The following is a 57,671-nucleotide window of genomic DNA, read 5'->3' on the forward strand; positions in this document are numbered from 1 at the left end:
GCCTTCTGCACGCAGAACATCGTGCCGGGCGTGGACTTCACCAACGACCCGCTGCTTCAGGGCCGCAATTTCTCCTATCTCGATACGCAATTGAAGCGGCTCGGCTCGCCGAACTTCACGTTCCTGCCGATCAATGCGCCGAAATGCCCGTTTGCGACACTCCAGCAGGACGGCCACATGACGATGCGCAATCCGAAGGGCCGCGTGAATTACGAGCCGAACTCCTGGGGCGGCGAGCAGGGCGGCCCACGCGAATCGCCGGAAAAAGGCTTCAAGAGCTTTCCCGAAGAGGTGGCCGGGCAGAAGCGCCGACTCCGCGCGGAGTCGTTCGCCGATCACTACAGTCAGGCGCGGCAGTTCTACATCAGCCAGACCGAGATCGAGAAACAGCACATCGCCGACGCGATCACGTTCGAACTGTCGAAGGTTGAGACGCCCGCAATCCGCAGCCGCGTCGTCTCGCACCTTCTCAACATCGACGGCGAGCTTGCGAAAAAGGTGGCGACCGCGATCCGCCTGAAGGACTTGCCGAAGGCAGCCGACGCTGCCCGTCCCACGCGCACCGACCTGAAGGAGAGCCTCGCCCTGAGCATCGTGAAGAACGGCCCGAAGCGCTTCGAGGGGCGCAAGCTCGGCATCCTCGTCACCGATGGCGTGGACGCGAATGCGCTCGCCGATCTGAAGAAGAGCTTCGCGGCAGAAAAGGCGCTCGTCGAGATAATCGCCCCGGAGGTGGGCGGAGTGAGCGCCGGCGACGGCACTTGGATCGAGGCGAAGCAGCGGCTCGACGGCGCGCCATCGGTGCTTTACGACGCGGTCGCGATCCTCGCCTCGGCGGAGGGCGGCACGCAACTTGCGCATCACCCATCGGCGCGCGACTTCGTGGCCGACGCCTTCGCGCATCAGAAGTTCATCGGCTGGCACGGCAATGTCGCCCCCCTCTTCGCCAAGGCGGGCATCGCCGACGAACTTGACGGCGGCGTGGTGCAACTCAAGGGGCCGGACGATGCACGCGTGTTCGCCGAGCGCTGCGCGGGCTTGCGCTTCTGGCCGCGCGCCGAGAAGTTCAAGGCCGGTTCGAGCAAGCCCGCTGCCACGGCCACCGCGCCGAAGAAAAACGGCAACGGCGGGAAGAAGAACGGGAATGGCGGAGGCAAGCCGCAATAACGACAAAGCACGTGGCGGTGCCGCGCGGTGCTAAGCCGCTCTTCAAATCAAGGGTGCCGCGCGAGAAACGCCTCGATCGCGCGCGCCGTCTCCTCGGGCTTCTCTTCCTGGGGCATGTGCCCGCATTTCGAGAACATCACGAGTTCCGCCGTCGGAATATCGGCCTTCAGCCGCTGCCCGAAGACTGACGGCACGACCTTATCCTCATCGCACCACATCACGAGCGTAGGCACGCGGATCGTCTGATAGCTCAGCGCGATTTCATCGATGTTCGGTGGCATGATCTGTTCGACCGTTTTCACAAGCGCATGCTTGGCGGCCGGGGACCGAAGCGGGCTGGCATATTCTGTGATGGAGCGCTCCGTGATCTTTTCATGGTCGTAATAGGCGAGCTTGAGCCCCTGCTCGGACTGCACCTCCGGGGGCACGAGCGCCATGCCGACTTCGGCCAGGCCCGGCACCTGCAGCATCCTGAAAAAGATCGGCAGCGGCTGCTTGTAGGCTACGCTGTCGACGAGGACGATATTCCTGATGCGCGAGCGAAGAGCGCCCTTCGCCCGAAGCGCGAGCGCCAGCGTCACGCCGCCTCCGAAAGAATGCCCGACGATCGTCAGATCCTTCAGGTTCTCCTGCTCGATGAACGCCTGAATGACATCGGCCTGATCGAACACGGAATATTTGTCGTCGAGCGGCTTGTCGGACGCGCCGAAGCCGCGCAGGTCCACCGCGATGACACGATGCTTGCGGGCCAGATCGGGCATCACGCCCTGCCATGTGTAGCTCGACGTGGCGAAGCCGTGCAGCAAAAGGATCGGCTTTCCCCGCCCGCTCTCGGTCACCGCGAGGCGCAGGGGGCCGCCTGGCGCGCGCACGGTCTTGTAGCTGACGGCCGCCGCCGTCCCCTGCTGCGCCACCATCACCGGCGCGCAGGCCGAAAGCGCCGCGCAGAGCACTAAGCCGAGCAGAAGAAACCTGCGTCGCATCGATCCCCGCTTGCCTTGTCCGAAAACGCTTCGGAAGAGGCATTGTCCATTGGAAAGCGCAGAAAAAAGGGAAATCGAGGCCATTTTCAGCCGCGCGGCGCTGGAAAACGGTCCCCGAGGTGATTTGCCTGTCCAAGGGCGCGCCCGTCAAGACGGAAGCGGATGTGTGTCACCTTCGCATCTGGCGCAGGAATCATTAAATTATTTGTAAAAAATGAATCGTTTTTTCTGCTTTGCGGCAGTAAGGTCATGCGCAGGAAGCGTATGAGTTTCAATATGTTGGGTGTTGTCTTGCATTTCGCGCTGACGCTGGCGGGAGTTGCGGCGGCAGTCGTGTCGTGTGCTGCGGGCGAGGCCGCGCGCGGTCCCCGCTTCGAGACCTACGTCACCGTCGATTATGCGGGACGCTCGGCAGCGGTTGCGGATTCCACCGTCTGGAGCCTTTTCGGACCCATCGACCGGGAGGGGGTGCGCCTGAAGCTCGACGGCCTTGTCGGCGTCTCCGGCGAGACGGACGCCGGCGTGTTTTCCAACGAGTTTTATGCGCAGCGTCTCGGCTCGGGCGGAAGCTTATCGGCAGGCTATCAGGCCAATCGCGGGCCGCTCTGGATCAAGGCTTATGCGGGCGTGGCCTACGCAACGAGGATGGACCGGCTGTTCGACGCCGGCCACGTCGCCTGGGATGCGGACAGGCTCGAACGCAACAGCCAATTCGGCATGATCGCCTCATTGGACGTATGGTGGCGCGTCGCGGACCGAATATGGACGTCCGCGAACGCATCCCATTCGCAGATCCGCGACACAACCTCGCTCTACGGGCGCGCCGCTTACGAAATCTATCGCGATGATGCGATCCGCCTGTCGCTCGGGGCGGAGGGCTCCTTTTCGAGCTATGCCGAGATTTTCAGCGAAGGCGATACGACGGGGAGGAACGAGACCTACGCCAAGGCGGGCGCGCTCCTCAATCTCAGGTATGGAGCAAACGATATCTCCCTGTCGGGCGGCGGAGTGTCGGCCAGCGAGGAAAAGGACTATCGCGCCTACGCAACCTTGAGCGTCGGCCGCAAGTTCTGATTTTCGGCGTAACGAGCGGGATATTTTCGCGAAGCGCGGCCAGCACCTCAGGCAAGCAGCCGAGCGAAGCGCGGTTGTCCGGGCGGCATCGGCAGGAAATGGCGGGCGGCATGCGGGATGGACGACTTGCTCAGATGCGCCTTCCCTGCGCGGATTCCCCTCCGGGGGGGCCTTCAGTTGGAAAGGCTGCCCTGATGCGATGACAGGATCGGTGCCGCAGCGGTGCCCGAGAGCACGAGCTTCGACGAGAATGCGGACGCCAGACCGCCTTTCGAGACGGCGCCGCCAGCCGAAACGGGCGCTTCCTCGCGATGGGAAGACAGCGTGCCGCTCACAGCCGCATCGGGCAACGCGATCCTGAGCTTGCCCTCGATCTTCTGCCCGTCATGTTGCCCCTGGACGTCGAGATCGACGGCCCCGCCTGTCAGCCTGCCATCGATGCGTGCCGCTGCGAAAGGAAACCTCTGACGACCGGCCGCGAGGAGGTCCGCACCCGTCACCGCCGCGTCGAGCGCGCGCCCCGCCACGCCGTCGAGCGATCCGCCGAGCGGGAACAGAAGCGCGAAGCTGCCGGATGCGGCGCCCGTTTCGGGCAGCGCGCCCTCGCCGCCGAGCGGCACATTCAAACCCAGACGCAGGGTGGCCGGTCCACGAACCGACAGCGGCAGTTGCAGCGCCGACGCAAGCGCGCCGGCGTCAAGCCGCTTCGCCGTGCCGGTCACCGACATCGCGCCCGGCCGCGCGGGGTCGATCTCCACGCGGGCGATTGCATTGCCGCCGAAAAGCGCCAACTCCGCAACGTCCACGGAAAGATGCCCGCTCCGCGCCGTCACAGCCAGTGCGACCGGGCCGGCTTCCAAGCCGCCGGCGCGCAGGCGATCGGCGGAGAGCCGTATGTCGAGGTCGACCGCGCGCCGTTCATTGGTTGCGGGGATAAAGACGCCGCCCGATGCCCCTGCCGGGTTGCCCTTGTCGAAAGGCTGCGTGCCCGCCGCCCGCGCCGCCGTCCACATGGGCGTCACGTCCAGCGTATCGTAAGCGAGCGTGCCTTCGATCCGCGCCCGATTGTCCGAAACATAAAATGCGAGTGCCCCCCTCGCGGTTCGGTCGCCGAACGAAAAGGACGCCTCGTCGAGGGAGACCCGATCACGCGACCAAGTCAGATCGCCCTTAAGGGAAAAGGCGCTCGCGGCTTCCCAAGGCGTCAGCGCCGCAAGGAGATTAGCCGCGGGCGGGCACTCTCCTGTCGTCTTGAGCCTTACTTGGCCGGAAACGCTATCCCCGTTGCGCTCGCCCTGAAAGGCGAAGTCGAAACCCGGCTTGTGCAGACCCAGCGCGAAAGATCCGGCTTCCGTCGGGTTCGGCCGCTTTAACGCGATACGCTCGAAGGTGATCCGCCTGTAGGGACGAAAGTCGCGGTCGGCGACATAGAACACAGGATTGCGAAGTTCGATGTCCGGAAGGCTGCTGCGGTCAACGAGGGTCAAGGCAAGCCGCGCCGCCGCGAATTCGTCCGCCGCGCCGCCGCGTGACTGGCGTTTCAGGACGAATTGGGGCGATGACACGACGAACTTTCTATATTCGAGATCGCCGAGAAGGAGGGATCGCAAATTCACCAAGGCCGTGACGGTTTCGGCGCGACCGCGCAGCACCGGATCGAGCCCGGGCGCGTCATGAAAGCGAACACCGCTCGCCTCCAGGGAGAGCGAGGCAAAACTGGCGACACGAAGCTGCCCCGTCAGAGTGACCTTGCCGCCACTCCAGGCGGCAAGTGCCTTCACGAAGCTTTTACGCGCGACATCGCCGTCGAGAAACCGCGGAATCGATATTGCAAAAAGGATCAGCGCGACCCCGGCGCAGAGCCCGCAAAGCGCCAGACTCTTCAAAACATATCGAACTTTTTGCGTAATCTGATACATCTTGAAGCAGGTGAGGAAAACCGTGAAGCTGAAGTTTCATGCGCCACAGCGCACATGCTTCACCCGCTCATCCAAACGGGTGAGCATCAAGGTTTAAAAACACTTTGTGACGCTGGCGAGTCTTTGCATCGGAGACTGCACATGAAATTGCCACCGCTTTGGTCCCCTTCGCAAAAGTCCGTGGAAAACTCGCGTCTGGCGCGTTTCATCGCGGAGGTGAACGAGGCGGATGGCCTCGATCTTCGCACCTACGCGGACATCCACGCCTACTCCGTGCGCGAGACGGAAGCCTTCTGGGCGCGAGCCTGGGACTTCATGGGAGTCGTCGGGGAGCGCGGCGACGGCCCGATTTTCGTGCAAGGCGACACATTCGAGACATCGCGCTTCTTAGAGGGCGCGCGGTTGAATTTCGCCGAAAACCTGCTCCGCAAGCATGGCGACACGCCCGCGCTGATCTTCCGGGGCGAGGACAAGGTCGCGCGCACCCTGTCGTGGGCCGAGCTTCACGCGGCGGTGTCGAGCGCGCAACAGGCCATGCGCGCCGCAGGCATCGGCGAAGGGGATCGCGTGGCGGCGCTGATCCCGAACATGCCGGAAGCCATCATCGCGTTGCTCGCCGCGTCTTCGCTCGGTGCGATCTGGTCGAGCGCCTCGCCCGATTTCGGGGTGCAGGGCGTGCTCGACCGCTTCGGGCAGATCGAGCCGAAGCTCTTCATCGCCTGCGACGGCTATTATTACGCGGGCAAGACGCTCTTCACCGGCGACAAGGTGGCGGAGATCGTCGCCAAAATTCCGAGCATCGAACAGGCGTGGATCGTGCCCTATCTCGGCCGGACGGGCGACGTTGCGGCGGCGTGTCCGAAGGCGCGCGACTGGAACGAGGTGCTTGCCTCGCATCCCGCAACGGATGTCGAATTCACGCGGCTGCCCTTCTCGCACCCGCTCTATATCCTCTATTCCTCCGGCACGACCGGCACGCCGAAATGCATCGTGCATTCCGCGGGCGGCGTCCTCATGCAGCAGATGAAGGAGCATCAGCTTCACTGCGACCTGCGCGACGGCGAAAAGCTCTTCTATTTCACCACCTGCGGCTGGATGATGTGGAACTGGCTCGTCGCGGGGCTCGCCACGGGCGCAACGCTCGTGCTCTATGACGGCTCGCCCTTCCATCCCGGCGGCAACGTGCTGTTCGACCTCGCGGACGAAGTCGGCATCGACATCTTTGGCACCTCGGCGAAATACATCGACTCCCTGAAGAAGGCGGGGCTTCGCCCGCGTGACACGCACAAGCTCTCGAGCGTGCGCATGATCACCTCGACCGGCTCGCCGCTCGCGCCGGAAAGCTTCGACTACGTCTACGACGCCATAAAACCCGACGTGCATCTCGCCTCGATCTCGGGCGGGACGGATATCGGCGGCTGCTTCGTGCTCGGCAATCCGCTTTCGCCCGTCTGGCGCGGCGAAATCCAGGGGCCGGGCCTCGGCATGGCGGTCGATGTGTTCGACGATGAAGGGCGCCATCTCGATCATGGCAAGGGCGAACTCGTGTGCCTGAAGCCCTTCCCGTCGATCCCGGTCTATTTCTGGAACGACGCCGACGGCACCAAATACCACAACGCCTATTTCGACCGCTTCCCCGGCCTCTGGCACCATGGCGATTTCGCGGAATGGACCGAGAATGGCGGCATCGTCATTCATGGCCGTTCCGACGCCACGCTCAACCCCGGCGGCGTGCGCATCGGCACGGCGGAAATTTACCGGCAGGTGGAACAGCTTGAGGAGATCAAGGAAGCCATCGTCATCGGGCAGGACTGGGACAACGACGTGCGCGTCGTGCTGTTCGTGGTGCTGAACGCGGGCGCCGTGCTCGACGAAGGGTTGAAACAGAAGATCAAGGCGAAGATCCGCCACGGCGCGAGCCCTCGCCATGTGCCCGCCGTCATCGTGCAGGTGCCGGACATCCCGCGCACCAAGTCGGGCAAGATCACCGAAATCGCCGTGCGCGACATCGTGCATGGCCGCGCGGTCAAGAACACCGAGGCGCTCGCGAACCCCGACGCGCTGGACCATTACCGCGACATCGGCGATTTGCAGTAAGTGAAGCGCCGCCGACCTTCGTAGCCAACGCGAGGGTGAAAGCAGGGTTCGCGTGAAGAAACGTGTCTGATCGCAGGCCGGGGCTTATAATGCTCCCTTGCCGTTTTCTATAAAAATACTGATATATTTCAGTGACTTAGTCGACGCCTTTGTTGTGCCCGTTGCGCCAGATCACTGCGCTCCGACGGGCATCGCGCCACCCCAGCCGAGGCCCACGCAGGGCGCACACGCCATCGAGCCCACGCGTCAAACGCAAGCTCTGGTGCTCAAACGCCACCCCGGCGCGCCGCTATTCCGTATCGCGCTCGCGGTTCACGTTTTCCTTACCTTTCTGCAACGCGCGATAGCCGTCTGTTGACGCCCACAATTACCCATGTTATCCCATAAATGCCCGTTCGGAAGGGGGCGATTCGGAGGGAGAGAAAACAGCTTTCGCCGGGCAAGGCCACAGCACGGCAAGGTTTCTCCCTCCGATCCATCCGCTTTTCGCACTGAATGGACGTTTACAGGCTCATTTTTGCAATTTTAAGTCGCAGACTGCCCGTTAAAGTCGATAGTTTGTGTGCCACTCTGGTTTTTTGTCGTCTGGGTATTTATGGGTAATAGCGGGTTTCGGTTAACGATTTGCCACGGCACAAGATGCGCGAGCCGTCGCAGTGTGCGTTTCGGACGGAGGCGTGGATTTGAGGGATGGATGAATTTGCTTCGCGCATCGACAGCAAGGTTGACCAACGCGGGCGCGTCGCTATTCCTGCGCCATTCCGCGCTATCCTTGCCCAGGAAGGCACGAGCGAAATTCACTGCTACCCGCATCTCGACTACGCTACGATCGAGGCTGGAGGCTCTCGGTTGGTCGAAGAAATCAAGGGAATTGTCGGGCGGCAGCCAACGGGCAGCGCCCTTCGCGAAGCACTCGAACTCGTCTATTTCGGCGAGTGCGAAAAGCTCAAGATCGACCCGGACGGGCGAACTGTGTTGCCGAAGCGGCTGCGCGATCATGCCGGAATTACAGAGACGGCGGTTTTCGTCGGCCTTGGCAACAAGTTTCAGATCTGGGAACCAGAGGCTTACAGCAAGTTTCGTGAACGCGCGCGCGAACAGGCGCTTGCGCTTCGCAAAGAGCTCGGCGCGGGGAGCCGCTGATGAAGCGGCGCAAACGTGGGGGCAACAGGGATGTGGCGGATCGCGGGAGGCCGGTAGAGGGCCCGTCTCCCGACAGCGGACCGGTCCGTCACATTCCGGTGCTACTGAGGGAAGTGCTGGAAGCGTTGCATCCAGGGGTGGGGGAACGCTTCATTGACGGCACCTTTGGCGCGGGCGGCTATGCCCGCGCCATCCTTGAGGCCGCGCATTGCGACGTGCTCGGCCTCGACCGCGACCCGACCGCAATAGCGGCGGGTTGCGCACTCGAAGCCGGCTTTGCGGGCCGGTTGAAACTCGCCGAAACGCCCTTTTCCGAGATGGAAGACGCCGCCCACGCCATCGGCTGGAAGAGCGTTGACGGCGTCGTGCTCGATCTCGGCGTTTCCTCCATGCAACTCGACGAGGCGGAGCGCGGCTTCTCCTTCATGCGAGACGGCCCGCTCGACATGCGCATGTCGGCGAGCGGCCTTTCCGCCGCCGATGTCGTCAACACCTATGAGAAAGACGCCATCGCCGACATCCTTTATACGCTTGGCGAGGAGCGCCGCTCGCGGGCCATCGCCGCCGCCATCGTGAAGGATCGCGAGACGGCGCCCTTCGAGCGCACGGGTCAGCTCGCGGCGCTCATCGCGCGCGTGCTCGGTCACAGGCCAGGCGATCCGAAGCACCCTGCAACACGCAGCTTTCAGGCGCTGCGCCTTTATGTGAACGACGAACTCGGCGAGCTCACGCGCGCGCTCGAAGCGGCCGAACGGATGCTCGAACCCGGCGGGCGGCTCGTCGTGGTGAGCTTTCATTCCCTCGAAGATCGCATCGTGAAGCGCTTCCTGGCGGAGCGCTCGGGCAAGCGCGCCAAAGCATCGCGCTACATCCCTGACGCCGGGGACGTCACCGCGCCGACCTTCGAGCTTCGCGACCGCCACGGCGTCGAGCCCTCCGAGGATGAAGTGGCCGCAAACCCCCGTGCGCGCTCGGCGCGCCTGCGCTGGGCCGTCCGCACCGCCGCCGATGCGTTAAGCGAAACGTGATAGAGACCCGCCCGTTTTCGCCCCAATTCGCGATCATCCCGAGGCCGCATGCATCGAGGCTGCACCCATGCTGAAACGCCGTACATTCCTCGCCGGAGCAGCTGCCGCGGCCCTTTTGCCCGGCTTTTCGAACGTCCGCGCTTCAGGCCGAACAACCGTCCCCCTCTGGTCGGGTGATCCACCCGACGGTGGCGGCCCGCGCGGTGAACCTGAAGAAAGCCACCCGGGCGCGATCACCAACATCGCCCTGCCCTTTCTCGACGTCTTCGCACCGGAGCGCCCGAACGGGACTGCCGTCATCGTGGCGGGCGGCGGCGGCTACAAACGGATCGAAATCGCCCACGAGGCCGGCCCCGCCGCGCGCTGGCTTACGGATCGCGGGATCACGGCATTCGTTCTCTATTATCGCCTTCCGCGTGAGGGCTGGCTCGGCGGTCCCCTCGCCCCGCTTCAGGACGCACGACGTGCGATCCAGCTCGTACGGAGCGGCAGGGCCGGCGTCGCGACCGATCCGCAACGCATCGGTGTGCTGGGCTTTTCAGCGGGCGGCCATCTGCTGGGCCTCGCCGCGGCACGGTCCGCTTTTCGCTCGTACGATCTCGACGATGAGGCAAGCCGCGTGTCGGCCAGACCCGATGCGGCGGCGCTCCTCTATCCCGTCGTGACGCTGCTTCCGCCCTATGACGACACGTCGACGCGACGAGAGCTGATCGGCCGCCACCCGTCGCGGGCCGAAGGCGCGGAATGGTCCGTCGAGACGCATGTCCGGGCGCACTGTCCGCCGATGTTTCTGGCTCAGGCGCGGGACGACACGATAGCGAAGCCCGCGAACACGTCCCTCCTCGCGGAAGCCTGCAAGCGGCAGGGCGTTCCGGTCGATTTCCACCACTTCGCCAGCGGAGGGCACGGCTTTGGAATGGGACGGCCGGGCACGGAGAGCGAGACGTGGCCCGCGCTTTTCGAGGCGTGGCTTCGCAAGAGAGGGCTGTTGCAGGGCTAGGCCGCGATGCGGCCATTTTCCAGATCCACGGTCGGCGCATGCGGGTGTTGACGGGTGGAACCCTTCTCTCGGCATCGGGAAACCGGGCCGAGATGGAACTTGAGCGCGGCTATCGGCTCACACTTTCCTTCCATGGAGCGCGGACGGCGCGGCTTCTGGTGACGCGGCCTCTGGGCCTTCGCTCGCCTCGGACATGGTCGCTCTCGCCCGAGCTTTCGGGCGACGACGCCATCGATGGCCGCGACCGGCTCGACGCGACGGGGCTTGACGTGGAGCCGATCCTCGCAGCCGATGAGACGCCACGCGCAATCGTCATCGAGACGGCGCTGATACGCGCCGAAATCCGCCGCGCGCCGCTTGGCCTGACGTGGTCTTTCCGGGAGCGCGAAGACGAGCCGTTCCGCGTGGCGCTCAAGGATCGCCAGACGCAAGCCTATCTGTTCGACGAGCGAGGCAACCGCTTCGTGCATTATCTCGCCGGCGATCCGGCGGCGGGCTATTACGGCTTCGGCGAAAAGACAGGCGACGCCAACAAGCGCGGCCGCCGCCTCCGTATGCGCACCACCGACGCGATGGGTTACGACGCGGAGACGTCCGATCCGCTTTACAAACACATCCCGTTCTTCCTGGTGTTGCACCCCGGCGCGAGCGCACCGGCCGCCGGACTTTTCTACGACAATCTCAGCCATGCCGCCTTCGACATGGGGCAGGAAATCGACGCCTATCACGGCCCGTTCACGAGCTTCGAGGCCGAAGACGGCGACCTCGATCTGTGGCTGTTTTTCGGGGGCTCGGCGAGCGACATCACGCCCGCTTTCACCGCGCTGACAGGGCGCACCGCGATGCCGCCGCGCTGGTCGCTCTCCTATTCCGGCTCGACGATGCACTACACGGAAGCACCAGATGCCGAGCGGCAACTCACGGGCTTCCTCGCGCAGATCCACGAACACGCCCTGCCCTGCGGCTCGTTCCATCTCTCGTCCGGCTATACAAAGCGCGGCGAAGGGCGCTACGTCTTCTCATGGGACAGAACGCGCTTTCCGAACCCGGCGCGTGTCGCCGCCGCTTTCAACGCGAGCGGCGTCAGGCTCATCGCCAACGTGAAGCCCGCAATGCTGATGGATCACCCGCGTTTCGCCGATGTCGAGCGCTTCGGCGGTTTCGTTCGCGAGGCGGAGAGCGAACGCCCCCATGCCGCGCAGTTCTGGTCTGGTAAAGCCGCTTATCTCGACTTCACCAATCCCGAGACGAGCGCCTGGTGGACGGCGCAGGTCAAGGAACAGCTTCTCAGCCACGGCATCGCGGCGACGTGGAACGACAACAATGAATTCGAGATATGGGACGGCGAGACGCGCGCGGACGTGAACTGGCGCGGCGGCAAGATGGCCTGCCTGCGCCCCGTGCAGACGAACCTGATGCTTCGCGCGTCGGAGCGCGCGCAACGCGAGCACGCGCCCCGCAAACGGCCCTTCCTCGTCTCGCGATCGGGCGGCCCCGGCCTTCAGCGCTATGCGCAGACATGGACGGGCGACAACGCCACCTCGTGGAAAACGCTGCGCTATAACCTTCGCATGGGGCATGGCCTCAGCCTGTCGGGCCTCTATAATTTCGGCCACGACGTCGGCGGCTTCGCAGGCCCGAAGCCGGAACCGGAATTGTTCATGCGGTGGATCGAACAGGGCGTGTTCTGGCCGAGGTTCAGCATTCACTCGTGGAACGACGATGGCAGCGTCAACGAGCCATGGATGTACCCTGAGCTTCTGCCGCTCGTTCGCGAGGCGTTCGAGCTTCGTGAGCGGCTTGTCCCGCTGCTGTATACGCTACTCTGGCGTGCGCATGCATATCACGAGCCGATCCTGAGGCCGCTTTTCTACGATTTTCCCGACGAAGCTGAAGCGTATGTCGAACACGACGCTTTCATGCTGGGCGCGGATTTGCTCGTGGCGCCCGTCGTGGAGGCGGGCGGGCGCGAACGGCGTGTCTGGTTGCCCGATACATCGGGCGGCTGGCATGCGCTTCACGGCGGCGCGCATTTTGCGCCGGGCTGGCACACGGTGGACGCGCCGCTCGGCCGCGCACCCGCCTTTGTTCGCGCCGGAGCCGTGCTGTCGCTCGGCCCGTCGCCCTCCTGGCAAACCGGCCCGCTGACTCTTCGCTTCTTTCCCGGCGGCGACGGCAAGCTGTCCCTTCCGATCTTCGACGATGACGGCGAAAGCGTCCTCGATCCCACATCGCCGCCCTGCATCCTCACCGTCCTGCGCGAATGGCAGGCAAACCGCTGCTCGCTGCGGATCGAGCGAGAGGGCAGCGGGCCGCCGCGTTGGCCTCATCTTTGCTTTGAAAATGAAACGGGCCAGTCCCTCGCGGTCCATGTTAACGGGAACGAAGATGTTCAGCAGTTGCAAACATCGGAATTACCGTTTAAAGCGCCTATATGAGGGACGAACCCGCACCTTTTTTCTAACAGCTTGAACTGAACATTGGCGCGTTGTTCTGACGTGTTTCCGCTAACGAGGGAGAACATCCGCGCATCATGCCGGATACGGACAAAACGCAGGTTGAAGAACTCCTCGACATGCCCGATCTTGCGGAAGCGCTTCATGACGATCGCTTCCAGCAATTCCTCGACAAGATGCCGATCGCGCTTCTCGTCGGCGCGACGGACGGAGACGAGCGCATCATTTATGCGAACCCCGCTTTCGAAAAGATCGCCGGGGTTCCGCTCTCTGCCGTGACCGGAAAAACTTGGGACGTGCTCGCCGAAGTTTCGGAAAACGGCGAACGCGACCTTTTGGCCGCGATCATGAACGAAAGCGCCGACCACGTCGGCGTTTTCGGCATTGCCCGGCCCGACGGGGAGACGGCGAAGGCCGATGTCTATTCGGCCGTCATCGTGGGCGACGATGGCGAGCCCGCGTTCCGGCTCGTCGCGCTGATCGACGTCACCGCCTATATCGCGGACGACAATCCCGAAATCGATTTCGGCAAATCGCTCGGCGACCAGGAACTTGCGCTGCTGGAACTTCAGCACCGCGTGAAAAACAACCTTCAGCTCATCACGGCGCTGATAAGGCTGGAGGCGCGCCACTGGCCCGAAGGGAAGGAACCGCTCAACCGGCTCGCCGGGCGTATCGAAGCGCTCGCCATTCTCTACAGCTTCCTGAACGCGAAGCCCGAAGGCGACGAGGTGGATCTCGGCGCGTACATCAGCCAGCTCGCAAGCGCTGTCATGCGCTCTCACGCGATCGAAGGCGTGCGCCTCGAACTCAAGGTCGACGTCTTTCCTGTATCGGTCAACGTCGCGATGCCGGTCGGCCTTGTCGTTAACGAACTCCTGACCAACGCGCTGAAACACGCCTTCAAGGGCCGCGAAAGCGGCTCGATCACAATCGAATGTCTCGGCGGCGACGATGGCGGCCGCGTGGTGGTGGCCGACGACGGCGTGGGCCTTCCGCCCGAAACTAAATGGCCGGAAAAGGGCAACCTTGGCGCTCTCATCGTGCAGACGCTGAAGGAAAACGCGAAAGCGACGCTCGAACTCGAATCCTCCTCCGACGCAGGTACGCGCGTGACGCTGACGCTTCCTCCCGCTGTACGACTTTAGTTGCGGCATTTTCGACACTATGCGACACCTTCGCGAGGCGTTCACTTGCAGGAAACCCTACCGGTGTCTAAATTTTGGGCGATGCCAATCACCTCGACGACGAGCGCGGAAGCGCCAGCCATAACCTCGCGCGCTGCATCCGGCAGTGGGGTTTTTCACCAGAAAAATCAGGGGTTTGAGGTGGAGGGCACTTACACTCCCCCGGCCTACCTGCAAAAGTACTACTGGTGGACCTATGTCCATCCGGCGGCAGTCCGCATATTTGAGCGGCAGTGGCTGATCGACCTCATCCTGTGGGGCAACTACCAGTCCCTGCGCGAGGCGGCGCTTGACGAATTCGGTGAGAAGCTTCCCGGCGCGACACTTCAGATCGCCTGCGTCTATGGCGACCTTTCGGCGCGGATCGCGGAGCGCGCAAAGGCAGGCGGCGGCACGCTCGACGTGGTGGACGCGCTTCCGGTGCAGTTGAAAAACCTCCGCGCGAAGCTGCCGGAGGATGCGCCTGTAAGCCTCACAGCCTCAAGCTCGGCCAGCCTCCCCTTCGCGGATGCAAGCTTCGACCGCGTGCTTCTGTTCTTCCTCCTGCACGAGATGCCGCGCGACGTGCGCGAGGCGACGCTCGCCCATGCGCTGCGCGTGCTGAAGCCCGGCGGCAAGCTCGTCATCGTGGACTACGCGAAGCCGCGCCTCTGGCATCCCGCCCGCTGGATCTGGTATCCGGTGATCGGCCGACTCGAACCCTTCGCGAAGGAGCTTTGGAGCAGCGATCTGCGCATCTTCATGCCGGAAGCATGGCGTAACGCAAAAGTGCGGCGATCGGAGTATTTCGGCGGGCTGTATCAGAAGGTCGTGCTGGAGAAGGGCGCCGAACGCTAGGCATCGCTGGCGGGGTCTAGGAATGCTCTCGGCATGCTCGCCACAAGCATTATTCGCTGACCATTTCGGACGGTTGCTTGATCCCGGCCGCTACGCTCCATCAATTCGTTTCGCAGGCCCGAAACCGATGGAGATTGCATGAGCAAGTTGCATATAGAAAATCACATTGCGCGGAAATTCTCCGCCAAAATACTTCGCAGAGCGATCCATCCAAGGCTGGCAACCAGTATTTTTGCGGCGCTTTCTCTGTCCATTACCGTGACGGCTGGTCACGAACAGCAGCTCCCGGCTTCCTGGGAGACTGCTATTTCCAGACCCTCCGCAGATCGCGGCTCAGATGGCAGCCTCGTAACGATATGGGAATTTCCGCACCGCGGCATTGCGAGGTTTTGCTACGATAAGGAGCCTGCGGTCATCTATTTCAAATACGACATCTCTCAGCGTCTGACCTCAATAATGAAGAAGGACCTGAACGGTGCCGAAACTTCGATAGGCAGCTTCCCAGAAGGGCCGGACGAGCGGTCGCTGTCCTGCTCCGACGATGGCAGGACCGTTGCAGCTCTGAATGTCTCAGAGAGCATTCTATTTGTTTCAAAGGATAAAGAGAGGGCATCGTATAAAATTCCGAAACATTTACCTTATTCAGTCTCTGGAGTTAATTCGCTTCTTTCGCCGGATGGGGAGAGCATGATCCTGCCGGAAATGCCGGCGCTGATCGATGGACCCGATGTGTTGAAAGAGATGAAAGTGTTCATTTCTGGTAACACATATCGTGAATTCCTATCAAACGATTATGTATTTATTGATGAAGGCGATAAAATAACTGAATTACAATATGACGGTAATACCTGGATTAAGAAAAAATACATTAATAAGAAAATTGATTTTTACACAAATGAAATTGCGAAATGTGATAATCACTATATTGCTAGTTTGGGGAATGATGATGGTGAATTAGGGTTTGTAGACCTATCTACACCTACAGATGGCCGCGACTGGCTGAATGATGCCGGCGTCCAGATAATTATGCGATTGTATAGCAAAAAAACTATCTATGGCAGATATGGAATATGCGCTTTTACGTTGCTCAAGTCTGATGCGCGTATATTCAAACCGGAAAGACTGGCGCGCGTCGACGCGACAGGCTTGAAAACATTTTCTTTTTCGGAACCGGACATCGTTTTTGCGTGGGAAGAGGTATCCTTCAGCAAAGACGGCTGCTACGCGCTGATCCAAAGATTCTCGGAGGTTCGGGAACGGTTCGACTTCACTGCGTTCGACTTCACGCAGCCTCAGCATGTCCGCCTGCTGGGCGTCAAATCGGAACAATGTGACCGTTAAGCTCCCCCCCGCCGTCGCGCCTTCCAAAGTTCCCCCAACCATGTGTTCTGGAGAACCGGGACAGCGCGGTTTCTCTTTTCTGCCATCATCCGTTAATCTTCGTCCCTCACAGGCGAATCGATGAGAGAGCGTTAGTTGCCATGGGGCGGGAAGCGGCAATGCGAACAGGCTGGGTGGGCAGAGACGCCGATGACATGGCGGCTGCCACACCTGATAGCGCCCCGGAAACGCGCGCCACGCCGATGATGGCGCAATATCTCGACGTCAAGGCGAAGAACCCGGATTTCCTGCTGTTCTATCGCATGGGCGACTTCTTCGAGCTGTTCTTCGACGACGCGGTGAAGGCCGCGAGCGCGCTCGGCATCCAGCTTACGAAGCGCGGCAAGCATGCGGGCGAGGACATCCCCATGTGCGGCGTGCCCGTCGCGCGCGCGGACGACTACATGCAGAAGCTCATCCTGAAGGGCTTCCGCGTGGCCGTGGCCGAGCAGCTCGAAGACCCGGAGCTTGCGAAGAAGCGCGGGCCGAAGGCCGTCGTGCGCCGCGACGTGGTGCGGCTCGTCACGCCCGGCACACTTACAGAGGACGCGCTGCTCGTCTCGGGCCGCAACAACTTCCTCGTAGCGCTCGCAAAGGCGGGCAAGGGCGCGGCCGCGCGCTATCACATCGCAGCTCTCGACATCTCGACGGGCGAATTCCTTCTGTCCGAGGCTTCCGCGCCGGACCTCGGCGGAGAGCTGCTGCGCCTGCGTCCGGCCGAAGTTCTCATCGCGGAAGACGAGCTTGGCGACGAAGCTTCAAAGGCCGCCGCCGAGGTTTCGGGGGCCGCGCTGTCGCCGCTGTCGCGGGCCTGCTTCGGCCGCGCCAAGGGCGAGCGCGCGCTGAGGGAAGCGTTCGAGGTGGCCGCACTCGACGGGCTCGGCGATTTCACGGACGGCGACCTCACCGCCATTGGCGCGCTCCTGCATTATGTTAACCTCACCCAGATGGGCGAACGCCCTGCCCTTCGCCCGCCGCGCCGGGACGAACCCGCCCGCCTCATGGCCATCGACGCGGCGACGCGCGCGAGCCTCGAACTCGTGCGCCCGAAGAACGAAGGCGCGCCGACGGTTTTCTCCGCCATCGACCGCACGGTGACAGCGGCGGGCGCGCGCGAACTCATGAGCCGCCTCGTCTCGCCCTCCGCCGACGCGAGCCTCGTCAACGAACGGCTCGACGCGGTGGCGGCGCTGATCGAGGACTGGGCCTTGCGCGAGCGCATCCGCCATATTCTCAAGACCGCGCCCGACATGAGCCGCGCGCTGTCGCGGCTGAAGCTCAAACGCGGCGGTCCGCGCGATCTCGGCGCGATCCGCGACGGTCTGCGCGCGGGCAGCGAAGTGGCCGCCCTGCTCGCCGCGTCTCCGGCACAGCCCACGCATCTGAAGGAAGCGACGGCCGCGCTTGCCGCGTTCACAGGTGATGAGCTGGGGGGAAGGCTGGCGCGAAAGCTCGACCGCGCCCTCGTCAGCGTCGTGCCCCTCCTGACCAGAGACAGCGGCTATATCGCGGCCGGTTTCGACGCCGCGCTCGACGAGCTTCGCGAGCTTGCATCGAGCAGCAAAATCGTGCTCGCGAAGCTGCAAGCCGACTATGCCGCCCGGACCGGCGTCAAGACGCTGAAGATCCAGTATAATAACGTCTTCGGCTATTTCATCGAGGTGAGCCCCGGGCAGGCTTCCGCGCTCATGAGCGAGCCGCATTCCGCCTTGTTCCGGCATAAGCAGACGCTGGCAAGCGCCGTTCGCTTCACCACAGACGAACTCGCAGCGCTGGAAAGTCGCATCCTCACCGCGCAGGGCGACGCTCTGGCGCGCGAGCAGACGCTTTTCGCCGAGCTTTCCGACGCCGTGCTCGAACAGGAAGACGCCATCGCTCGCGCGGCGCAGGCGCTCGCCTGCCTCGACTGCGTCGGCGGCCTCGCCGAGATCGCACAGGCGCAGAATTATGTGCGGCCGCGTGTCGACACATCCCGCGCATTTCTCGTCGAAGGCGGACGTCATCCCGCAGTGGAGCAGGCGCTTGTCCGCGAGGGCGGCGCCTTCATCGGCAATGATTGCCGCCTCGATGGGGCGGGCGAGCGCGCACCGGGTTTCCTCGTCGTCACCGGCCCGAACATGGCCGGCAAATCCACCTATCTCCGCCAGAATGCGCTGATTGCCGTGCTCGCGCAGATGGGCTCTTACGTGCCCGCGACCTCGGCGCATATCGGCGTGGCGGATCGGCTCTTTGCGCGTATCGGCGCGGCGGACGACCTCGCGCGCGGGCGCTCGACGTTCATGGTCGAGATGACGGAGACCGCCGCGATCCTCAACCGTGCAACCGAGCGGAGCCTCGTCATCCTCGACGAGATCGGGCGCGGCACGGCCACTTTCGACGGCCTTTCCATCGCCTGGGCCGTGCTCGAACATCTCCACGACGAAACCCGATGCCGGGGCCTCGTCGCGACGCACTATCACGAGCTGACACGCCTTGCCGACGACCTGCCGCGCGCGGGAAACGTCCGCATGGCGGTCACGGAATGGAAGGACACCATCGTTTTCCTGCACGCCGTGGAGTTCGGCCCGGCGAACCGCTCCTATGGCGTTCAGGCCGCGAAGCTTGCGGGCGTGCCGAAGCAGGTGGTGACACGCGCAAAGCAGATCCTCGCACAACTCGAAGCGGGCGCGGGGCCGCACGGACCGCTGACACTGCCCACCGACATGCCGCTGTTTTCCGCTCCCGCCGCGCATCACGCGGCAGACGCGCCGCATCCCGTGCTTGAGCGCCTTGGCGCGCTCGACGTGGACAGTCTTTCTCCGCGGGAAGCTCTCGACCTTCTCTACGCGCTCAAGAAAGATCTCCAAGTGACGGATGCAACTGGTTAAGACGTCCTTTACCTGCGTTTACCTTTCGCTACCTGTTCCATAACGCGCGCTTTTCTCCTGAAAATTACAATGTCCGCAACAGGCACCGATTCAGGAGAGCAGGCATGGATACCATTTCGACTCCGCAACCAATCAGAGGGGATAAGGGCGCAACCGATCCCGGTCCGCGCAACGTCGAACTGGACCTGCAAAATCCGGATATCTTCACGCCACCGGAGACGGACCACGGCTCGCTTCCCAACCTCAAATTCTCGTTCTCGCTCGCGCATAACCGGCTCGAAGACGGCGGCTGGGCGCGCGAGATCACGGTGCGCGAGCTTCCCGTGGCGAAGTCGATGGCGGGCGTCAACATGCGGCTCGGGCCCGGCGTGGTGCGCGAGCTTCACTGGCACAAGGAAGCCGAATGGTCCTACATCACCGAAGGCAAGGCGCGCCTGACCGTCGTTGACGCCCAGAACAGCGTCTTTATCGACGACCTCTCGCCCGGCGACATGTGGCTCGTTCCCGCCGGTATCCCCCACTCGATCCAGGGCCTCGGAGAAGGCACGGAATTCCTTCTCGTCTTCGACGACGGCGCTTTCTCCGAAAACGAGACGCTTCTCGTCACCGAACTCTTTGCACACACGCCGCGAAGCGTCATCGCGAAGAATTTCGGCGTCGGCGAGGAGCATTTCGCGAACATACCAAAATCCGAAAAGTACATCTTCCGCCTGCCGGTGCCCGCTCCGCTCGACGTCGTCCGCGCACAGCTTCCCGACAGACCGCCGAAACGGCCCTACACCTATCACGCCTCGAACCTGAAGCCGGATCGCTTCCCCGGCGGCACGATCAAGACGATCGATGCGAGCATCTTTCCGGAAACGACGCTGTCGGCGCATGTCATCGAGCTTGAGCCGGGCGGGCTCCGCGAGATCCACTGGCACACCGACGCCGACGAGTGGACCTATTACCTTTCGGGCCTGGCCCGCGTGACCGTGTTCGATGCGACCGACAAGGCCCGCACCTTCAACTATGGCGCGGGCGATGTCGGCTTCGTGCCGCGCACCATGGCGCACTATGTGGAGAACATCGGCAACACGCCGGTGCGGTTCGTCAACGTGTTCAACAGCCCGCACGACAGCGACATCTCGCTCAACCAGTGGCTGGCGCTGACGCCGCCGGACCTCGTCCGCGGTCATCTCAATGTCGACGACACGTTCATCGAGGCGCTCCGGCGCGAGCCAAGCCCCATCACCCGCTGACAAGCTCCATGGGCGGCGCGCTCGGCGCCGCTCCCCTTTCTTCTGCCTCTGACATTTTCACCGCGCTCGAAGCAGCAGGCCCGTCACCTTCTGCGGAAGCGCTTAGTCGCGTGCTGGAGCGGCATTCATGTTTACCGAAATCTTTCAAGACGTTGCATCGATCTTCTTTGTTCTGTTCCTCGGCTACTGGGGCGGAAGAAGCCTCGCCTTCTCGCCAGAACAGACAGCGGGCTTCGGCAAACTTGTGCTGAATTACGCGCTGCCGGCAACCCTCTTCGCCTCCATCGTCAAATCGACACGCGAAACGCTGCTATCCGACCTGTCGCTGCTTTACTCAAGCCTGATCGTGCTTTTGGGATGGACCTTGATCTCCTTCGTCGTAGCGAAGGGCGTCTTCAAGCACACCCGCGGAGAAAGCGCGATCGCGAGCCTAAGCGCCAGTGCCCCGACGGTGGGCTTCCTCGGCATCGCGGTGCTCGCTCCGATCTTCGGGGCCGCCTCGGCCCTGAGCGTCGCGATCATGTCGCTCGTCGTCAACGTGCTTCAGGTTCCGTTCGGCATCTTCTGTGTCGCGCCCTCGGGCACGAAGCCCGCGGCTGCCCTGGTCGATGCCGTCAAGCAGCCGGTGGTGATCGCGCCGATCCTCGCTGTCCTGCTCGTGCTGGGCGGACTTCGCGTGCCGTCCGAAGCACAGCCGATGCTTGAACTTATTGGGCACGCAACATCGGGGGTGTCTTGCTTCGCGGCGGGGCTGACGCTTGCCCAGCACAAGTTTCAATTCAATGTGGAGGTTGGCTGGAATACCCTCGTCAAGCTCGTGCTCATGCCCGCCACGATGCTCGGCGTGGGCCTCTGGTTCGGCATGTCGGGCGACAAGCTCCGCGAAGTCGTTCTGCTTGCCGCGCTGCCGTCCGCGATGAGCGGCGTCATTATTGCCATTCGCTTCCAGACCTACATGCAGGCTGCGGCTTCCACCCTCGTGATGACCTCGATCCTGTTCGCCGCCGCCGCGCCGATTTGGATGTATGTCACGGCACGACTCGCGGGTTGACCCAAGCCTCCCCCCGGATCCGTTACGCGCCGTCGGATCTTGCTTCCGGGGCATTTTCCACCGATCACGAAATTTTAGATCGCTGGAAACGCGCCTCGGATGCACAGTCGTCCGACTTTATCCTTTCTTGCGCAATGATGCGGCCGTTTGTCATATTCGCAAGAGCGGCAAAAGGGCAAAAGGAACCGCCTAATGATGCGGCACCGGGAGGAAAAAATGAGCACCCAAGCTGGCGCTTCCTTATCGATCAGACAGATCTTGATGTGGCTTCTGGTGGCGATCGTCGGGGCGGGCTCGCTCGGCGTCGTGGCGCTATCGCGCGGCGAACCCATCAGCGCCGCCTGGCTCGTGGTCGCCGCTCTCTGCGTCTATCTCATCGCCTATCGCTTCTACGCGCTGTTCATCGCGCGTCGTGTGCTTCGCGTCGATCCGAACCGGCCGACACCCGCGTGGCGGCACAACGACGGCCTCGATTATGTGCCGACGAACCGCTACGTGCTGTTCGGCCATCACTTCGCGGCCATCGCGGGCGCGGGTCCCCTCGTCGGCCCCGTGCTCGCCGCCCAGATGGGCTACCTCCCCGGCACGCTATGGATCCTCGTCGGCGTCGTGTTCGCAGGAGCCGTGCAGGACATGATCATCCTGTTCTTCTCGACACGCCGCGACGGGCGCTCGCTCGGCGACATGGTGCGCTCGGAGATGGGGCCGGTCGCCGGCGGCATCGCGCTGATCGGCGTGCTGCTGATCATGATTATCCTGCTCGCGGTGCTGGCCCTCGTTGTGGTGAAGGCGCTTGTCGGCTCGCCCTGGGGCACGTTCACGGTGTTCGCCACGATACCGATCGCACTCTTCATGGGCGTTTACTCGCGGTTCCTGCGAGTCGGTCGCATCGGCGAAATGTCCCTCATCGGCATCGCGCTTCTGCTCGCGGCGCTCATGTATGGCAAGGTCGTCGCGGAAGATCCCGCGCTCGCGCATTACTTCACCCTCTCCGGCGAGCAACTGGCGCTCTGCATCATAGGCTACGGCTTCGTTGCGTCCGTTCTGCCTGTGTGGCTGCTGCTCGCGCCGCGCGACTATCTCTCCACCTTCCTCAAGATCGGCACCATGGGATTGCTCGCCATCGGCATCCTGATCGTGCGGCCCAATCTCGAAATGCCGGCCGTCACGCAATTCGTCGACGGCACGGGCCCCGTCTGGGCGGGCAGCCTCTTCCCCTTCCTTTTCATCACCATCGCCTGCGGCGCGGTGTCGGGCTTTCACTCACTGATCTCATCCGGCACGACGCCGAAGATGATCGAAAACGAAAGCCAGATCCGCTTCATCGGCTACGGCGCGATGCTGGCTGAATCCTTCGTGGCCATCATGGCGATGATTGCCGCCACGGTCCTGCATCCCGGCGTGTATTTCGCCATGAACAGCCCCGCCGCGCTGATCGGCACCGATGCCGTGAGCGCCGCGCAGGTAATTTCGAACTGGGGCTTTGTCGTCACGCCCGATCACCTGACACAGCTCGCCAAGGATGTCGGCGAAACCACGCTTCTGTCGCGCACGGGCGGCGCGCCGACGCTCGCCGTCGGCATGGCGCAGATCCTCGCGGGCTTCCTCGGCGGCCAGACCATGATGGGCATCTGGTATCACTTCGCGATCCTGTTCGAGGCCCTGTTCATCCTGACGACGGTGGATGCCGGTACGCGCGTCGCCCGTTTCATGATCCAGGACAGCATCGGCAGCGTCGTTCCACGCTTCAAGAACACGGAAAGCTGGGCGAACAACGTCATTGGCTCCGCGCTCGCGGTTTCGGCCTGGGGATACTTCCTCTATCAGGGCGTGGTCGACCCGATGGGCGGCATCAACACGCTGTGGCCGCTGTTCGGCATCTCGAACCAGATGCTCGCCGCCATCGCGCTGATCCTGTGCACCGTCGTCCTGTTCAAGATGAAGCGCGAGCGTTACGCGTGGGTCACGCTGATCCCGACGACATGGCTGCTCGTCTGCACCATGACGGCGGGCCTCCAGAAGCTGTTCCACCCCGATCCGAAGATCGGCTTCCTCGCGCAGGCGGCTCGCTTCGAGACCGCGCTCGCGGAAGGCAAGATCCTCGCGCCTGCGAAGTCGGTCGGGCAGATGAACCAGATCATCTTCAACAACTACGTCGACGCGGTCATGTCGGGCCTGTTCGTGCTCGTCGTCGCATCGATGGTGGTCTTCGGTGTCGTCGCCATGTGGCGCGCGCTCGGCTCGCCGAAGCCGACCGCCATCGAGATCGGCGGCGGTCCGCTGCCGAGAGCGGCCGAGTAACGGGAGACAGGAAGCGCGTCATGCAGCAGAAAGCCGGTTTCTGGAAAATGGCGGCCCAGACCGCCCGTCTCATGGTCGGCATCCCCGACTACGAGACCTATCTCGAACATCGACGCGCCCGCCATCCGGGCGAGCCCGTCATGTCGTGGGAGGAGTTTTTCAAAGAACGGCAGGACGCCCGCTACAAGGGCAAGGGCCGCTTTCGCTGCTGCTGACGTGAAGTCGGCATCCAACCATTGAGAGGCCGTCACGCCTTTACGGCGACGGCCTCCCGCTTTTTCCGGGTGCCGAGCAACACGCCTGCCACGATGAGCGCGAAGCCCGCCGCGTGGAACAGGTGAAGCTGTTCGCCGAGCGCGAGTGTCGCCAGCAGCGCTCCGAACACCGGCACGAGGAACAGGAAAAGGCCCGTGTTCGCCGCGCCCATGAGTTCGACCGAGCGGTTATAAAAGACGTAGGCCAGAATGCTCGGAAAAATCGACACGTAGATGATGGCCGCCGCAGCCGCTTCGTCCCAAACGGGCCGATAGCCCGCGCTCCATTCCCAGGCCATGAAAGGTGCATTGCCGACCGCCGCCACGGCGTAGGTCACGAAATTGAAGCTCTGCCAGCTGATACTCGGCCGCAATCTCACGCAGGCCGTGTAGATCGCCCAGGACAGCATCGACGAGATGATGAACACGTCGCCGGGGTTGAAGCGAAACGACGCGAGAGACGCGAGGTCCCCTTTCGCGATGACGATGAGCACGCCCACGAAGCCCGACGCCAGACCCACGATCTGCAACCGCCCGATGCGGTCGCCGAACAGCGCCCATGCGGAAAGCGCAATGAACATCGGCCCAGCCGCGTTGAGCACGAGCCCGTTGAGCGCCTCCGTCGAGGTCAGGCCGATATAGGACAGCGTATTGTAGGCCCCCGCCCCGATCGCGCCCAGAAACAGGAGAATGGCCCAGTGCTCGCGGATCGCGGCACCATCGCGCTTGAGATGTGCCCACGCAAATGGCAGAAAGATCAGCGTCGCCAGCGTCCAGCGCAAACAGGCCAGCGTAATCGGCGGAACATGCCCCGCGATTGCGCGCCCGAGAACGAAGTTTCCCGCCCAGAAGATCGTAGTCAGCGTCATGAGAAGACGCGGCCGGTCGAAGAATGGCGTCAAGGCAAGTTCCTTCAGGTAGGGATCTGGACGAGCGACGATTTGGTTTCAAGCCCATGCGCGCCCGGCATGGCAATGTCTTGTGGCATGGGCTAGATTGGGCGCTTTGGAAGACATCCGGGGAACGAGATGGCAAATGTGGTCGTGGTCGGCTCGCAATGGGGCGACGAAGGTAAAGGTAAAATCGTCGATTGGCTATCCGAACGCGCGGACATCGTGGTGCGTTTTCAGGGCGGCCACAATGCCGGACATACGCTCGTCATCGACGACAAGACCTACAAGCTTTCGCTTCTGCCCTCCGGCGTCGTTCGCGGCAAGCTTTCTGTGATCGGCAATGGCGTCGTCGTCGATCCGTGGGCGCTGGAGCATGAAATAGCAGAGGTTGCGAAGCTCGGCGTAAACGTAACACGCGACAATCTCCGCATCGCGGAAAATGCGACGCTGATCCTTCCTCTCCACCGCGAGCTTGACGCTCTGCGTGAGAACGCGGCGGGCGCGGGTGCCATCGGCACGACGAAACGCGGCATCGGCCCCGCCTACGAGGACAAGGTCGGCCGCCGCGCGATCCATGCCGTCGACCTGCTCGACCTCAAGACTCTGCCCGCCAAGATCGACCGCGCGCTCGTGCATCACAACGCGCTGAGGCGCGGCCTTGGCCAGCCCGAGATCGACCGCGACGCGCTCCTTGCCGAACTCGTCGCCATCGCGCCCAAGATCGCACCGTATGTCGAGCCGGTCTGGCAGCTTCTCGACCGCTACAAGCGCGAAGGCAAGCGTATCCTGTTCGAGGGCGCGCAAGGCTCGCTGCTCGACGTGGATCACGGCACCTACCCTTACGTGACATCGTCCAACACGGTCGCGTCCAACGCGGCCACGGGGTCGGGGCTCGGCGCAAGCTCCATCAATTATGTGCTCGGCATCACGAAGGCCTACACGACGCGCGTCGGTCAGGGACCGTTCCCCACGGAACTCACCTGCGAGGCGGGCCAGCGGCTCGGCGAACGCGGCCACGAATTCGGCACCGTCACCGGGCGCGCGCGCCGCTGCGGCTGGTTCGACGCCACGCTCGTCCGCCAGACGATTAAGGTTTCCGGCATGAACGGCATCGCGCTGACGAAGCTCGACGTGCTCGACGGCTTCGACGAGATCAAGGTGGCTGTCGGCTATCGGCTGGGCCACGCCGAGATCGACCGTCTGCCGGCATCGCAGGAAGCGCAGGCGAGCGTGCAGCCGATTTATGAGGTCATGCCGGGCTGGCAGGAATCGACGCAAGGGGCGCGCTCATGGGCGGATCTCCCCGCGCAGGCCATCAAATATGTGAAACGGCTGGAGGAACTGATCGAGGCGCCGGTGGCGCTTTTGTCGACGAGCCCCGAGCGCGCCGACACCATCCTCGTCCACGATCCCTTCCAGGACTAAGTCTTTTATGACCGTAAGCTTGGCATCGGTTATAACTGAAAAACAGTTATTTGATTCGATGCCATGGCTTTCGTTCCGACACTTGCCGACGACACCGATTATGTCCACGTCCACCGCGACGGGAATGCTTTTCGCGTGTCAACTCAGATTGGATACGACGACGACACCCAGCACGTTTATTACCTGGCAATCATGCTGGATGTTGTCCCAGCATGGGGCTACGAGCTTCGATATTGTATTGAGGAATACAATGCAGAAACTGAGGAATTCAATGCTTATTGGGATCGCGGAGAGGTGCGATCCTTTATCGGTCGCAATGATAGGATTAGGGTGTTAGGGTCACTTTTTAGCATCGTGAAAAAACTGGTCAGCTTGGCTCAGCCTGACGCAATTACGATTGTAATAAATGACGATGGACAGGCAATGGCTCGAAAAGACACAATGCTCTTGCAAGTGATCGAATCTTGCGGATACGACATCGTCATATCAGATAGCTATTATGGCAGGAGAAGAGTGCGTCTGGAGCGCTGCCAAGGCGAACCTTGAGGTTTTGAGTATGGCTAAGGATAAAACCATGACACGCGAAGAGGAGATCCAATTCTTGGATAGAGCTAAAGCGAGAGCTGAAGCGCGTGCGCGGGAATGGCATGCTCATCAGTCCGTTAAAGCCGCTGCGAAAGGCGATTATCTGAATACGCTGCAACTCATTAAAGAAGCAAAGAAGGTTAAAGCGCGAGGATAGTCGCTTCCTTATAGCCCGCACCAGCGCACGATGAGGTCGGTGTAGATCGCCTCGGCCTCCTCGATGCGCTGGACGGAGCACCATTCGTCGGTCTGGTGCGCCTGCTCCGGCTCGCCGGGGCCGAGGATCACCACCGGCGGATTGCCCATGCCGGGCTTCAGCGCCCCCGCATCGGTGAAATAGGGTGCGCCGCCGAATGTCGGTTCCGCGCCCGTCACCTCTCCCACCACATGAATGACGTCCGCCATCCACGGGTCGTTCGGGTCGGTCCATACCGGGTCCGCCGTGCTCGTGACGTGGAACGACACGCACCCGCCTGCCGCGCGCGTGAAGCGCTCCACAAGCTCCTTGCGATCGAGGCCGGGCACGATGCGCACGTCGACGCCGATCCGCGCCTCGTCCGGCACGGAGTTCACGTTCATGCCGCCCTTGAGCCAGCCGACATTCGCCGTCGGGCGTCCGAGCACGGGGTGCGCGTCGCCCGAGAAGTCGAACTTTTCAAGCGCCAAGGCCGCGCGCGCCGCCTTGTAGACCGCGTTGACGCCCTGCTCAGGCATGGAACCGTGCGCGGTCACGCCCTTCGCCACGCCTTCGAGCCAGAACACGCCCTTGTGCCCGGCAAGCGGGCGATTGGCCGTCGGCTCGCCGATGACGATCGCTCCGGCGGGCGGCAGAAGCCCGTGCTTCTTCATGTGGTTCGAGCCTTCGCAGCCGCGCTCCTCCCCCGCCGTGATGACGAGCACGAGGCCGGGCGTGCCTTCTAGACGCGGCGCGAGCTTCACCGCCGCCGCAACGAAAGCCGCGACACCGCCTTTCATGTCGCTCGACCCGCGCCCATGGACACGGCCGAACGCCAGTTCGCCGCCGAACGGCTCGACCGTCCACGGCGCGGCACCCAGCGGCACGACATCGGTATGGCCGGAAAAGCAGATCGGCTTTTTCTCGGATGTGCCGCCGATGACGGCGATGAGGTTCTCGCGGTTCTCGCCGATACCCGGATGTTTGATCGAGAAGCCCGCCGCGTCGAGGATGCCACCGAGATAGCGCGCGCAAGGGGCTTCGTTACCCGGCGGGTTGACGGTATCGAAGCGGATCAACTCTTGCGTGAGATGGATGGCGGAAATCATGCGGCTGCGCGCTCTTCGTGGCGGAAACGCACTACGCTACCGCATGTCGCCTTGCGCGGGAATAGCGGAAGCGGTTGCGCCGCTCATGCCGATCTGTGATCGCTCAATCTATCCATCTGCTTTGACGCCGCTATAACGCGTGCTATGAAAGCGCTCGCATAGCAATAAGAAGCGTGGGCGCTGGGGTTAACCGTATATGTGGATAGTCTTCGCTTGGGTGGTGTTCTGCTGGATAGTCGGCACCTTCACGCGCACCCTTGTTGGGGTGGGGCTTTTTTTTGCACCAATCGTTGGCCTAATCACCTTCAGCATAACTGAACGTGCAGAAGCCGGGTGGTTAGCCGCCGGTTTGACCGTCTTCATTCCAGTCGGTTTTCACATTGACAAAAAAGAAAAGTACGAAGCCGAGCTAAAGGCAAAAGAACGAGAACGGAACGAAGCGGAAATCGCTCGTGAAATGGAGAAAAAGAAACGGCTTCAAATTCAAGCGGATGTCGATGAAGCATATAACGTTTTAACAAAACTTTCAGGAAGCGAAGAGGCGAGACAGTTATGTCAAGATTATATAGATTTCTATTGCAATGATATAATGGAATTAGAAACAAAGAAAGCCTTCGAGACAAAAATAACCGAGTTTGCCAGACCTCACATAGAAGCGATAAAATTGAAGCAGCTTGAAGAAGAAGAGCGGCGATGGCAAGAAGAGGAAAGGCAGGAACAGCTCAGGTTAGCTGAAATCAAGGCAAAAAATGCCATTCTGAGAAAACGTTATATTGATAATACGTAAGGTGCCTAAGCACCGCCGGCCTCCGTCTTGAGCCACGCCGCGCAGCACGCCTTCGCGAGGTCGCGGACACGCAGGATATAGCTCTGCCGCTCGGTCACCGAGATCACGCCGCGCGCGTCAAGCAGGTTGAAGATGTGGCTCGCCTTGATGCACTGGTCGTAGGCGGGCAAAACCTGCAAATGGCGCGCGCCCTCTTCCTTCGGCTCGCCCGCCGCGAGCAGCGCCTTGCATTCCTTCTCGGCGTCGCGGAAGCGCTGGAGCAGGATCGCGGTGTCGGCGAATTCGAAATTGTGCCGCGAATATTCCTGCTCGGCCTGACGGAACACATCGCCGTAGAGCACGCGCTTGTCGTCGTCGCGGCCGTTGTAGTTGAGCTTGTAGACGCTATCGACGTTCTGGATGTACATCGCGAGACGTTCGAGGCCGTAGGTGAGTTCGCCCGCGACCGGATCGCAGTCGAAGCCGCCCACCTGCTGGAAATAGGTGAACTGCGACACTTCCATGCCGTCGCACCACACTTCCCAGCCGAGCCCCCACGCGCCGAGCGTCGGGCTTTCCCAGTCGTCCTCGACGAAGCGGATGTCATGCACGCGCGGATCGATGCCGAGGCGCACGAGGCTTTCGAGGTAAAGCTCCTGAATGTTCTCGGGCGACGGTTTCAGGATCACCTGAAACTGATAATAATGCTGGAGACGGTTCGGGTTCTCGCCGTAACGCCCGTCCTTCGGCCGCCGCGACGGCTGCACGAAAGCAGCATGCCACGGCTTCGGCCCCAGCGCGCGCAGCGTCGTCGCCGGGTGGAACGTGCCCGCACCCACTTCCATGTCGTAGGGCTGAAGAATGACGCAGCCCTGCTCCGCCCAGTAATGCTGGAGCGTGAGGATCAGATCCTGGAAGGAATGCGCGGGATCGAGTGTCGTCGTGGGCTTCACGTGTTTCATGGGGCGGAACCGATGGGTGCGATTTGCGCGCACGGTAGCCGCGTTTTGGCGTCGGAACAACGCGTTTAGCGTTAGAAAACGCGCTGCGAGCTTTGCAATAAACGTTTTTTGCGTTTTGAATGGATCCTCTCCGCATAGCGCAGCCGGTAGTCCAGTTTGCATTTGCCAACGCAGAGCTTATATCAGCGGCGATGCAGCATATTACAATGCATATCGCGCCTGCGCTCACGCTTGCGAACCTCATCACGACGTCGCGCATCGCTGCCGCCGTGTTGCTCGCCCTTGCGGCGCTGAGCGGATGGCCAACGAAGCTTGTCGCCGCGCTCGTCGCCTATGCCGCCGCTTCCGATGCGCTCGACGGCATGGCGGCGCGGGCACGCGGCGAGGTCACGGCCTTCGGCGCAATGTTCGACCAGTTCGCCGACAAGATCTTCATCGCGACCGCGCTCGCCCTCCTCATCGCGAGCGGCGCGATCTCGGGCGCCGACGTGCTGGCCGCGCTCGCGATCCTCGCCCGCGAGGGCGCCGTTCTCGCCCTTCGCCATGAGGCACGGCGCAACGGCATGGCCGCTCCGGTGAGCGCGCTGGCCAAGGTCAAGACCGCCTCTCAATATCTCGCGGTGTTTCTCATTTTTGCCGCCGCCATCGAACCGCCGTCGCGTGTTCTCCTCGAAGCCGGCCTTGCCGCGCTGTGGATCGCGGCGGGTTTGAGCCTCTTCACCGCCGCCACGTATCGTCTTCGCATGCGGGAGCGCAAATGGACGTGACGATCAAATATTTCGCCTGGATGCGCGAGCGCGTCGGCTTGCCGGAAGAACGCGTCGCGCTGCCCGCGCATGTGGCGACTGTCGCGGACGTCGTCGCCTGGCTCGCGACGCGCGGCGAAAATTACGCCGCCGCCTTCGCGAAGCCGCACCTCGTCCGCGCCGCCGTCGATCAAATTCACGCCTCGCATGAGACTACTGTCTTAGGCGCGCGGGAAATCGCGTTCTTCCCACCCGTAACCGGTGGATGATATGACGTGCCCCAGCATCTTCGGACGGGGAAAACCATGAGCAAGGCACGTCAGGGCAACTATTTCGAGGATTTCAGGCTTGGGCAGGTGATAGCGCACGCCACGCCGCGCACGGTCACGGCAGGCGACGTCGCGCTCTACACCGCGCTTTACGGCCCGCGCTTCGCGGTGCAGTCGTCGGATGCCTTCGCGAAGGCCATCGGTTATCCGGCCGCGCCCGTCGACGACCTGCTCGTGTTCCACATCGTTTTCGGCAAGACGGTGCCGGATATCTCGCTGAACGCGGTGGCTAACCTCGGCTACGCGGAACTGCGCTTCCTGAAGCCGGTCTTCCCCGGCGACACGCTGTCGTCTACCTCCGAAGTGATCGGCCTCAAGGAAAATTCCAACAAGCAGTCCGGCGTCGTCTATGTCCGCACCACGGGGCGCGACCAGTCAGGCGCGCCCGTGCTGGAATACGTCCGCTGGGTGATGGTGAAGAAGCGAGACGAAGCCGCGGAGGCGCCCGCGCCGCACGTGCCGAGCCTCAAGGCCGCCGTCGATCCGTCGGAACTCGGCGGTGCGCTTCCGCCGCTCACGCTGGAAGGCTACGACACGAAGCTTTCCGGCAACGCGGCGCGCTGGGGAGATTACGAAATCGGCGAGAAGATCGATCACCTCGACGCCATGACGCTCGAAGAGGCCGAGCACCAGCTTGCGACGCGACTCTACCAGAACACGGCGAAGGTGCACTTCAACCTGCACGAACAGGCCCAGGGCCGCTTCAAGCGCCGCCTCATCTACGGCGGCCACATCATCTCGCTCGCGCGCGCGCTTTCGTTCAACGGTCTTGAGAACGCGTTCCACATCGCCGCGATCAATGCGGGGCGGCACGTCTCGCCAGCCTTCGCGGGCGACACCGTCTATGCGTGGAGCGAGGTGCTCGACAAGCAGCCGCTGCCGGGGCGCGACGATGCGGGCGCGCTCAGGCTGCGCCTCATCGCGGCGAAGGACAAGCCCTGCGCCAGCTTCCCGTACAAGGCTGGGGAGCAATACGACGCGTCCGTGCTGCTCGATCTCGACTACTGGGCCGCGCTCCCGCGCTGAGTCCGCAGCGGGCTCCGGCGGCGAGCTTCGCAAGGGCTCGTCAAGGATGCCCGCCAGGCTGCGACCCGTCGCCGCCATGGCTGGCATACGCTGAGCGTGAACGTGACAGCGCAGCCCGCAAACCTTTGCTGCGCTTGCGGTTGCGCGCGATCACAAGACGGCGAGACGGCGGGAGCGCGGCAAATTGGATTTCCATTTCGCCGCCAGAGCCTGTATGGAAGTTGCAAATTCTTGGACTGGTTCTAGAACCTCGTCCAGATCACAGTCCCGCCCGGATCTTGTCGCCGAAAGCCTTAGCGGTTCCGCGCCGCCGTTTGTTGCTGCCCGTCGGCCTGAGCGATATAGTCCGGGGCGTTAAGAAAAACTGCATCGAGGGTTAAGAAGGATTGCATGATGGCGGAAGCCAAGCCTATCGCGGACACACGGCCGCTGGCGCCGAAACCGATGTCTCCGCATCTTTCGATCTACCGTTTCAAGATCAACATGATCCTTTCGATCATGCATCGCGTGACGGGGATCACGAACTATTTTGGCAGCCTCATCCTCGCGGTCTGGATCGCGTCGGCGGCGACGAGCGAACAGGCTTTTAATACGGTCAGTTCATACCTCGCGACACCGCTCGGTCTCGTCATCCTCATCGGCTTCACCTGGTCCGTGATGCACCACATGCTCGGCGGCATCCGTCACTTCATCTGGGATGTGGGCTGGGGTTTCACCAAGCCCGCCGTCAAGTTCCTGTCCTGGGCGACGCTGTTCGGCTCGCTCACGCTGACGGCGATCATCTGGGGTTACGCACTTTCGCACTGGGGCCACGCCCTTTCGCTTGGGGGGGCCCGCTGATGCCTTCGACGACCTACAGAACGGAACTCAAGAAAGTCCGCGGCCTCGGTTCTGCCATCGGCGGCCCAGGCACGGACCACTTCTGGGCGCAGCGGCTCACGGCTGTCTCGAACCTCTTCGTGGTGGCGTTCCTCGTCTACACCGGGCTCACGCTCGCGGGCGCGCCGATTGGGGAAGTGAAGGCGTTCTTCGGCCACCCCTTCAACGCGATCGCGTCGATCCTCGTGGTGATCTCGACCGCCATCCATATGCGCCTCGGCATGCAGGTTCCGGTCGAGGAATACATGCCCCACGGCCTCAAGGTTCCGTTTCTCTTCCTGAACACCTTCTTCGTGATCGTGATCGCCGTCGTCGGCGTGCTGTCGATCCTGAAGCTTTTCCTTGGAAATTAGTCTCATGGCGGATGCAAAACTGAACGGCGTCGCCGCTCCCACGGTGAACGGGCGCGCGTACAAGATTCACGATCACACCTTCGATGTGGTCGTGGTCGGCGCTGGCGGCGCGGGCCTTCGCGCGACACTCGGCTGTGCACAGGCGGGCCTCAAGACGGCCTGCGTGACGAAGGTTTTCCCCACGCGCTCGCATACCGTTGCGGCGCAGGGCGGCATCGCGGCCGCGCTCGGCAACATGGGTCCGGACGACTGGCGCTGGCACATGTACGACACCGTAAAAGGGTCGGACTGGCTCGGCGATCAGGACGCAATCGAATATCTCTGCCGCAACGCGCCCGCCGCCGTGTACGAGCTTGAACATTACGGCATGCCTTTCAGCCGCACCGAGGCGGGCAAGATCTACCAGCGTCCGTTCGGCGGCATGACCACCGAATTCGGCGAAGGCCCGCCGGCGCAGCGCACCTGCGCCGCCGCCGATCGCACCGGCCACGCCATGCTGCACACGCTCTACGGCCAGTCGCTTCGCTATTCGGCCGACTTCTTCGTGGAGCACTTCGCGCTCGACCTCATCATGGACGACGGCATCTGCCGGGGCGTGATGTCGCTCTCGCTCGAAGACGGCTCGATCCACCGCATTCGCGCGAAGAAGACGATCATCGCGACGGGCGGTTATGGCCGCACCTATTTCTCGGCCACGTCCGCGCATACCTGCACGGGCGACGGCAACGCCATGGTGCTGCGCGCGGGGCTTCCGCTGCAGGACATGGAGTTCGTGCAGTTCCATCCGACCGGCATCTACGGCGCTGGCGTGCTCATCACCGAGGGCGCACGCGGCGAGGGCGGCTACCTCACCAACTCGCAAGGCGAGCGCTTCATGGAGCGCTACGCGCCGCATGCGAAGGATCTGGCGAGCCGCGACGTGGTTTCGCGCTCGATGACCATCGAGATCCGCGAGGGGCGCGGTGTCGGCCCGAACAAGGACCACATCTATCTCCACCTCGACCATCTCGACCCGAAGATCCTCGCCGAGCGTCTGCCCGGCATCACCGAGAGCGCGCAGATCTTCGCGGGCGTGGACCTTCGCCGTCAGCCGATCCCGGTTATCCCGACCGTCCACTACAACATGGGCGGCATCCCGACGAACCATCTCGGCGAGGCGATCAACCCGCGCGCGGGCGACCCGGATGCGACGATCCCCGGCCTGATGGCCATCGGCGAAGCATCCTGCGCGAGCGTGCACGGCGCGAACCGCCTCGGCTCAAACTCGCTGATCGATCTCGTGGTGTTCGGCCGGGCCGCAGCGCTGCGCTGCGCCGAGACCATCGAGAAAGGTCAGCATCCGAACCTCGCGGCGAACGCAGGCGAGGAAGCCATCGCCCGCCTCGACCGCTTCCGCCACGCCAACGGCTCGACGCCCACCGCCGTGCTTCGCGGCAAGATGCAGCGCATCATGCAGAACAATTGCGCGGTGTTCCGGCAGGCAGACGTGCTCGAAGAGGGCGTGCGGCTCATCAAAGAGGTGTGGGATGGCATCGAGGACGTTCGCGTCACCGACCGCTCGCTCGTCTGGAACACGGACCTCACCGAGACGCTCGAATTCAACAACATGATCGGCCTGGCGCTTGCCACGGTGACGGGCGCGCGTGACCGGCAGGAAAGTCGCGGCGCGCATGCCCGCGAGGACTTCCCGAACCGGGACGATCAGAACTGGATGAAGCACACGCTCGCCTATGGCGACGACGAGAAGCGCACGGTGACGCTCGACTATCGCCCGGTGCATACGCACACGCTGACAAACGACGTGCAGTACATCCAGCCGAAGGCACGCGTGTACTGAACGCATTCGTCGGCTCAAGGCTTTCGCAAAGAAATCATGGCCGGGGCTTTCCCGGCCATTTGCGTTCCTGCGCCCGATCCGGCGGCGTTCGCAATGACCTACGCGCGCCCGAACCAGAAGCCCGCAGCCGCCAGACACGCCAGGGCCGCTACGTTTACGTAGTAGGCGTTCGAAACCGCAAACCATGCCGGGCGGCCGAACTGCTTTTTCGCGAGCAACCAGAGCGCGACAGGCAGCGTCAGCAGCGGCAGAAGCGTCGGCGCGAAGAGGCACGCACCCAACACACACAGCACCGTCGGGATCGCGTCGTCGATGAGAGCGTCGTAGCGCGTTACCACGGCGCCGGGCGGATAGGTGCCGTCCTCGAACGGCGCGATGGCATTGCGCGCCTGCCGGATAAAGAAAAGAAAGAAGAGCACTCCCGAAATCGCGGCGGCATCGACGACCCAGACGGGCGGCTTTGACGAGAACACCGCCGCCCCGAAGCCCACGAACGGCTCTGTCGCCGCCCGCCACGCCTTCAGGATAGGCATGGAAAGCTCGCCGAACGCGAGCCCGAACGTGCTCTCCAGGATCGACAGGACCGCCAGGCCTTCAACCAGCAAGGCGGCGCAGAACACGGCGTCGGCCGCGATTGCCCTCAGCATTTCGATCGCTTCCCCTTCGACCGCCCATGATTAAAAGACGGTAAGACTTGCCCGTTATCCTTACCACTCTCTTTGAGCGCGAGGATTTCTCCTGCATACTCCGGACTGTCGAAAACGGAAATCCGGCTGTTGCAGAATACGATGGCGCCCTGATTTCTTTTCGGCTTCGCGCCGACGAGATATCCTTTGTCACATGCGCAGGGTTTCATGCGCGCGAGTGTCAAACCGGTAGGAGTGTCGGAATGGCAAGCTTCGCCGCCGAAGCATCGCCATGAACGGCGGTTACGTCGTGCGGGCCCGAAACGCCGGCGCCATGGCGCCGGCGGTCAGCAGGACAAACCCAGGCGGGGATTTTGATGTTTCGTAAAGTGTTAGCGGGCCTTGTGCTTTTCGCCGTCGCAGCAGCGGTGGCGCTTCTGGCCGAACCGTCGCCGAACCGGGCCCCTCAGGCCGCGCCCGCGCCGGCCGCCATCGCCGTCGCGACCGTGCCCGCGCGGATGCGCGACGTGCCGGTGCTCCTTTCCGGCATCGGCGCAGTCGAGGCGTTCCAGATCGTGCAGATACGCTCCCGCGTGGATGGAACGCTCGACAGGGTGAATTTCACCGAAGGCCAGCTCGTCAAGAAGGGCGACGTCCTCGCGATCATCGATCCGCGCCTCTACCGCGCCGCGCTCGACTCCGCCAGGGCGAAGCTCTCGCAGGACAAGGCGCAACTCGCATCCGACGAGAAAGACTTGAGCCGCAGTGTCCAGCTTTCGACGCAGCGCTTTGCCTCGCAGCAAACGGTGGACCAGCTTACCGCGAAAGTCGATATCGGCCGCGCGCTCGTGCAGGCCGATGAAGCCGCCATCCGCACCGCCGAAACCAATCTCAGCTACACGACGATTACCGCCCCCTTCGATGGAAGGATCGGCATTTCCTCGGTTCACGCCGGAAACATCGTCCGCGCGAACGACCAGACCTTCATCGCCGAACTCACGCAGGTCGATCCGATCTCCCTCGTCTTCACCCTGCCCGAAGCGAGGCTCCCCCTCGTCCGCGAGGCGCAGAAGGCCGGGCCGGTTTCGGTTATCGCTCTCGATCACGACGCGAAAGAGCCGGTGGCGAGGGGCAAGCTGAGCGTCATCGACAACAAGGTCGACCAGACCACCGGAACGATCCGCCTCAAGGCGACGTTCGACAACAGGAACGATGCGCTGTGGCCGGGCCAATATGCGCCCGTGCTCGTCGAGGCGGGGGTGCGAAGGAATGCGGTGACGGTGCCTACCGCTGCCGTGCAGCGCGGGCCGAACGGCCTTTATGTTTGGATCGCAACCCCCGAGCGGCGTGCGCAGATGGTCGCCGTCGAAACCGGGCCGAGCCATGACGATGAAACGGTGATCGCGAAGGGCGCAACCGAAGGCGATCTCGTGATCGTCTCAAACCACTACCGCTTGCGCCCCGGCATCGAGATCGAGCCCAAGGCGAAGCCCGTGGCTGCCACCGACGCCGCGGGCCGCACATGAGCCTTTCAACGCCCTTCATTCTTCGCCCGGTCGCCACCACTCTCATGATGGCGGCCATTGTGCTTTCGGGAGTGGCAGCCTTTTTCTACCTGCCGGTTGCGCCGCTGCCGCAGGTCGACTTCCCGACGATCCAGGTTTCGGCGCAGCTTCCGGGCGCGTCCGCGCAAACCATGGCTTCCTCGGTCGCGACCCCGCTCGAACAGCAGTTCGGCCAGATCGCGGGCGTGACGCAGCTCACCTCCACGAGCACGCTCGGCAATACGCAGATCAACATTCAGTTCGAACTGGACCGCAACATCGACGCGGCGGCCCAGGACGTGCAGGCCGCGATCACGGCCGCCGGGCGAAAGCTGCCCACCTCGCTCAGTTCGCCGCCGAGCTACCGCAAGTTCAATCCGGCCGATCCGCCGATCATCATCCTGTCGGTGACGGCGGACACGCTCCCCATAACCGAAGTCAGCGATCAGGCTGAAAACATCCTCGCCCAGCAGATCTCGCAAATCCGGGGCGTGGCCAATGTGAACATCGGCGGACAACAGAAGCCGTCCGTGCGCGTGCAGGTCGACCCGGAGCGGCTGGCATCGCGCGGCCTGACCCTCGAAGACGTGCGCGCCATGCTCGGCACGATTACCGCCGATGCCGCCAAGGGCACCGTTCAGGGCGTGGAGCAAAGCTTCACCATCGCGGCGAACGATCAGATCGTGAAGCCCGAGGATTACGAAAAGGTCATCCTCGCCTATCGCAACGGCGCGCCGATCCGCGTCGCCGATGTGGGCCGCGCCGTGGCGGGGCCGGAGAACACGCTTTCGGGCGCATGGGCGAACGGCAACCGCGCGGTGCTGCTCGTCGTCTTCAAGCAGCCGGGCGCCAATGTCATCGAGACGGTCGACGCGATCAAGGCGGCGCTGCCGAAATTCGCAAGCGTGATCCCGGCCGGCGTCAAGGTCGACATCATGAACGACCGGACGGAAACCATCCGCGCGTCGGTCCACGAGGTCGAGTTCACGCTCGTGCTCACCATCGGGCTCGTGGTGCTGGTCGTTCTCCTGTTCCTGCGCAACGTCCGCGCCACGCTGATCGCGAGCGCCATTGTCCCGATCTCGCTCATCGGCACTTTCGCCGTGATGTATGTCGCGGGCTTCAGTCTCGACAATCTGTCGCTCATGGCGCTCGTCATCGCGGTCGGCTTCGTGGTGGATGACGCCATCGTGGTCGTCGAAAACATCGTCCGCCATGTGGAGGACGGCGAGCCGCCCTTCCGCGCGGCGTTGAAAGGCGCGAGCGAGATCGGCTTTACCGTGATGTCGATCAGCCTTTCGCTTGTCGCGGTGTTCATCCCGCTCCTGCTCATGGGCGGAATCATCGGGCGGCTGATGCATGAATTCGCGATGACCGTCACGGTTACCATCGCGGTTTCGGTCGTGGTCGCGCTGACGCTCACGCCCATGTTGTGCTCGCGCTTCCTGACGCCGCACGCCGAGGAACGGCCGGGTCTCCTTTCCCGCGCGGTCGGCAGCTTTTTGGAAACGCTTCAGGCGGCCTATGCGCACACCCTCGACGTGGCGCTGCGCTTCCGGCTGTTTACACTCATGGTGTTTTTCGCAACCCTTGGACTGACGATTTATCTTTTCATTGTCATTCCCAAGGGCTTCTTCCCCGTGCAGGATACCGGCTCCATCGGCGCCATCACGGACGCGCCGCAGGACATCTCCTTCGACGAGATGGTGCGGCGTCAGCGGGCGCTGGCCGATATCATCGCCGAAGATCCTGACATAGCGACCGTGGCCTCCTACCTCGGATCGTCTCCCGGAGCCACGCTGAATTCCGGGCGTATCTTCATCCGGCTCAAGCCTTGGGGCGAACGCAAGGGGACCGCGCTCGATATCGTGAACAGGCTGCGTCCGAAGCTCGCCGAGGTGCAGGGCGCGGCAGCGTTTCTGTCGCCGTCGCAGGACATCACCGTCGGTGCGCGGACGTCGCGCGCGCTCTACCAGTACACGCTTCAGGACGCGAGCCTCGAAGAACTGAACGAGTGGACGCCCCGCATCGTCGAGAAGCTCAAGACGGTGCCCGCGCTCGCCGACGTTTCGACGGATCTTCTGATCAACGCACCGCAGCTTTCAGTGAGGATAGACCGCGACCGCGCCTCGCTTTACGGCATCACGCCCCAACATATCGACGCGACGCTCAACAGCGCGCTCGGTCAGCGCCAGGTGGTTCAATACTACACGCAGCTTTCCACCTACAATGTGGTGCTCGAAATCCTGCCGGAGCTTCAGGCGCAGCCGGACGTGCTGAACCGCATCTATGTGCGCTCGCCGAATACGGGGCAGATGCTGCCTCTGTCTACGCTCGTCACCTTCGACACGGATAAAACCGGCTATCTGTCCATCACTCACCAGAGCCAGTTTCCGTCCGCGACCGTGTTCTTCAACCTGAAGCCCGGCGTTGCGCTGGGCGAAGCTGTCACGGCGGTGAACGCGGCAATGGCGGAGATCGGCGCGCCAACGACGCTGGTCGGCAGCTTTCAGGGCAACGCGCAGGCCTTCCAGGATTCGCTGCGCACCACGCCGATCCTGATCGTGGCCGCGCTCGTCACCGTCTACATCATCCTCGGCATGCTCTACGAGAGCTTCATTCATCCGCTCACGATCCTGTCGACGCTGCCGTCGGCGGGGGTCGGAGCGCTGCTCATGCTGATGGCGTTCGGCTTCGACCTCTCGGTGATCGGCATCATCGGCATCATCCTGCTGATCGGCATCGTGAAGAAGAACGGCATCATGATGGTCGACTTCGCCATCACGGCGGAGCGGCAACGCGGGCTGTCGGCCGAGGCATCGATCCGCGAGGCGGCGCTGCTCCGCTTCCGCCCGATCCTGATGACGACGGCGGCGGCGCTGCTGGGCGGCGTGCCGTTGATGCTCGGCACCGGGTCCGGCTCGGAGCTGCGCCAGCCGCTCGGCTACGCCATGGTGGGCGGCCTCGCGCTGAGCCAGATCCTCACGCTTTACACGACGCCGGTGATCTATCTCTATCTCGACAAGCTGCAAAGCCGCCTGACGCGCGGGACGAAAGCGGCGCATGAGGCCACGCAGGAGGAGGCGCTTGAACCCGAACTGGCCGACGCGCTCCCCGAGCCGTCGAGGAAGGCCGCGGAGTGACGCCCTCCCGTGATCGCTTCATTGCGATTTATCTCAAAACCCGGAGAGGACGCGTTTCCGGCTGCCGATAATGCGGTAGATGAAATTCGGAGCGTGACGACCGGCCACGCCCCGAAGCATCGATCCGCGATCAGTCTTCCAGCAGCGAACGCAGCATCCACGCGGTCTTTTCGTGGACGTCGAGCCGCTGCGTCAGAAGGTCTGCGGTCGGCTGGTCGTTCGCCTCTTCGAGTAGCGGGAACAGATCGCGCGCGGTGCGGGCGGTCGCCTCCTGCGCATCGACGAGATGGCGCACCATCTCCATGGCCTTCGGCACGCCCGTCACTTCCTTGATGGAGGTCAGCTTGCCGAACTCCGCATAGGTGCCGGGCGCGGGGAAGCCGAGTGCGCGGATGCGCTCCGCGATGAGGTCGAGCGCGTTCCACTGCTCGGTATATTGCTGCATGAACATCACGTGGAGCGTGTTGAACATCGGTCCGGTCACGTTCCAGTGGAAATTGTGCGTCATGAGGTAGAGGCTGTAGCTGTCCGCGAGAAGGTGCGACAACCCGTTTGCAATCTTCTCGCGTTGTTCTTCGGGGATACCGATGTTGATCTGAGGCGCGCGTTTCATATGCTGTCCTTTCGAGTGAACGAGATCAAAAAGGCGATTGCCCGATGCCCGGCTCATGCCGCAAAGCCGGGTTCGGGAAATCCACTCTCTGGAGCCGGACCCGATCAATGGATCGGCCTCGTCGGCGAACCCTCCGCTTTCCAGCGAAGACGGCTTCACAGATGGGTCGACCGACCGGAACAGACCCAGGGCGAATATAATGCTCGCCGTCGCGCTTTGTGAGACATCGCGGTTCGTTTGCCAACGGAAACTTGGCCGCAAGGCAGTCAGGGGGCAAAGCGGCGCGCGGCGGTCTCAGAACCGCGCGGCTTGCGGCTTCACCACTTCGCGTCAATCGGTGCGCCGTCGAAGATTTCGGCAAGCCGTCTCCTGACGGGCTCCACCGTTCCTTGCGGAAGTTCGTCTCGCGCGAAGAACCGGCTTTCCACGATTTCGCGGTTCGGCTTCGGCACGCGCGGACGCTCCCACTCCGGGACGACAAAAACCGCCACGTGATCGTTAGGCATGGTGGAAAAATTCGCGAACAGCCCATGCAGCCGCACGGGCCCCTTGAGGATGACGCCCGCCTCCTCGAACAACTCGCGCGTGAGCGCCGTCTCGGCCGTTTCACGCCACTCGATGCCGCCGCCGGGGAAGTGCCATCCGGGGCGGTAGCCGTGGCGCACGAGAAGCACGCGGCCATCGTCGTCGGTCACGACTCCTTGCGCGCCGAGCGTTGCACCGCGCCTGTAGCGCCAATACGTGGCAATGACGCGTATTGCTAATTTACCGGGCATGGCGTGCGGACTGATGGTTGAGCTTGACCGGACCATGCGGCGCGCCGCCGCCCATTGCAAGCGCCGTATCGGGATGAGCGGCGCCGGCTTTATCGTGTGTCGGTCAGGCCTCGCGGGCGAAATCGCTCGTCCACACACCGCCCGCATCACACCCCGATGATTTGCTTTGCGCGGCGCGTGAGATACAAGTGTTGCTCGACTTACGACGGATCGAGCCGGCGCCGCCCCCCGGACAGCGGCGCGACCGATCCGGGAGATCCTCATGCGCCGCCTCCCCACCGTCAGCCTGCTCATCGCCTGCGCGGCCATCATGCTGGCCATCAACATGGGCATCAGGCAAACCTTCGGCCTCTACATGAAGCCGATCAGCCAGGATCTCGACCTGGACAGGCAGGTGTTTTCGTTCGCCATGGCGCTCATGAACCTCGTCTGGGGCGTGGCGGGGCCGTTTGCGGGCGCGGCGGCGGACAAGTTCGGCTCGCTGCGCGTGGTGCTCGGCGGCACCGCGTTCTACGCGGGTGGCCTCGCGCTGATGGCGACGGCCTCCAGCGGCACCCAACTTGCGCTTGCGGGAAGTCTTGTCGGCATCGGCATCGCGGGCACGGGCTTTTCAGCCGTGTTCGGTGCCGTCGCACGCGCGGCATCGCCCGAGCGGCGCGCCTCGGCGCTCGGTCTCGTGACGATGGGCAGCGCCATCGGCCAGTTCATGGCGTTGCCTTACGCGCATGTGATCCTCGAAGCGACGGACTGGTCGGCCACGCTCTGGATCATGGCGATCACCGCAGCGCTGATCGCTCCGCTCGGCTTTGCGTTGACGAGCGGCGACAGCAGTTCGCACCCCGGCGCGCATTCCGATCAACGTGTCGGAGCGGCGCTGTCGGAGGCGCTTCGCTATCCAAGCTTCCTGCTGCTGACGGCGGGTTTCTTCGTCTGCGGCTTTCACCTCGCGGGCGTCGGCGTACACCTGCCGGCCTTCCTCGCGGACAAGGGCTTCGGGCCGAGCCTCGGAGCGCTGGCCCTCACCATCATCGGCGCCGCGAACATTCTGGGCACATGGGCATTCGGCCGGATCGGCGACATCGCGCCGAAGCACCTGACGCTTGCGGCGCTGTATTTCGCCCGCGCGCTGATCTTCCTGGCCCTCATCTACCTGCCGCTGACCGAAACGGCGGTGCTGATCTACGCCTTCCTGATCGGGCTCCTCTGGCTCGGCACGATCCCGCTCACGAGCGGCCTCATCGTGACGTTTTTCGGCCCGCGCTGGCTGTCCATGCTGTACGGCGTCGTATTTTTCTCGCATCAGGTCGGCAGCTTCATGGGCGCGTGGCTCGGCGGCTGGTTTTATGATACCACTCATTCCTACGATCTTTTGTGGTGGTCGTCGGTCGCCGTCGGGATGCTCGCGGCGCTTTTGCATCTGCCCATACGCGAGGGGCCCTCGCCGAGGCTCGCCGCCGCCCCCGCAGAGTGATGGATGACATGCCGCAAGCCGTGAAATGGAGTTTCATCGCAGCCGTCGCACTCCTTGTCGCGGGAGCGGCCTGGATCATGATCGAGCGCGGACCTGCGCTTCTCCTCGATCTCGGCGGCGCGATCGCGGGCTGCTTCTGACAAGCGCCGTAACGGCAACCGGCGTGACGCACATCCGAAAAGCGCGCGGGCGCATCGAGATCCGCACACGAAAACGCACTGAAGCAGGGCGGCCCTTGGTTGTCATCATGACCAGGGCGCCGATCTGCGGCGCGGTCAAAACGCGGCTTGCGCGCGAGATCGGGCCAGTGGCGGCGTCCGCGCTCACGCGCGCCCTGACGGCGAGGCTCCTTCGCGAGCTTGCATGCGACGCGCGCTTTCGATGCATGCTGGCGGTCTCGCCTCCGACCGCCACTATGGCGCGTTTTCCGGCGTGGCGCGCGGGCGGGCGCGTTCAGCGACTGGCGCAAGTTCGCGGCGATCTCGGCGCGCGGATGCAAGCTTTGCTCGACCGCTGCGGAAAGGAGCCGGTCGTCGTCGTCGGCACCGACATTCCGGGCATCGCGCGCGAAATCATCGCGGACGCCTTGCGCCTTTTGCGCCGCGCGGACGCTGTTTTCGGCCCGGCGGAAGATGGAGGTTACTGGCTTGTCGGGCTCAGGCGCCGTCCGAAAATCCTCAAGCCCTTCGCAAATGTCCGCTGGTCGTCGGAACACGCGCTTGCCGATACGCTCGCCAATCTTCAGGGGTGCCGCGTCGCCTTTGCGAAAACGCTGTTCGATATCGATACAGGAGCCGACTACCGGCGCTACCGCCGGCTTGAGAGCGCCGCAACTCGCATCATATTTGCGAAAAATTTATAGAAAATTTGCTATAAGAATGTGGCTTGCGTTTCTTGCAAGCAAACCCTCTCGCAGCCGTGCCCGCCCGACACTGGCACCGGTTGCGAATTCCGGCCGGCCAGGCTGTGCGCCTTGCCGGTCGGGACCGACGAGACCGGCAGAACAGGCGGAGCACAGTGGCGGAAGATTCAAAGCCAGACGGTGCGGGAACACCGAAACCAGCGGGTGGGACGAATGTCCCGCCGCCGGGCTACATCTTCGCGCTGGTACCAGCCCCTGCCGCCCCACCGACCCCGCCTCCGGCGCAAACCGAAAAAAAGGAAAGTCCACCGACACCGAAAGACGAAGCGATGGTTCCGCCTCGCCTGCTTTACCTTATCCTGGTGCCGATCGCGCTCTGGGACGTCTACACGACCTATCTCGGCGTTTCGTATTTCTTCGACCTGCCGACGAACCCGGACATCAATCCCGGCCAGTTCGTCTTCGGACTCGTGGTCACGCTGATCGTTTTTCTCTTCGTGGTTACGACGCAGTTCATCCACTCGCTGCCCGCGCATGGCGGCCCGATCCTGATCCTCAAGGGCGCTTGGGCGACTGCCGTGGCTATCGACCTCTACACCGCATGGGACGGGACGCGGCGTATCGTTTTCTACGGCGAGGAAGACGCCGCCAAGGGCGTTGGCGTCGCCATCGTCGCGGCGCTGATCGTGACATCGACGATTTTCCTGTCGCAGCTTCTGCTCGGGAGAAAAGCCAAGGCCTGAGGCGCGCGTCGCTTTATGCCGACCTGTCCGGCCCCGTTCTGCCGCGTCGCGCCGCAGTGGCCGAAGCTTATTGAGACCTTATTGCCAGAAACGGATGCTGCACGATCGTCTCTACGTCATCTGGTCCCGATCGCGCAGGCTGATCCAAATGCGCGCTGATCTACCCGTATCGTTCCACCAGCTTCTCCGGCGGCACGCCGCGCAGGTACAGCGACAGACACCATAAATTTCGCGCCGACCGGCGGATATAGCCCTGCTCGCGAAACCTCTCGGCGCTCGTGACCGCGTTCGTCTTCAGCATGGCAAGCCGCGTGCGGCCGAGCTTGCGGACGATTTCGACGTCCTCCATCAGCGGGATCGGCGCGAAACCGCCAACCTCGTCGTACAAGTCGCGCGAGATGAGAAGTCCCTGATCGCCGTAAGGAAGCCGGAACAGCGCGCAGCGCACCGCGACGAGGCGCTCCAGGAGACGCGGATTGAAGCCCTCGTCCGCGAGCCGGAACCTGAAGGCCGCCGCGCCCTTTCCCCGCTTCATGAAAGCGAGCGCCTCGTTCGTCCACCCCGCGTCCAGCGCCGTGTCGGCGTGGAGAAAAAGAAGCCACGGCTTGCGCGCCGCATCCGCGCCCGCCCTCAATTGCTGGCCGCGCCCGCGTTCGGCCACGATGAGGCGCGCGCCCGCTTCCTCGGCGATCTGCCGCGTTGCATCGGTGGAGCCGCCGTCACTGACGATCACCTCGCTGACGATGCCCTCGACGGCCGCGTCGAAGATCGAGAGAAAGGTCGCCGGGAGCGTGCGCCCCGCGTTCAGCGTTGGAATGACAACCGAGATCATGGCCGTTTTGTTAACCGATCGCGAGCGCTGTGGAAAGCGAAAAATGTTCTTTATTTGTTCCTCATTGCGCGTTAGGGTTCAGAGCATGGTCTGGAAGGAAGCGAGATGCGCGACCGGGGAAGAACATGTCGCCGCAGAGCGCAGGCGCGGGCGCGGAGCGGTCTCCAACGCAACCGGGCGTTTCGAGCCCGAGCGGCGCGAGGCGCTGGACGACGGCTGGGATTGTCTCGACGATCTGCCGCATTTCAAGACGGAAGTGCGGGAGGAACGCGTCAAGACCATCATCGCGCGGAACAATTCGCCCGATATCGGTTTCGACCGCTCGATCAATCCTTATCGAGGCTGCGAACATGGCTGCATTTATTGTTATGCGCGACCGTCCCATGCCTATTGGGGCTGGTCGGCTGGCCTCGATTTCGAAACGAAGCTCGTCGCGAAGGTGAATGCCGCCGAGGCTCTGGAAGCGGAACTCGCCCGGCCCGGTTACGAGCCCGCCACCATCATGATCGGGGCCAACACCGACGCCTATCAGCCCGTGGAACGCGAGCGGAAAATTACACGCGCGGTGCTGGAGGTGCTGGAGCGCAGTTCGCATCCGGTTGCGCTCGTGACCAAGTCGGCGCTCGTGCTTCGCGACATCGACATCCTCGCCCGTCTTGCGGAGCGCGCTCTGGTGCGTGTCGCCATTTCCATCACCACGCTCGACCATCGCCTCGCGCGTCGGATGGAGCCGCGCGCCTCGACGCCCCAGCGGCGCCTGGAAGCAATCCGCAAACTCGCGGCGGAGAAAATCCCCGTGGCCGTCATGGCCGCGCCCTTGATCCCCGCCCTCACAGACCACGAACTCGAATCCATCCTGAAGGTGGCGGCGGAAGCCGGCGCTTCGGACGCGGGCTACGTGCTCCTTCGCCTGCCGCTCGAAGTAAGCCCTCTATTTCAGGAGTGGCTGCGTTCCGAGTTTCCCCATCGCGCCGACCGCGTCATGTCCCTCGTCCGCCAGACGCGCGAAGGCAAGGATTACGTTTCGCGCTTCGGCGAGCGGCACAGTGGAACCGGCCACTACGCGGAACAGATCGCCACGCGGTTTCAGATTGCAACGCGCCGCCTCGATCTTCGCAAACGCGACCTGAGTTTACGCCGCGACCTGTTTCGACGGCCGGGCACTCAGCTCAGCCTTTTCTGACGGAGGGCAAAGGCGTCATGGAAAGCGCAGCGACGGCAAAAAACGTGCGTATCGCGGTCTGGACGCTTGATTGCGCAAGCGTGGCAGTTCATGAACAGCCAATGCCGCCTCGCACGACACAAAAGCCCACGCGCCGCCCGGATCTCGCACTCCAGCGAAAATATGGAGGGCTCGTCGCCGGTGTCGACGAAGCAGGTCGCGGACCTTGGGCCGGTCCTGTCGTCGCCGCCGCCGTGATCTTTCACGGCAAGCCTCCGGCGGGCATCAACGACTCGAAGAAGCTCGTTCCCGCGGAGCGCGAAGCGCTGTTTGCGAAGATTTTCGCTGCGGCGCATGTGGGAATCGGCATCGCGCCGGTCGAACTGATCGACGATATCAACATCTACCACGCCACCCATCGCGCCATGTGCGACGCAATCGCAGCGCTGGCGATAGCGCCGGGCGCGGCACTCATCGACGGCAATCGCTGCCCTAAGCTCGACATTCCCGTCGAGGCGCTCGTCTCGGGCGATGCGCTCTCGATCTCCATAGCGGCTGCTTCGATCATCGCCAAGGTGACGCGAGACCGGATGATGACGGAACTCGCCTGCGCATTCCCGCCCTACCGCTGGGAGCGAAACAAGGGTTACGGCACCCAAGATCACGCATCGGCGCTCAAGGAGCATGGCGTTACGCCGCATCACAGAAAAAGCTTCCGCCCGGTATGGGAGCGGTTGATGATGGAGGCTGCCGCCTGAGGCTCGATGAAGCTGGCTTTTTGCCCGAAAAACGGCTGGAGCGCGCTCCAGAGATCATCGAACGCGATTGCGCCGACAGACAGGTTGCCAAGCTTCGACGCGCTTTTCATTCTGACTGTAATCGTTATGTTACCGTCTGGCTCTCTCCCGACACAGGTGTACGGCATGGCGTGCGTGATCGTTTCTCTCGTCCGGGGTTTTCATGCGTAAACTCGTCGCCTGGACCATGATTTGGGCCTTGGCGCTGGGGCTGCCGATCCCCGCGTCGCCGGTCGCTTTCGCGCAGACCCCGCGTATCGTCACAATCGACGAGTGCCGCAACCTCACCGACACCGAAGTGCGCGACCGTATCCGCGAACTGGCCACAACCAGCCTCAAGACGGAATTGACGGCGATCGATTACATGACGCTCGTCAATCAGTACTGGGCCAAGGCGGATGTCAACGCGCGTATAGACCGCGAGATCGACGCCGCCGTCGAGGCGGTCCGCGCCGACTCGAGCTGGGCCGACCGCGCGTATTCCACGATCAGCCAGTCCCGCGCCACGCTTTACGCAACGGCCGTCGCCGAGCGCGCCTACACCTCGCAAGCCTTCCGCGACGCGATCAACGAACTGGCGACGGGGGTGGCGAAAGAAGCCGCGTCGCGCATCGAGAAAGCGACGTCGCGGATCTCGAACCCGATCATCGCCTGTGTGCAGACCGCGCTTCAATCGCGCTATGGCGGCGCTGTCGCGCAGGTCTTCGCACAGGAGAGCCAGCGCAATCTCGACGCCGCCGCCGCCGACCAATCGCCCGCGAAGATCGAGACGGGAGACCTCGTCGCGACGAACGCCGGCTCGATTTCCGGTCTCGTGCTGATCGTGACACGGCGCGTGATCGGAAAAATCGTGCAAAGCGTCGGCACGCGCGTCGCAGGGATGGTGGCGAGCCGGATCGTGTCTTCGGTCGCGGGGCTGGCGGGTCTCGCGCTCATCGCGAAGGATATTTACGACGCGGGCGACGGGGTGTTTCCGATCATCGCGGAACGCATGAAGTCCGACGAAACGAAACTTCTCATCAAGGAAGAAATCGGCAAGTCGATCCAGACCGACATCGGCCAGCAGGTGGAAGTCATCGCCGACGAGACGGCGGAGCGCATCTATACGGTTTGGCTCGATTTCCGCCAGAAGTACAATCGCCTGCTCGCGCTCAGCGAAAAATCGCCCGCGTTCGCCGATTTCCTCAAGAACAGGCGGCTCGACCAGATCGGACGCCTCGGCCAGATCGTCGACATCGTAAGCGGAACCGAAGGCGGCGAAGCAGCCGTGCTGGCGCGCGTAGCCAACGGTTCGCTCAATCGCGCCTTGCTCGACCTCTCCGATGCGGCCCTTGTGATCGCGGAAGAGCAGAAATCCATCGACAAGGCGCTGCGCTGGACACAGGTCGCCGGGCGCGAACTTCCGCGCGTGGTTGAACTCGGCGTCTATCGCTGGCTGCCGGTCGAGGGACTGACCACCGAGACACTCCAGAAGATTCTCGCGATCAACGACCGGATCGCCGTCGGGCGCATCGCCAATCTGTCGCCCGAGGCCCGCGACTTCATCCTGAGCCTCCCCGGCGATCAGGTGCGGGAATTCGCGCGCCGCCTCAACGACCGACAACTTGCGGCTTTCGCGGATTATGAGCGCAACCTGGAACCATCCGCCGCAAAGCGGCTCCTGCGAGCCGTCACCGACGACCCATCCGTCATGCGCGACCTCACCGCCGAGGGGATTCGCGAGGGGATCCTCGGAAGCCGCGACCAGCTTGCTGCGCTGGAAATGATGCTGCAGGAGGCTCCCAGCCTTTTCGGATATGGACGCATCCTCAAGGACGCAGCTCTCGTCAGCGGCGGCAACGTCGCATTTCGTGTGTTCTGGGAGCGCTACTGGCTTGCGGTGCTCGTCGGTTTCTTCCTCATTCTTGTCGTGCTGTCCTGGTTGCGCCGTTTGCTCTTCGGGCGTCCGCAGCAGATCGTAATCAGGGAGCAGGGAAAGTCGCGCACGCGCTGATGATTTTGAGCGAATGTCGCGATGCAAGGATCTTGGCGTGCCGATTTATCCGGTGTGGCGACGCCTGTCAGGCTGGAAGCTTGTTCGCACTGTCTCGCTCACGCCACCAGCAGAGCGCTTTCGCGTTCAGATCCGCCTGCACCAAATCGGAGCCGATTTAGCGCAGAAGATCTAAACGACAATCAAGTCTCGGAGCGTCGTGCCGCGTCCGATTTACCGCACGATGCTTAGAACCGAGCACGCAAGGGGGACCACATGCAGATTTATACGGTTGAAACTCTTGCCGGGGAACGCGTCAAGGAAGGCGAACTGCTGCACGCGAGCATCGTCCTCGCCGCGAACCTGTTGCGCGACGCGCGCGAGGCGGTCACCAACGCAGTAGGCGGCAAAATGCTCCGGTACGAGCGGCTGCTCGACCGCGCAACCACCGACGCGTTGGAGCTTCTCAAAGAGAAAGCTGCGGCGAAAGGCTATGACGGGGTGCTCGCCGTGCGCATCTCGAACCCGTTCATGGTTCAGGGCAGCGCCGCTGTTACCGCCTATGGAACCGGGTTCACCTTCGTTTCGAGGGGGGACGCGGAAACCGGCATCCCCAGGCCCGAAGCCCAATAAAGCAGTCACAGAAAAGCGGAAACCGGTTTTCCTCCCCGGAATTGCGTCGATACGAAGAGGGGGTGCGAGACGCCGATTCCCGGAAGGTCGTTGACGGAGGCCAGGCGGTCGCGTTTCGGAGAAATGCGAAAACGCTCAAGCGTCGAACCGTCAAGCTGCCGGCCATCAATTGCCAAAGGGCGCGGGGGACTAGCCCACGCGCCAGAAATCGCCAGAGAAATAACGGACCGATTACTCGGCGGCTTGCGAAGATGGCGAATTCATGCCTTCGAGGCGCGGAGCCGTCGCAATCGGATCTTCCGAGCGGCGCGATTTGCCTTCGAAGAACGCGCCCTGCTCGATGGCGAGCGACTTGTGGAAAACATCGCCCTCGACGTGGCTCGAAGCCTGCAGCGTCACGCGGTTGCCGCGCACGGAGCCCATGACGCGACCGCGCACGATCACATCTTCCGCCACGATGCCGCCGGTAATTTGCGCCTTTTCGCCGACGATCAGCGACGAGCAATGAACGTCGCCCTGAATCTGGCCATCGACCTGAACCTCGCCACGCGAGAGCACATTGCCCGTGACGGTCAGATCTTCTCCGATGATGGATGGTGCCATGCGGTCTGGTCCCCTGAAGATCGGCGGCTTGGGTGCATAAACGGGCTGACCGGCGGAAACCTGGGGAGCCGGGCTTCCGAGCGGAGCCAATCCCTGCACGGGTTGACCGCCAATAGCTTTGCTCGTTGTTTTCGTTATCGGCTTTTGCGAATCGAAATTGCTCATATCGGTCTCTGGCTTTTTACTGAACATCAACGCGACTCCGAGGCGATGCGCGGCGGACGCTTAACCTTTTAGAGCGGCATCTTCGCCATTTCAACGCCGATCGTGGCTTCGGTGAACACGGCACCGACTTCGCGGCAAAATCGTGCCTTTTCGGGCGCTCATGTACTGCCGCGCACATTTGGTCCACAGTGTTGCATGTTCTCAATCAGACCCCTGCCTTTCAGGCGCGCGCCTGGTTGACTGGCCGCTTTTAAACTTGCAATTCGAATAAATTACCCGGCGCTGTCGATTCAGTTTTTGCAGCGCGCCTGTTAATGCTTGCCCGCAGCTTCCCGCACGGCATCCAGCACAGCCTCGGCGTGCCCCGGCACCTTGACCTTTCCCCAGCTTTTCAGAATTTTCCCGTCCGGGCCGATCAGAAATGTGGCACGTTCGACGCCCATATACGCACGCCCGTACATTTTCTTCTCGACCCATACGCCGAAAGCCTCGATCGCAGCCTTGTCCGGATCCGACAGAAGCGTGACGCGAAGCCCTTGCTTGTCGCGAAAATTCGCATGGCTTTTTACGCTATCGGGCGAGATGCCTATGATCTCCGCGCCCGCAGCGGCAAACGTATCCTTCAGGTCGGAGAAGCTCCGCGCCTCGGTTGTGCAGCCGCTCGTGTTATCCTTCGGGTAGAAATAGACAATCTTGAAGGGAGTCTTCAGGCCGCTTAGCGTGACGATCTTGCCTTCGGCATCGGGCAGCGCGAAATCGGGAGCCAAATCACCATTCTCAAGCATGGGTGGGCCTTCCTTTCGTCTCTTTTTCCGGTCTATAGAGGCGAATTGCCAGAAAGAAAAGTCCCGCCGCAACGTCGGCTTTCGTCGGACACGCCGGGATCAGGCACGGTACGCGCGAGGCAAGGCTCGCGTTCTACGCTAACGGGGGAGAAGCGGGCATGCGTGTGGCTAAGGCCTCTCGCATGATCCAGTCGAAGCGCGATGGATGACCGTTTTTCATCGAAAAGCCCGCACCGAGAACTGGTTCCCGAAAGGCATGGTCGCAATTTGGCGAAACCTTCTCCTTCCAAAGCACAGGTCCAGCTTTCTCGTCTCTCGAAAAGCGGAAAGGTGCTCGCCGACGCCATACCGGGCCACGTCAAAACAGCGTCGCGGCATTCCTTCCGTGTGGGATGGCGCTTGTCGGCCGTGCTCGCGGTTGTGTTTTCTCTCGCGGTCGGCGCGCTTTACGCGAGGCTTCTGACCGGGCCGATCTCGTTCGCCTTTCTCGTTCCCGCCGTGCAGGATAGGCTCAATGCGCAGTTCGACGGCTACTCGCTGCGTGTAGGCGGCGCAATCCTGCGGCTGTCTTCAAGCTGGGGTCTCGAATTCCGCCTCGCCGACGTCAGCGTCGTCGACGAGAACAATCAGGAAATAGCCAAGGCTCCCCTCGCCTCGGTCGATCTGAGTGAAACTTCGCTTTTCAAGCTCGCGCTGGCGCCGTCCAAGATAAAGCTGCTGGGCCCCAAGATCCTGATTTTCAACGTGCCCGGCAAAGGTCTGACGCTGACGCCCGAGCCGACGACACCCGCACCGAGCCAGGGCTGGGGCGCGAGTCAGGCCGGCCTCGGCGATGCGTGGCAAACCACCGAAGCGACGCCGCAATCACCGGAGGTTGCCGGCGTGCATCAGCTTGCCCGGCAGGGATTGCATCTCAATGAGCCTGCCGCACTCGGCTTCGATCCGGCGCCCATTCTTCGCCGTCTGTTTGCCGCCATCGGAAAGCGAGGAGCCGCCTCTCAGGCGTTGAAAAGCATCGGCCTTCAGGACGCGGTGGTGTATTTCGCCAATGAAAACAACGTATCGACGTGGCGGGTTGCCGATTTCCAACTCAACCTCGACGAACGCGGCGGCAAGAGTATCGTTGGAGGCCGGTTGACGCTGGAACGAAACAGCGCGGTGTGGCACGCGTCGTTTACCGCCGAAAATCGCCCGACCGAGAAACTTTACAGGGTGACCGCCTCTGTTCAGGACGTGGTGCCGAAGACAATCTGGGATAGCTGGCCGTCCATCGATGCGTTGAAGCTCGTCGAGCTTCCCGTCAGCGGGGAAGCCCATTTCGACATCGGATATGATGGAAGGCTCACGGGCGGCGATGCCGAAATCCGGCTCGGTGCGGGTCGTTTCTTCGCGCCGTTCGACCAGAAACATCCGGCCGTCGTCGATGGAGGCACCTTGCGCGTGTCCTACGACAAGGCAAGCCAGGCGATCGTCGTCCGCCCGATGGAACTGCGCTGGGAGGAAAGCCTGCTCACCCTCTCAGGCCGTGTCGCACGAGAAACCGATCCGGCAACGGGTAGGTCCCTGTGGCGCGCCGGTTTCGACGGCCGGGGCACGCAGCTTTCCGCCCCGCAATACGCGGTGGCCCCGGTCGCGCTCGATGTATTCCGGATCGAAGGCGCGTATGACGAGGAAACGGACTCGGTCGCGCTGGACCGCTTTGAACTCGGCAGCCGCTCGTCGCGTCTGGCGTTTTCGGGGCAGGCTTCGCGTGTCAGATCAGGCGGCGCGATATCGCTTGTAGGCGACATATCGCCGATGCCCTTCTCCTTCCTGAAAGCTATCTGGCCTGTTTTCGTCGCGAACGGCGCGCGCGAGTGGGCTGGCACAAATCTACCCGTCGCGCAGGTCACGGGCGGCACCGTCGCCGTGAACCTGTCGGCCGACCAGATCGCCGCGCTCGACGACGGCGGGGACATCCCGGAGAGCGCGGTTTCAATGCGCATGGGGCTATCCGGCGCAAAAATATATCATGTGAAGGGGCTGCCCCCCATCGAAACCCAGGATTCGCAACTGCGCATTCTGGGCCGCCGGTTCGTCTACGATATTCCGGGCGAAGCGCGCATCGAACTGCCGAGCGGCAAAATCGTCGCGTTCACGGACGGCCAGCTCCTCATCGACGATCTGCGTCCAGAATTTCCCGACGCCGACATCCGCTTCAAGGGCGGCGGCGAGGTCGCGGCGGTGCTCGAACTCCTCGACCAGCCGCCGCTCGGCTACGTCAAGGCCGTCGGGTTCAAGCCATCGCTCGTGAACGGTCAGATGCACGCCTCGTTCGAGGTGAAATTCCCGCTCCTGATGAATCTCAAATTCGAACAGATGTCCATCACCGGGAAAAGCCGTGTCTCGGACATCCGCTCGGGTCCGATTCCGGGCGGTGTGTCCTTGAACGGCGGCAATGTCAATTTCGACATCTCGGAAAAGGCCATTGGCGCCAACGGCGACATCCGCGTGAATGGCGTGCCCGTCACGCTCGTCTGGCAGCGCATCTTCGACGCCCCGCCAGAGAAACAGCCGACGCTTCGCCTTGCATCCATCCTCAACGAGAAGGCCCGCGACGAGCTTGGCCTGAACGTCAATCACATGGTGAAGGGCGATCTTCCGGTGGCTCTCGCCATCGCGATGCAGCGGGACGGGCCGCCGAGGGTCATGATGGAGGCGAACCTCACCAACGCCGACCTGTTTCTCACGGCCATCGGCTGGCGCAAGCCGCCCGGCCAGAAGGCGACCCTCGCTTGCGATGTCGTCCGGCGCAATGACAACTCGATGCTGTTCGACAATTTCTCGATGACCGGCGACGGCATCGCCATCAACGGGCGCGCCGTCATGAACGACAAGCACCGGCTCGCATCGTTCAGCTTCCCCGAATTTTCCACCAACGCGCTCACCCATCTTTCCATCGCGGGCGAACTTACATCCCAAAATATCCTGAAGGTGCAGGCCAAGGGCGCGTCGTTCGACGGGCGGCAATTCTTCAAGACGCTGCTCAGCGCCGGCAAGATCGCCGACAAGGAGCCGGCGCCGCTGAAGGACGAGCCCGGCCTCGACCTCAACGTCGAAATCGAGACCGTGTTCGGCTATTACGACACCAGCATCAAATCGATCATCGTCGACGCGAGGCGCCGGGGTGGAAAATTCACCTATATCGAGGCGGCGGGCAGGATCAACGGCGAGTCGCCGGTCGCGGTGCATGTGGACCAGCGAGCCCGCGACGCTCGAATTCTGTCTTCGGATGCGACAGACGCCGGTTCCGCATTCAGACTCGTCGGCTTCTACGGCGCGATGCGCGGCGGCACGATGAGCCTCCGCATGAACCTCGACGGCAGCGGCGGCGCGGACAAGAGCGGCACGCTCGAAGTGCGCCGCTTCGCCGTGGTCGGCGACCAGGTGGTGGGGCGCGTGGTTTCGCAGGCCGAAAAGGAGGGCGCGCGCTACAAGCCGGACGCGAGGCAGCAGCATGCTTACGCAGGCGACGCCTTTCAGTTCGACCGGATGGTGGTGCCCTTCTCCATCGCGCAGAGCCAGTTCCAGCTCCACGACGCGGCCATCAACGGCCCCGTAATCGGGGCGACAATCCGCGGACGCATCGACTTCGCGCGCGAAACGCTAGCGCTATCGGGCACCTACGTTCCGCTCTACGGCTTCAATGCCGTGCTGGGCGTCGTGCCGGTGCTCGGCGACCTCCTCAAGGGACGAGAGAACGAGGGCGTTTTCGGTATCACCTTCGCGGTGCAGGGGCGGACGTCGAACCCGGACGTGATCGTGAACCCGGTGTCGGTGCTCGCGCCCGGCTTCCTGCGCCAGATCTTCGAGTTTGAAAACGCGCCCGCGCAACAGCCCCAGCAGCCGCCCCAGGCCCAGACGCAGGACCGCCCGGCCGCGAAGGTGCGGTAAACATTCGGCGACGCCGAGGATCGCGCAACATTTGCGCGGCGTAACGCGTCGTGATGAAACGCCAAAAGCTCTTTTCAACGTAACGAGTACCCCGCGAGCGCGTCTCATCGCTCCGGGTTTTGCTCACGACACGTGAGCCAGGCGCCGCGCTCGTTCAAGCGCAGCCACTCGGACGCCGGCGAGGACAGCGGACCGCCGAGGCTGCCTACAGCGCGGGTTTCAGCAGCACGTGGCGCTTCTTGCCGAGCGACAGCTTGATGACGCCATCTCCATCGAGATCGGCAAGCGAAAGGCTCGTGCGGTCGTCCGTCACGGCGGCATCGTTCACCTTCAGCGCGCCGCCCTTGATCTGCCGCCGCGCCTCGCTGGTGGACGTCACGAGCCCGGCCTTCACCGCAGCATTGAGGATGCCGACGCCGTCGTAGAGGTCGCCGCGCGAAATTTCCACCGTCGGAAGCCCTTCCGCCGCAGCGCCTTCCTCGAACGCGCGCCGCGCCGTGTCGGCGGCCGCCTCCGCCGCCTCGCGGCCGTGGAGCAGTGCCGTCACCTCGGTTGCGAGGATCTTTTTCGCGTCGTTGATTTCCGCGCCTTGCAGCGCCTCAAGCCGAGCGATCTCATCGAGCGGCATTTCGGTGAACAGCTTCAGGAAGCGGCCCACATCGCCGTCTTCGGTGTTCCGCCAGTATTGCCAGTACTCGTAGGGGCTCAGCAGATCGGCGTTGAGCCAGACCGCGCCACCGGTCGACTTGCCCATCTTGGCGCCCGACGACGTGGTAAGAAGCGGCGTCGTCAGCGCGAACAGCTCGCGCCCGTCCACGCGGCGGCCAAGCTCCATGCCGTTGACGATGTTGCCCCACTGATCCGACCCGCCCATCTGAAGCACGCAGCGGTAGCGGCGCGACAATTCGAGGAAGTCGTAAGCCTGCAGCAGCATGTAGTTGAATTCGAGGAACGTCAGCGGCTGCTCGCGGTCGAGCCGGAGCTTCACCGAATCGAAGGTGAGCATGCGGTTGATGGTGAAGTGCCGCCCGTAGTCGCGCAGGAACTCGATGTAGCGCAGGCTGGAGAGCCACTCGTCGTTGTCGGCCATGATGGCGTCGGCGGGGCCGTCGCCGAAGGTGAGGAAGCGCTCGTAAACGGTCTTGAGGCTCGCCTTGTTGAAGTCGATGTCGGCCTGCGAGAGGATCTTGCGCTGCTCGTCCTTGCCGGACGGATCGCCGACCTTGGTCGTTCCGCCGCCAAGCAGCACGATGGGGCGATGGCCGCTCTTCTGCAGAATACGCAGCATCATGATCGAGATGAGATGGCCGACATGAAGGCTCGGCGCGGTGCAGTCGAAGCCGATATAGGCGGTGATGCGTCCTTCCGCTGCGCGCTTCCTCAGCCCATCCTCGTCGGAAACCTGATGAAGATAGCCGCGCTCCTTCAGGATCTCCACGAAGTCCGTATGGGTTGCTGATGCGGCCATGGTCTCCTCCTTCGCGCCCGGCCCGCCTCGACAGGCGCTTTTCAGGCGTGCTACCAAGCGAGAACCATGTAAGGCATTCGCATTTGGCGTCAACATTCGCATTGAGCGTGGAAGAGCGGGGCGGTGGGAAATGAAGGCGATCGGGCTCATGAGCGGCACCTCGCTCGACGGCGTCGATGTCGCGCTGATCGAAACGGACGGCGAGACCATCGAGGCGTTCGGACCGGGCAAGGACTTCTCCTACGACACGGTGGAAGGCCAGCTTCTGCGCGAAGCACTCGCCTCGGCGGTCGGGATCGCCGACCGAAACGACCGCAGCGGCGTGCTGTCCGTCGCCGAAACCATGGTCACGCAGAAGCATATCGCCTGCGTGAAGGCGTTCGCATCCCTTCGCGGGCTGAACCTCGGCGAGATAGACGTCATCGGCTTCCACGGCCAGACCGTGGTGCACAAGCCCGAAAAGGGCCTGACGA

Annotated in this window: 49 protein-coding genes (2 of these 49 cut by a window edge); 37 read left to right on the top strand and 12 right to left on the bottom strand. The window is 63.0% G+C overall.

Going from position 1 to position 57,671, the window contains the following annotated elements:
- Positions 1–1,167, top strand: the 3' portion of a protein-coding gene (gene katE, locus EK416_RS06820; protein WP_127076760.1) for a catalase. It extends 1,044 nt beyond the left edge of the window; the window shows 1,167 of its 2,211 coding nt (coding positions 1,045–2,211); the start codon falls outside the window, past its left edge; it ends in the stop codon at positions 1,165–1,167.
- 47 nt (positions 1,168–1,214) lie between these two features.
- On the opposite strand, the gene EK416_RS06825 is transcribed toward katE, so the two are convergent.
- Positions 1,215–2,150, bottom strand: coding sequence for an alpha/beta fold hydrolase (locus EK416_RS06825; RefSeq protein WP_164729897.1), 936 nt, complete (start codon positions 2,148–2,150; stop codon positions 1,215–1,217).
- Between the two features lie 276 nt (positions 2,151–2,426).
- Here EK416_RS06825 and bcsS point away from each other — a divergent pair, with 276 nt between their 5' ends.
- A complete protein-coding gene (gene bcsS / locus EK416_RS06830) occupies positions 2,427–3,224 on the top strand; it encodes a cellulose biosynthesis protein BcsS (protein ID WP_164729898.1) in 798 nt (265 codons plus the stop codon).
- Positions 3,225–3,397: 173 nt separating this feature from the next.
- On the opposite strand, the gene EK416_RS06835 is transcribed toward bcsS, so the two are convergent.
- Entirely contained in the window at positions 3,398–5,005 is a 1,608-nt protein-coding gene (locus EK416_RS06835) for an AsmA family protein (RefSeq protein WP_127076763.1), read from the bottom strand.
- A gap of 279 nt (positions 5,006–5,284) precedes the next feature.
- Between EK416_RS06835 and EK416_RS06840 the strand changes: the two genes are divergently transcribed.
- From EK416_RS06840 to EK416_RS06900, 13 genes are all read left to right on the top strand, one after another.
- Positions 5,285–7,240 (top strand): acetoacetate--CoA ligase, encoded by a 1,956-nt coding sequence (locus EK416_RS06840; protein ID WP_127076764.1) that lies wholly within the window; start codon positions 5,285–5,287, stop codon positions 7,238–7,240.
- A gap of 690 nt (positions 7,241–7,930) precedes the next feature.
- Positions 7,931–8,383 carry a division/cell wall cluster transcriptional repressor MraZ gene (locus EK416_RS06845; protein ID WP_127076765.1) on the top strand — a complete coding sequence of 151 codons (453 nt, stop codon included), beginning with the start codon at positions 7,931–7,933 and terminating at the stop codon, positions 8,381–8,383.
- Positions 8,383–9,411 (top strand): 16S rRNA (cytosine(1402)-N(4))-methyltransferase RsmH, encoded by a 1,029-nt coding sequence (gene rsmH / locus EK416_RS06850; protein WP_127076766.1) that lies wholly within the window; start codon positions 8,383–8,385, stop codon positions 9,409–9,411. Before EK416_RS06845 ends, rsmH begins: the two co-directional genes overlap by 1 nt.
- A 67-nt stretch (positions 9,412–9,478) precedes the next feature.
- The gene (locus EK416_RS06855) at positions 9,479–10,411 is read left to right on the top strand and encodes an alpha/beta hydrolase (RefSeq protein ID WP_127076767.1); all 933 of its coding nucleotides are present in this window, start codon (positions 9,479–9,481) and stop codon (positions 10,409–10,411) included.
- Positions 10,357–12,849, top strand: a complete 2,493-nt coding sequence (locus EK416_RS06860; RefSeq protein WP_127076768.1) for a glycoside hydrolase family 31 protein — start codon at positions 10,357–10,359, stop codon at positions 12,847–12,849. Before EK416_RS06855 ends, EK416_RS06860 begins: the two co-directional genes overlap by 55 nt.
- A 95-nt stretch (positions 12,850–12,944) precedes the next feature.
- Entirely contained in the window at positions 12,945–14,015 is a 1,071-nt protein-coding gene (locus EK416_RS06865; protein WP_127076769.1) for a sensor histidine kinase, read from the top strand.
- 81 nt (positions 14,016–14,096) lie between these two features.
- Complete coding sequence (gene rquA, locus EK416_RS06870; protein ID WP_127076837.1) at positions 14,097–14,891, top strand: rhodoquinone biosynthesis methyltransferase RquA; 795 nt, start codon at positions 14,097–14,099, stop codon at positions 14,889–14,891.
- Positions 14,892–15,029: 138 nt separating this feature from the next.
- Positions 15,030–16,232, top strand: a complete 1,203-nt coding sequence (locus EK416_RS06875) for a hypothetical protein (RefSeq protein WP_127076770.1) — start codon at positions 15,030–15,032, stop codon at positions 16,230–16,232.
- A gap of 194 nt (positions 16,233–16,426) precedes the next feature.
- Positions 16,427–19,138 (top strand): DNA mismatch repair protein MutS, encoded by a 2,712-nt coding sequence (gene mutS, locus EK416_RS06880; protein ID WP_127076771.1) that lies wholly within the window; start codon positions 16,427–16,429, stop codon positions 19,136–19,138.
- 104 nt (positions 19,139–19,242) lie between these two features.
- Positions 19,243–20,379, top strand: coding sequence for a cupin domain-containing protein (locus tag EK416_RS06885; RefSeq protein WP_127076772.1), 1,137 nt, complete (start codon positions 19,243–19,245; stop codon positions 20,377–20,379).
- A gap of 127 nt (positions 20,380–20,506) precedes the next feature.
- Positions 20,507–21,430: an AEC family transporter gene (locus EK416_RS06890; protein ID WP_127076773.1), complete on the top strand. Its 924-nt coding sequence runs from the start codon at positions 20,507–20,509 to the stop codon at positions 21,428–21,430.
- 216 nt (positions 21,431–21,646) lie between these two features.
- Entirely contained in the window at positions 21,647–23,731 is a 2,085-nt protein-coding gene (locus tag EK416_RS06895; protein ID WP_127076774.1) for a carbon starvation CstA family protein, read from the top strand.
- Positions 23,732–23,751: 20 nt separating this feature from the next.
- Positions 23,752–23,946 (top strand): YbdD/YjiX family protein, encoded by a 195-nt coding sequence (locus EK416_RS06900; protein ID WP_127076775.1) that lies wholly within the window; start codon positions 23,752–23,754, stop codon positions 23,944–23,946.
- Between the two features lie 32 nt (positions 23,947–23,978).
- Here the strand turns inward: EK416_RS06900 and EK416_RS06905 are convergent, their stop codons facing one another.
- Positions 23,979–24,887 (bottom strand): DMT family transporter, encoded by a 909-nt coding sequence (locus tag EK416_RS06905; protein ID WP_127076776.1) that lies wholly within the window; start codon positions 24,885–24,887, stop codon positions 23,979–23,981.
- 126 nt (positions 24,888–25,013) lie between these two features.
- Here EK416_RS06905 and EK416_RS06910 point away from each other — a divergent pair, with 126 nt between their 5' ends.
- The 3 genes from EK416_RS06910 (at position 25,014) to EK416_RS17690 (ending at position 27,045) form a co-directional block, all read left to right on the top strand.
- The gene (locus tag EK416_RS06910) at positions 25,014–26,303 is read left to right on the top strand and encodes an adenylosuccinate synthase (protein ID WP_127076777.1); all 1,290 of its coding nucleotides are present in this window, start codon (positions 25,014–25,016) and stop codon (positions 26,301–26,303) included.
- A 63-nt stretch (positions 26,304–26,366) separates the two neighbouring features.
- Positions 26,367–26,849, top strand: coding sequence for a hypothetical protein (locus EK416_RS06915; protein ID WP_127076778.1), 483 nt, complete (start codon positions 26,367–26,369; stop codon positions 26,847–26,849).
- Positions 26,850–26,877: 28 nt separating this feature from the next.
- Entirely contained in the window at positions 26,878–27,045 is a 168-nt protein-coding gene (locus EK416_RS17690; protein ID WP_164729899.1) for a hypothetical protein, read from the top strand.
- An 8-nt stretch (positions 27,046–27,053) separates the two neighbouring features.
- Here the strand turns inward: EK416_RS17690 and EK416_RS06920 are convergent, their stop codons facing one another.
- Positions 27,054–28,172: a M20 family metallopeptidase gene (locus EK416_RS06920; protein ID WP_127076779.1), complete on the bottom strand. Its 1,119-nt coding sequence runs from the start codon at positions 28,170–28,172 to the stop codon at positions 27,054–27,056.
- Positions 28,173–28,368: 196 nt separating this feature from the next.
- Between EK416_RS06920 and EK416_RS06925 the strand changes: the two genes are divergently transcribed.
- Positions 28,369–28,959: a hypothetical protein gene (locus tag EK416_RS06925; RefSeq protein ID WP_127076780.1), complete on the top strand. Its 591-nt coding sequence runs from the start codon at positions 28,369–28,371 to the stop codon at positions 28,957–28,959.
- 5 nt (positions 28,960–28,964) lie between these two features.
- On the opposite strand, the gene EK416_RS06930 is transcribed toward EK416_RS06925, so the two are convergent.
- Positions 28,965–29,900 (bottom strand): glycine--tRNA ligase subunit alpha, encoded by a 936-nt coding sequence (locus EK416_RS06930; protein WP_127076781.1) that lies wholly within the window; start codon positions 29,898–29,900, stop codon positions 28,965–28,967.
- Between the two features lie 191 nt (positions 29,901–30,091).
- On the opposite strand from EK416_RS06930, the gene EK416_RS06935 reads away from it, so the two are divergent.
- The 6 genes from EK416_RS06935 to sdhA all read left to right on the top strand — a co-directional run bounded on the left by EK416_RS06935 (position 30,092) and on the right by sdhA (position 35,070).
- A complete protein-coding gene (locus EK416_RS06935) occupies positions 30,092–30,667 on the top strand; it encodes a CDP-alcohol phosphatidyltransferase family protein (RefSeq protein ID WP_164729900.1) in 576 nt (191 codons plus the stop codon).
- A complete protein-coding gene (moaD, locus tag EK416_RS06940) occupies positions 30,658–30,915 on the top strand; it encodes a molybdopterin converting factor subunit 1 (protein ID WP_425376111.1) in 258 nt (85 codons plus the stop codon). Before EK416_RS06935 ends, moaD begins: the two co-directional genes overlap by 10 nt.
- Before the next feature lie 36 nt (positions 30,916–30,951).
- A complete protein-coding gene (locus EK416_RS06945) occupies positions 30,952–32,001 on the top strand; it encodes a MaoC family dehydratase (RefSeq protein ID WP_127076783.1) in 1,050 nt (349 codons plus the stop codon).
- A 390-nt stretch (positions 32,002–32,391) separates the two neighbouring features.
- Positions 32,392–32,841, top strand: coding sequence for a succinate dehydrogenase, cytochrome b556 subunit (gene sdhC / locus EK416_RS06950; RefSeq protein ID WP_245433970.1), 450 nt, complete (start codon positions 32,392–32,394; stop codon positions 32,839–32,841).
- Positions 32,841–33,233, top strand: coding sequence for a succinate dehydrogenase, hydrophobic membrane anchor protein (gene sdhD, locus EK416_RS06955; protein WP_127076784.1), 393 nt, complete (start codon positions 32,841–32,843; stop codon positions 33,231–33,233). The genes sdhC and sdhD overlap by 1 nt, the downstream gene beginning before the upstream one ends.
- A 4-nt stretch (positions 33,234–33,237) precedes the next feature.
- Positions 33,238–35,070: a succinate dehydrogenase flavoprotein subunit gene (gene sdhA, locus EK416_RS06960; protein WP_127076785.1), complete on the top strand. Its 1,833-nt coding sequence runs from the start codon at positions 33,238–33,240 to the stop codon at positions 35,068–35,070.
- 98 nt (positions 35,071–35,168) lie between these two features.
- Here the strand turns inward: sdhA and EK416_RS06965 are convergent, their stop codons facing one another.
- Positions 35,169–35,717 (bottom strand): hypothetical protein, encoded by a 549-nt coding sequence (locus tag EK416_RS06965; RefSeq protein ID WP_127076786.1) that lies wholly within the window; start codon positions 35,715–35,717, stop codon positions 35,169–35,171.
- A 356-nt stretch (positions 35,718–36,073) separates the two neighbouring features.
- Here EK416_RS06965 and EK416_RS06970 point away from each other — a divergent pair, with 356 nt between their 5' ends.
- Together EK416_RS06970 and EK416_RS06975 are read left to right on the top strand one after the other, a co-directional pair.
- Positions 36,074–37,222 carry an efflux RND transporter periplasmic adaptor subunit gene (locus tag EK416_RS06970; protein WP_127076787.1) on the top strand — a complete coding sequence of 383 codons (1,149 nt, stop codon included), beginning with the start codon at positions 36,074–36,076 and terminating at the stop codon, positions 37,220–37,222.
- Positions 37,219–40,383: a multidrug efflux RND transporter permease subunit gene (locus EK416_RS06975; protein WP_127076788.1), complete on the top strand. Its 3,165-nt coding sequence runs from the start codon at positions 37,219–37,221 to the stop codon at positions 40,381–40,383. The genes EK416_RS06970 and EK416_RS06975 overlap by 4 nt, the downstream gene beginning before the upstream one ends.
- A 130-nt stretch (positions 40,384–40,513) precedes the next feature.
- Here the strand turns inward: EK416_RS06975 and EK416_RS06980 are convergent, their stop codons facing one another.
- Together EK416_RS06980 and EK416_RS06985 are read right to left on the bottom strand one after the other, a co-directional pair.
- Positions 40,514–40,996: a Dps family protein gene (locus EK416_RS06980; RefSeq protein ID WP_127076789.1), complete on the bottom strand. Its 483-nt coding sequence runs from the start codon at positions 40,994–40,996 to the stop codon at positions 40,514–40,516.
- Between the two features lie 317 nt (positions 40,997–41,313).
- The gene (locus tag EK416_RS06985; RefSeq protein ID WP_245433971.1) at positions 41,314–41,691 is read right to left on the bottom strand and encodes an NUDIX domain-containing protein; all 378 of its coding nucleotides are present in this window, start codon (positions 41,689–41,691) and stop codon (positions 41,314–41,316) included.
- Between the two features lie 343 nt (positions 41,692–42,034).
- Between EK416_RS06985 and EK416_RS06990 the strand changes: the two genes are divergently transcribed.
- The 4 genes from EK416_RS06990 (at position 42,035) to EK416_RS07000 (ending at position 44,848) form a co-directional block, all read left to right on the top strand.
- A complete protein-coding gene (locus EK416_RS06990) occupies positions 42,035–43,243 on the top strand; it encodes an MFS transporter (RefSeq protein ID WP_127076791.1) in 1,209 nt (402 codons plus the stop codon).
- Positions 43,244–43,251: 8 nt separating this feature from the next.
- Complete coding sequence (locus EK416_RS18105; RefSeq protein ID WP_281023869.1) at positions 43,252–43,383, top strand: hypothetical protein; 132 nt, start codon at positions 43,252–43,254, stop codon at positions 43,381–43,383.
- 107 nt (positions 43,384–43,490) lie between these two features.
- A complete protein-coding gene (locus EK416_RS06995; RefSeq protein ID WP_127076792.1) occupies positions 43,491–44,105 on the top strand; it encodes a TIGR04282 family arsenosugar biosynthesis glycosyltransferase in 615 nt (204 codons plus the stop codon).
- Positions 44,106–44,434: 329 nt separating this feature from the next.
- A complete protein-coding gene (locus EK416_RS07000) occupies positions 44,435–44,848 on the top strand; it encodes a hypothetical protein (protein WP_127076793.1) in 414 nt (137 codons plus the stop codon).
- A gap of 160 nt (positions 44,849–45,008) precedes the next feature.
- Here the strand turns inward: EK416_RS07000 and EK416_RS07005 are convergent, their stop codons facing one another.
- Positions 45,009–45,680 (bottom strand): TIGR04283 family arsenosugar biosynthesis glycosyltransferase, encoded by a 672-nt coding sequence (locus EK416_RS07005; RefSeq protein WP_127076794.1) that lies wholly within the window; start codon positions 45,678–45,680, stop codon positions 45,009–45,011.
- An 85-nt stretch (positions 45,681–45,765) separates the two neighbouring features.
- On the opposite strand from EK416_RS07005, the gene EK416_RS07010 reads away from it, so the two are divergent.
- From EK416_RS07010 to EK416_RS07025, 4 genes are all read left to right on the top strand, one after another.
- A complete protein-coding gene (locus EK416_RS07010) occupies positions 45,766–46,863 on the top strand; it encodes a PA0069 family radical SAM protein (RefSeq protein WP_127076795.1) in 1,098 nt (365 codons plus the stop codon).
- 17 nt (positions 46,864–46,880) lie between these two features.
- Positions 46,881–47,600 (top strand): ribonuclease HII, encoded by a 720-nt coding sequence (locus EK416_RS07015; protein ID WP_127076796.1) that lies wholly within the window; start codon positions 46,881–46,883, stop codon positions 47,598–47,600.
- Between the two features lie 202 nt (positions 47,601–47,802).
- A complete protein-coding gene (locus tag EK416_RS07020; protein WP_127076797.1) occupies positions 47,803–49,632 on the top strand; it encodes a hypothetical protein in 1,830 nt (609 codons plus the stop codon).
- A gap of 255 nt (positions 49,633–49,887) precedes the next feature.
- On the top strand, positions 49,888–50,244 hold the full coding sequence (locus EK416_RS07025; protein WP_127076798.1) for a YbjQ family protein: 357 nt from the start codon (positions 49,888–49,890) through the stop codon (positions 50,242–50,244).
- Positions 50,245–50,475: 231 nt separating this feature from the next.
- On the opposite strand, the gene EK416_RS07030 is transcribed toward EK416_RS07025, so the two are convergent.
- Both EK416_RS07030 and bcp read right to left on the bottom strand, forming a co-directional pair.
- The gene (locus EK416_RS07030) at positions 50,476–50,847 is read right to left on the bottom strand and encodes a bactofilin family protein (RefSeq protein ID WP_081449544.1); all 372 of its coding nucleotides are present in this window, start codon (positions 50,845–50,847) and stop codon (positions 50,476–50,478) included.
- A gap of 476 nt (positions 50,848–51,323) precedes the next feature.
- Positions 51,324–51,797 (bottom strand): thioredoxin-dependent thiol peroxidase, encoded by a 474-nt coding sequence (bcp, locus tag EK416_RS07035; protein ID WP_127076799.1) that lies wholly within the window; start codon positions 51,795–51,797, stop codon positions 51,324–51,326.
- 399 nt (positions 51,798–52,196) lie between these two features.
- Between bcp and EK416_RS07040 the strand changes: the two genes are divergently transcribed.
- The gene (locus EK416_RS07040; RefSeq protein WP_164729902.1) at positions 52,197–55,730 is read left to right on the top strand and encodes an AsmA-like C-terminal region-containing protein; all 3,534 of its coding nucleotides are present in this window, start codon (positions 52,197–52,199) and stop codon (positions 55,728–55,730) included.
- A gap of 205 nt (positions 55,731–55,935) precedes the next feature.
- On the opposite strand, the gene tyrS is transcribed toward EK416_RS07040, so the two are convergent.
- Complete coding sequence (tyrS, locus tag EK416_RS07045; RefSeq protein WP_127076801.1) at positions 55,936–57,198, bottom strand: tyrosine--tRNA ligase; 1,263 nt, start codon at positions 57,196–57,198, stop codon at positions 55,936–55,938.
- A 130-nt stretch (positions 57,199–57,328) separates the two neighbouring features.
- Here tyrS and EK416_RS07050 point away from each other — a divergent pair, with 130 nt between their 5' ends.
- A protein-coding gene (locus EK416_RS07050; RefSeq protein ID WP_127076802.1) for an anhydro-N-acetylmuramic acid kinase crosses the window boundary here: on the top strand, positions 57,329–57,671 show its 5' end (the start). 782 nt of this gene lie beyond the right edge of the window; only the first 343 of its 1,125 coding nucleotides appear in the window; its start codon is at positions 57,329–57,331; its stop codon lies beyond the right edge, outside the window.

The sequence above is a fragment of the Rhodomicrobium lacus genome (assembly GCF_003992725.1).
GTDB lineage: Bacteria > Pseudomonadota > Alphaproteobacteria > Rhizobiales > Rhodomicrobiaceae > Rhodomicrobium > Rhodomicrobium lacus.

What these genes read in the sequence shown, in the direction of transcription:
- EK416_RS06995 (WP_127076792.1), top strand. Translation starts at nt 43,491, where the DNA reads ATGACCAGGGCGCCGATCTGCGGCGCGGTCAAAACGCGGCTTGCGCGC.
- moaD (WP_425376111.1), top strand. Translation starts at nt 30,658, where the DNA reads ATGGACGTGACGATCAAATATTTCGCCTGGATGCGCGAGCGCGTCGGC.
- EK416_RS07015 (WP_127076796.1), top strand. Translation starts at nt 46,881, where the DNA reads ATGGAAAGCGCAGCGACGGCAAAAAACGTGCGTATCGCGGTCTGGACG.
- EK416_RS06825 (WP_164729897.1), bottom strand. Translation starts at nt 2,150, where the DNA reads ATGCGACGCAGGTTTCTTCTGCTCGGCTTAGTGCTCTGCGCGGCGCTT.
- EK416_RS06900 (WP_127076775.1), top strand. Translation starts at nt 23,752, where the DNA reads ATGCAGCAGAAAGCCGGTTTCTGGAAAATGGCGGCCCAGACCGCCCGT.
- EK416_RS06920 (WP_127076779.1), bottom strand. Translation starts at nt 28,172, where the DNA reads ATGATTTCCGCCATCCATCTCACGCAAGAGTTGATCCGCTTCGATACC.
- EK416_RS06845 (WP_127076765.1), top strand. Translation starts at nt 7,931, where the DNA reads ATGGATGAATTTGCTTCGCGCATCGACAGCAAGGTTGACCAACGCGGG.
- EK416_RS07020 (WP_127076797.1), top strand. Translation starts at nt 47,803, where the DNA reads ATGCGTAAACTCGTCGCCTGGACCATGATTTGGGCCTTGGCGCTGGGG.
- EK416_RS06930 (WP_127076781.1), bottom strand. Translation starts at nt 29,900, where the DNA reads ATGAAACACGTGAAGCCCACGACGACACTCGATCCCGCGCATTCCTTC.
- bcp (WP_127076799.1), bottom strand. Translation starts at nt 51,797, where the DNA reads ATGCTTGAGAATGGTGATTTGGCTCCCGATTTCGCGCTGCCCGATGCC.
- EK416_RS18105 (WP_281023869.1), top strand. Translation starts at nt 43,252, where the DNA reads ATGCCGCAAGCCGTGAAATGGAGTTTCATCGCAGCCGTCGCACTCCTT.
- sdhC (WP_245433970.1), top strand. Translation starts at nt 32,392, where the DNA reads ATGATGGCGGAAGCCAAGCCTATCGCGGACACACGGCCGCTGGCGCCG.
- EK416_RS06925 (WP_127076780.1), top strand. Translation starts at nt 28,369, where the DNA reads ATGTGGATAGTCTTCGCTTGGGTGGTGTTCTGCTGGATAGTCGGCACC.
- tyrS (WP_127076801.1), bottom strand. Translation starts at nt 57,198, where the DNA reads ATGGCCGCATCAGCAACCCATACGGACTTCGTGGAGATCCTGAAGGAG.
- bcsS (WP_164729898.1), top strand. Translation starts at nt 2,427, where the DNA reads ATGTTGGGTGTTGTCTTGCATTTCGCGCTGACGCTGGCGGGAGTTGCG.
- EK416_RS07005 (WP_127076794.1), bottom strand. Translation starts at nt 45,680, where the DNA reads ATGATCTCGGTTGTCATTCCAACGCTGAACGCGGGGCGCACGCTCCCG.
- EK416_RS07000 (WP_127076793.1), top strand. Translation starts at nt 44,435, where the DNA reads ATGGTTCCGCCTCGCCTGCTTTACCTTATCCTGGTGCCGATCGCGCTC.
- EK416_RS06890 (WP_127076773.1), top strand. Translation starts at nt 20,507, where the DNA reads ATGTTTACCGAAATCTTTCAAGACGTTGCATCGATCTTCTTTGTTCTG.
- EK416_RS06970 (WP_127076787.1), top strand. Translation starts at nt 36,074, where the DNA reads ATGTTTCGTAAAGTGTTAGCGGGCCTTGTGCTTTTCGCCGTCGCAGCA.
- EK416_RS06935 (WP_164729900.1), top strand. Translation starts at nt 30,092, where the DNA reads ATGCAGCATATTACAATGCATATCGCGCCTGCGCTCACGCTTGCGAAC.
- EK416_RS06980 (WP_127076789.1), bottom strand. Translation starts at nt 40,996, where the DNA reads ATGAAACGCGCGCCTCAGATCAACATCGGTATCCCCGAAGAACAACGC.
- EK416_RS06895 (WP_127076774.1), top strand. Translation starts at nt 21,647, where the DNA reads ATGAGCACCCAAGCTGGCGCTTCCTTATCGATCAGACAGATCTTGATG.
- EK416_RS06975 (WP_127076788.1), top strand. Translation starts at nt 37,219, where the DNA reads ATGAGCCTTTCAACGCCCTTCATTCTTCGCCCGGTCGCCACCACTCTC.
- sdhA (WP_127076785.1), top strand. Translation starts at nt 33,238, where the DNA reads ATGGCGGATGCAAAACTGAACGGCGTCGCCGCTCCCACGGTGAACGGG.
- rsmH (WP_127076766.1), top strand. Translation starts at nt 8,383, where the DNA reads ATGAAGCGGCGCAAACGTGGGGGCAACAGGGATGTGGCGGATCGCGGG.
- EK416_RS06965 (WP_127076786.1), bottom strand. Translation starts at nt 35,717, where the DNA reads ATGCTGAGGGCAATCGCGGCCGACGCCGTGTTCTGCGCCGCCTTGCTG.
- EK416_RS07010 (WP_127076795.1), top strand. Translation starts at nt 45,766, where the DNA reads ATGGTCTGGAAGGAAGCGAGATGCGCGACCGGGGAAGAACATGTCGCC.
- mutS (WP_127076771.1), top strand. Translation starts at nt 16,427, where the DNA reads ATGGCGGCTGCCACACCTGATAGCGCCCCGGAAACGCGCGCCACGCCG.
- EK416_RS06855 (WP_127076767.1), top strand. Translation starts at nt 9,479, where the DNA reads ATGCTGAAACGCCGTACATTCCTCGCCGGAGCAGCTGCCGCGGCCCTT.
- sdhD (WP_127076784.1), top strand. Translation starts at nt 32,841, where the DNA reads ATGCCTTCGACGACCTACAGAACGGAACTCAAGAAAGTCCGCGGCCTC.
- EK416_RS06885 (WP_127076772.1), top strand. Translation starts at nt 19,243, where the DNA reads ATGGATACCATTTCGACTCCGCAACCAATCAGAGGGGATAAGGGCGCA.
- EK416_RS17690 (WP_164729899.1), top strand. Translation starts at nt 26,878, where the DNA reads ATGACACGCGAAGAGGAGATCCAATTCTTGGATAGAGCTAAAGCGAGA.
- EK416_RS06945 (WP_127076783.1), top strand. Translation starts at nt 30,952, where the DNA reads ATGAGCAAGGCACGTCAGGGCAACTATTTCGAGGATTTCAGGCTTGGG.
- EK416_RS06910 (WP_127076777.1), top strand. Translation starts at nt 25,014, where the DNA reads ATGGCAAATGTGGTCGTGGTCGGCTCGCAATGGGGCGACGAAGGTAAA.
- EK416_RS06865 (WP_127076769.1), top strand. Translation starts at nt 12,945, where the DNA reads ATGCCGGATACGGACAAAACGCAGGTTGAAGAACTCCTCGACATGCCC.
- EK416_RS06915 (WP_127076778.1), top strand. Translation starts at nt 26,367, where the DNA reads ATGGCTTTCGTTCCGACACTTGCCGACGACACCGATTATGTCCACGTC.
- rquA (WP_127076837.1), top strand. Translation starts at nt 14,097, where the DNA reads ATGCCAATCACCTCGACGACGAGCGCGGAAGCGCCAGCCATAACCTCG.
- EK416_RS07030 (WP_081449544.1), bottom strand. Translation starts at nt 50,847, where the DNA reads ATGGCACCATCCATCATCGGAGAAGATCTGACCGTCACGGGCAATGTG.
- EK416_RS06840 (WP_127076764.1), top strand. Translation starts at nt 5,285, where the DNA reads ATGAAATTGCCACCGCTTTGGTCCCCTTCGCAAAAGTCCGTGGAAAAC.
- EK416_RS06990 (WP_127076791.1), top strand. Translation starts at nt 42,035, where the DNA reads ATGCGCCGCCTCCCCACCGTCAGCCTGCTCATCGCCTGCGCGGCCATC.
- EK416_RS07025 (WP_127076798.1), top strand. Translation starts at nt 49,888, where the DNA reads ATGCAGATTTATACGGTTGAAACTCTTGCCGGGGAACGCGTCAAGGAA.
- EK416_RS06875 (WP_127076770.1), top strand. Translation starts at nt 15,030, where the DNA reads ATGAGCAAGTTGCATATAGAAAATCACATTGCGCGGAAATTCTCCGCC.